The organism is Streptococcus atopicus, assembly GCF_049166725.1.
In the GTDB taxonomy this organism is placed as follows: Bacteria; Bacillota; Bacilli; order Lactobacillales; family Streptococcaceae; genus Streptococcus; species Streptococcus hominis.
The window spans coordinates 1-56,917 of sequence record NZ_JBMHFC010000011.1 but is presented as its reverse complement, the minus strand read 5'-3'; the positions used below and the strand labels follow the sequence as shown (position 1 = coordinate 56,917).

At 38.6% G+C, this 56,917-nt stretch carries 63 protein-coding genes and 5 pseudogenes (1 of these 68 cut by a window edge); 57 read left to right on the top strand and 11 right to left on the bottom strand.

What is annotated here, in order from left to right; genetic code table 11:
- The 6 genes from ACOMA9_RS07940 to ACOMA9_RS07915 form a co-directional block, all read left to right on the top strand.
- On the top strand, nt 1-756 hold the 3' portion of the coding sequence (locus ACOMA9_RS07940) for a glycosyltransferase family 4 protein (RefSeq protein ID WP_022525206.1). Its footprint begins 411 nt before the window's first position; 756 of the gene's 1,167 nt are visible here — the last part of the coding sequence; the start codon falls outside the window, past its left edge; it ends in the stop codon at nt 754-756.
- Nucleotides 756-2,204, top strand: a complete 1,449-nt coding sequence (locus ACOMA9_RS07935; RefSeq protein WP_151379800.1) for a flippase — start codon at nt 756-758, stop codon at nt 2,202-2,204. The genes ACOMA9_RS07940 and ACOMA9_RS07935 overlap by 1 nt, the downstream gene beginning before the upstream one ends.
- A gap of 17 nt (nt 2,205-2,221) precedes the next feature.
- On the top strand, nt 2,222-3,232 hold the full coding sequence (locus ACOMA9_RS07930; protein WP_421425148.1) for an acyltransferase family protein: 1,011 nt from the start codon (nt 2,222-2,224) through the stop codon (nt 3,230-3,232).
- A gap of 110 nt (nt 3,233-3,342) precedes the next feature.
- Nucleotides 3,343-4,299 (top strand): capsular polysaccharide synthesis protein, encoded by a 957-nt coding sequence (locus ACOMA9_RS07925; RefSeq protein ID WP_421425146.1) that lies wholly within the window; start codon nt 3,343-3,345, stop codon nt 4,297-4,299.
- A gap of 74 nt (nt 4,300-4,373) precedes the next feature.
- Nucleotides 4,374-5,195, top strand: coding sequence for a LicD family protein (locus tag ACOMA9_RS07920; RefSeq protein ID WP_411942450.1), 822 nt, complete (start codon nt 4,374-4,376; stop codon nt 5,193-5,195).
- Between the two features lie 29 nt (nt 5,196-5,224).
- Nucleotides 5,225-5,632, top strand: a complete 408-nt coding sequence (locus ACOMA9_RS07915; RefSeq protein WP_003027735.1) for a serine O-acetyltransferase — start codon at nt 5,225-5,227, stop codon at nt 5,630-5,632.
- 500 nt (nt 5,633-6,132) lie between these two features.
- Here ACOMA9_RS07915 and ACOMA9_RS07910 read toward each other — a convergent pair whose 3' ends face one another.
- Nucleotides 6,133-7,365 carry a nucleotide sugar dehydrogenase gene (locus tag ACOMA9_RS07910; protein WP_421425144.1) on the bottom strand — a complete coding sequence of 411 codons (1,233 nt, stop codon included), beginning with the start codon at nt 7,363-7,365 and terminating at the stop codon, nt 6,133-6,135.
- Between the two features lie 180 nt (nt 7,366-7,545).
- Between ACOMA9_RS07910 and ACOMA9_RS07905 the strand changes: the two genes are divergently transcribed.
- The 3 genes from ACOMA9_RS07905 to ACOMA9_RS07895 are packed head-to-tail and all read left to right on the top strand — an operon-like array spanning nt 7,546 to nt 11,067.
- Entirely contained in the window at nt 7,546-9,420 is a 1,875-nt protein-coding gene (locus ACOMA9_RS07905; protein WP_151379799.1) for an NTP transferase domain-containing protein, read from the top strand.
- On the top strand, nt 9,404-10,327 hold the full coding sequence (locus tag ACOMA9_RS07900; protein ID WP_247906486.1) for a DMT family transporter: 924 nt from the start codon (nt 9,404-9,406) through the stop codon (nt 10,325-10,327). Before ACOMA9_RS07905 ends, ACOMA9_RS07900 begins: the two co-directional genes overlap by 17 nt.
- 35 nt (nt 10,328-10,362) lie before the next feature.
- Nucleotides 10,363-11,067: a CTP--phosphocholine cytidylyltransferase gene (locus tag ACOMA9_RS07895; RefSeq protein ID WP_037619460.1), complete on the top strand. Its 705-nt coding sequence runs from the start codon at nt 10,363-10,365 to the stop codon at nt 11,065-11,067.
- A gap of 57 nt (nt 11,068-11,124) precedes the next feature.
- Here ACOMA9_RS07895 and ACOMA9_RS07890 read toward each other — a convergent pair.
- Nucleotides 11,125-11,199 (bottom strand): annotated as a pseudogene (locus tag ACOMA9_RS07890) (IS3 family transposase); the annotation flags it as partial.
- Nucleotides 11,200-11,378: 179 nt separating this feature from the next.
- Between ACOMA9_RS07890 and ACOMA9_RS07885 the strand changes: the two are divergent.
- Both ACOMA9_RS07885 and tnpA read left to right on the top strand, forming a co-directional pair.
- A complete protein-coding gene (locus ACOMA9_RS07885; RefSeq protein ID WP_421425140.1) occupies nt 11,379-12,659 on the top strand; it encodes a hypothetical protein in 1,281 nt (426 codons plus the stop codon).
- Nucleotides 12,660-12,919: 260 nt separating this feature from the next.
- Nucleotides 12,920-13,189, top strand: a pseudogene (gene tnpA, locus ACOMA9_RS07880) (IS200/IS605 family transposase); the annotation flags it as partial.
- A 577-nt stretch (nt 13,190-13,766) separates the two neighbouring features.
- On the opposite strand, the pseudogene ACOMA9_RS07875 reads toward tnpA, so the two are convergent.
- Nucleotides 13,767-14,303, bottom strand: a pseudogene (locus tag ACOMA9_RS07875) (histidine phosphatase family protein).
- 151 nt (nt 14,304-14,454) lie between these two features.
- Here ACOMA9_RS07875 and ACOMA9_RS07870 point away from each other — a divergent pair.
- The 6 genes from ACOMA9_RS07870 to ACOMA9_RS07845 all read left to right on the top strand — a co-directional run bounded on the left by ACOMA9_RS07870 (nt 14,455) and on the right by ACOMA9_RS07845 (nt 22,842).
- On the top strand, nt 14,455-17,016 hold the full coding sequence (locus tag ACOMA9_RS07870; protein WP_421425138.1) for an SSURE domain-containing protein: 2,562 nt from the start codon (nt 14,455-14,457) through the stop codon (nt 17,014-17,016).
- Between the two features lie 97 nt (nt 17,017-17,113).
- Entirely contained in the window at nt 17,114-17,800 is a 687-nt protein-coding gene (locus tag ACOMA9_RS07865; RefSeq protein ID WP_247905413.1) for a response regulator transcription factor, read from the top strand.
- 1 nt (nt 17,801) lies between these two features.
- Complete coding sequence (locus ACOMA9_RS07860; protein ID WP_037613544.1) at nt 17,802-18,833, top strand: sensor histidine kinase; 1,032 nt, start codon at nt 17,802-17,804, stop codon at nt 18,831-18,833.
- Between the two features lie 299 nt (nt 18,834-19,132).
- On the top strand, nt 19,133-21,778 hold the full coding sequence (polA, locus tag ACOMA9_RS07855; protein ID WP_421425135.1) for a DNA polymerase I: 2,646 nt from the start codon (nt 19,133-19,135) through the stop codon (nt 21,776-21,778).
- Nucleotides 21,779-21,910: 132 nt separating this feature from the next.
- Entirely contained in the window at nt 21,911-22,348 is a 438-nt protein-coding gene (locus ACOMA9_RS07850) for a CoA-binding protein (protein WP_195322853.1), read from the top strand.
- A 17-nt stretch (nt 22,349-22,365) separates the two neighbouring features.
- Nucleotides 22,366-22,842, top strand: coding sequence for a kinase (locus ACOMA9_RS07845; RefSeq protein WP_037591376.1), 477 nt, complete (start codon nt 22,366-22,368; stop codon nt 22,840-22,842).
- A 257-nt stretch (nt 22,843-23,099) separates the two neighbouring features.
- Here ACOMA9_RS07845 and ACOMA9_RS07840 read toward each other — a convergent pair whose 3' ends face one another.
- Nucleotides 23,100-23,945, bottom strand: coding sequence for a DUF975 family protein (locus ACOMA9_RS07840; RefSeq protein WP_037613543.1), 846 nt, complete (start codon nt 23,943-23,945; stop codon nt 23,100-23,102).
- A gap of 429 nt (nt 23,946-24,374) precedes the next feature.
- On the opposite strand from ACOMA9_RS07840, the gene ACOMA9_RS07835 reads away from it, so the two are divergent.
- The 3 genes from ACOMA9_RS07835 (at nt 24,375) to ACOMA9_RS07825 (ending at nt 30,853) form a co-directional block, all read left to right on the top strand.
- Nucleotides 24,375-28,331, top strand: a complete 3,957-nt coding sequence (locus ACOMA9_RS07835) for a Cna B-type domain-containing protein (RefSeq protein ID WP_421425133.1) — start codon at nt 24,375-24,377, stop codon at nt 28,329-28,331.
- An 11-nt stretch (nt 28,332-28,342) separates the two neighbouring features.
- Nucleotides 28,343-29,815: a SpaH/EbpB family LPXTG-anchored major pilin gene (locus ACOMA9_RS07830; RefSeq protein WP_421425131.1), complete on the top strand. Its 1,473-nt coding sequence runs from the start codon at nt 28,343-28,345 to the stop codon at nt 29,813-29,815.
- Between the two features lie 102 nt (nt 29,816-29,917).
- Nucleotides 29,918-30,853, top strand: coding sequence for a Cna B-type domain-containing protein (locus tag ACOMA9_RS07825; protein ID WP_106083882.1), 936 nt, complete (start codon nt 29,918-29,920; stop codon nt 30,851-30,853).
- Between the two features lie 4 nt (nt 30,854-30,857).
- Here the strand turns inward: ACOMA9_RS07825 and ACOMA9_RS07820 are convergent, their stop codons facing one another.
- From ACOMA9_RS07820 to ACOMA9_RS07810, 3 genes are read right to left on the bottom strand one after another with little or no spacing between them, the layout of a single operon-like run.
- A complete protein-coding gene (locus ACOMA9_RS07820; protein WP_421425127.1) occupies nt 30,858-31,703 on the bottom strand; it encodes a class C sortase in 846 nt (281 codons plus the stop codon).
- Nucleotides 31,700-32,554, bottom strand: coding sequence for a class C sortase (locus ACOMA9_RS07815; RefSeq protein WP_421425125.1), 855 nt, complete (start codon nt 32,552-32,554; stop codon nt 31,700-31,702). Before ACOMA9_RS07815 ends, ACOMA9_RS07820 begins: the two co-directional genes overlap by 4 nt.
- Before the next feature lie 11 nt (nt 32,555-32,565).
- Nucleotides 32,566-33,384, bottom strand: coding sequence for a class C sortase (locus ACOMA9_RS07810; protein WP_037619308.1), 819 nt, complete (start codon nt 33,382-33,384; stop codon nt 32,566-32,568).
- Between the two features lie 188 nt (nt 33,385-33,572).
- Between ACOMA9_RS07810 and ACOMA9_RS07805 the strand changes: the two genes are divergently transcribed.
- Together ACOMA9_RS07805 and ACOMA9_RS07800 are read left to right on the top strand one after the other, a co-directional pair.
- Entirely contained in the window at nt 33,573-34,010 is a 438-nt protein-coding gene (locus tag ACOMA9_RS07805) for a CoA-binding protein (RefSeq protein WP_003029528.1), read from the top strand.
- Nucleotides 34,010-34,504: a kinase gene (locus ACOMA9_RS07800; RefSeq protein WP_003029526.1), complete on the top strand. Its 495-nt coding sequence runs from the start codon at nt 34,010-34,012 to the stop codon at nt 34,502-34,504. The genes ACOMA9_RS07805 and ACOMA9_RS07800 overlap by 1 nt, the downstream gene beginning before the upstream one ends.
- Here the strand turns inward: ACOMA9_RS07800 and ACOMA9_RS07795 are convergent.
- The 4 genes and pseudogenes from ACOMA9_RS07795 to ACOMA9_RS07780 form a co-directional block, all read right to left on the bottom strand.
- A pseudogene (locus tag ACOMA9_RS07795) lies at nt 34,493-35,968 on the bottom strand (IS1182 family transposase). The gene ACOMA9_RS07800 and the pseudogene ACOMA9_RS07795 overlap by 12 nt on opposite strands.
- 122 nt (nt 35,969-36,090) lie before the next feature.
- A pseudogene (locus ACOMA9_RS07790) lies at nt 36,091-36,279 on the bottom strand (DUF975 family protein); the annotation flags it as partial.
- Nucleotides 36,280-36,291: 12 nt separating this feature from the next.
- A complete protein-coding gene (locus tag ACOMA9_RS07785; protein ID WP_022525390.1) occupies nt 36,292-36,645 on the bottom strand; it encodes a DUF975 family protein in 354 nt (117 codons plus the stop codon).
- A 33-nt stretch (nt 36,646-36,678) separates the two neighbouring features.
- Complete coding sequence (locus ACOMA9_RS07780; RefSeq protein ID WP_003029488.1) at nt 36,679-37,068, bottom strand: DUF975 family protein; 390 nt, start codon at nt 37,066-37,068, stop codon at nt 36,679-36,681.
- A 125-nt stretch (nt 37,069-37,193) separates the two neighbouring features.
- Between ACOMA9_RS07780 and tgt the strand changes: the two genes are divergently transcribed.
- The 35 genes from tgt to ACOMA9_RS07605 all read left to right on the top strand — a co-directional run.
- Nucleotides 37,194-38,336, top strand: a complete 1,143-nt coding sequence (gene tgt / locus ACOMA9_RS07775) for a tRNA guanosine(34) transglycosylase Tgt (RefSeq protein ID WP_003029487.1) — start codon at nt 37,194-37,196, stop codon at nt 38,334-38,336.
- Between the two features lie 257 nt (nt 38,337-38,593).
- Nucleotides 38,594-38,902, top strand: coding sequence for a 30S ribosomal protein S10 (gene rpsJ / locus ACOMA9_RS07770; RefSeq protein ID WP_037619321.1), 309 nt, complete (start codon nt 38,594-38,596; stop codon nt 38,900-38,902).
- Between the two features lie 203 nt (nt 38,903-39,105).
- On the top strand, nt 39,106-39,732 hold the full coding sequence (rplC, locus tag ACOMA9_RS07765; RefSeq protein WP_003029484.1) for a 50S ribosomal protein L3: 627 nt from the start codon (nt 39,106-39,108) through the stop codon (nt 39,730-39,732).
- A 24-nt stretch (nt 39,733-39,756) separates the two neighbouring features.
- Nucleotides 39,757-40,380 (top strand): 50S ribosomal protein L4, encoded by a 624-nt coding sequence (rplD, locus tag ACOMA9_RS07760; protein WP_070670797.1) that lies wholly within the window; start codon nt 39,757-39,759, stop codon nt 40,378-40,380.
- Nucleotides 40,380-40,676, top strand: a complete 297-nt coding sequence (locus tag ACOMA9_RS07755) for a 50S ribosomal protein L23 (RefSeq protein WP_003026555.1) — start codon at nt 40,380-40,382, stop codon at nt 40,674-40,676. Before rplD ends, ACOMA9_RS07755 begins: the two co-directional genes overlap by 1 nt.
- A 17-nt stretch (nt 40,677-40,693) precedes the next feature.
- The gene (gene rplB / locus ACOMA9_RS07750) at nt 40,694-41,527 is read left to right on the top strand and encodes a 50S ribosomal protein L2 (RefSeq protein ID WP_070670799.1); all 834 of its coding nucleotides are present in this window, start codon (nt 40,694-40,696) and stop codon (nt 41,525-41,527) included.
- Between the two features lie 86 nt (nt 41,528-41,613).
- A complete protein-coding gene (rpsS, locus tag ACOMA9_RS07745) occupies nt 41,614-41,892 on the top strand; it encodes a 30S ribosomal protein S19 (protein WP_000533765.1) in 279 nt (92 codons plus the stop codon).
- A gap of 14 nt (nt 41,893-41,906) precedes the next feature.
- Nucleotides 41,907-42,251, top strand: coding sequence for a 50S ribosomal protein L22 (rplV, locus tag ACOMA9_RS07740; protein ID WP_003026550.1), 345 nt, complete (start codon nt 41,907-41,909; stop codon nt 42,249-42,251).
- Between the two features lie 12 nt (nt 42,252-42,263).
- The gene (rpsC, locus tag ACOMA9_RS07735; protein WP_003029478.1) at nt 42,264-42,917 is read left to right on the top strand and encodes a 30S ribosomal protein S3; all 654 of its coding nucleotides are present in this window, start codon (nt 42,264-42,266) and stop codon (nt 42,915-42,917) included.
- Between the two features lie 3 nt (nt 42,918-42,920).
- Complete coding sequence (rplP, locus tag ACOMA9_RS07730) at nt 42,921-43,334, top strand: 50S ribosomal protein L16 (RefSeq protein ID WP_003040781.1); 414 nt, start codon at nt 42,921-42,923, stop codon at nt 43,332-43,334.
- 9 nt (nt 43,335-43,343) lie between these two features.
- Nucleotides 43,344-43,550 (top strand): 50S ribosomal protein L29, encoded by a 207-nt coding sequence (gene rpmC / locus ACOMA9_RS07725; RefSeq protein ID WP_003029476.1) that lies wholly within the window; start codon nt 43,344-43,346, stop codon nt 43,548-43,550.
- Between the two features lie 27 nt (nt 43,551-43,577).
- Complete coding sequence (gene rpsQ, locus ACOMA9_RS07720) at nt 43,578-43,838, top strand: 30S ribosomal protein S17 (RefSeq protein WP_003026542.1); 261 nt, start codon at nt 43,578-43,580, stop codon at nt 43,836-43,838.
- A 25-nt stretch (nt 43,839-43,863) separates the two neighbouring features.
- On the top strand, nt 43,864-44,232 hold the full coding sequence (gene rplN, locus ACOMA9_RS07715) for a 50S ribosomal protein L14 (RefSeq protein WP_003026541.1): 369 nt from the start codon (nt 43,864-43,866) through the stop codon (nt 44,230-44,232).
- Between the two features lie 75 nt (nt 44,233-44,307).
- The gene (gene rplX, locus ACOMA9_RS07710; RefSeq protein WP_003026539.1) at nt 44,308-44,613 is read left to right on the top strand and encodes a 50S ribosomal protein L24; all 306 of its coding nucleotides are present in this window, start codon (nt 44,308-44,310) and stop codon (nt 44,611-44,613) included.
- Nucleotides 44,614-44,636: 23 nt separating this feature from the next.
- The gene (rplE, locus tag ACOMA9_RS07705) at nt 44,637-45,179 is read left to right on the top strand and encodes a 50S ribosomal protein L5 (RefSeq protein WP_003040778.1); all 543 of its coding nucleotides are present in this window, start codon (nt 44,637-44,639) and stop codon (nt 45,177-45,179) included.
- 17 nt (nt 45,180-45,196) lie between these two features.
- A complete protein-coding gene (locus tag ACOMA9_RS07700; RefSeq protein ID WP_001085699.1) occupies nt 45,197-45,382 on the top strand; it encodes a type Z 30S ribosomal protein S14 in 186 nt (61 codons plus the stop codon).
- A 180-nt stretch (nt 45,383-45,562) separates the two neighbouring features.
- Nucleotides 45,563-45,961: a 30S ribosomal protein S8 gene (gene rpsH / locus ACOMA9_RS07695; RefSeq protein ID WP_003026535.1), complete on the top strand. Its 399-nt coding sequence runs from the start codon at nt 45,563-45,565 to the stop codon at nt 45,959-45,961.
- Between the two features lie 18 nt (nt 45,962-45,979).
- A complete protein-coding gene (locus ACOMA9_RS07690; RefSeq protein WP_267471929.1) occupies nt 45,980-46,108 on the top strand; it encodes a hypothetical protein in 129 nt (42 codons plus the stop codon).
- Nucleotides 46,109-46,203: 95 nt separating this feature from the next.
- A complete protein-coding gene (gene rplF, locus ACOMA9_RS07685) occupies nt 46,204-46,740 on the top strand; it encodes a 50S ribosomal protein L6 (protein ID WP_021002170.1) in 537 nt (178 codons plus the stop codon).
- 81 nt (nt 46,741-46,821) lie between these two features.
- Nucleotides 46,822-47,178, top strand: a complete 357-nt coding sequence (rplR, locus tag ACOMA9_RS07680; protein WP_003040651.1) for a 50S ribosomal protein L18 — start codon at nt 46,822-46,824, stop codon at nt 47,176-47,178.
- An 18-nt stretch (nt 47,179-47,196) separates the two neighbouring features.
- Nucleotides 47,197-47,691 (top strand): 30S ribosomal protein S5, encoded by a 495-nt coding sequence (gene rpsE, locus ACOMA9_RS07675; RefSeq protein WP_003029472.1) that lies wholly within the window; start codon nt 47,197-47,199, stop codon nt 47,689-47,691.
- A 14-nt stretch (nt 47,692-47,705) separates the two neighbouring features.
- Nucleotides 47,706-47,888 (top strand): 50S ribosomal protein L30, encoded by a 183-nt coding sequence (gene rpmD, locus ACOMA9_RS07670; RefSeq protein WP_003029471.1) that lies wholly within the window; start codon nt 47,706-47,708, stop codon nt 47,886-47,888.
- A 159-nt stretch (nt 47,889-48,047) separates the two neighbouring features.
- Complete coding sequence (rplO, locus tag ACOMA9_RS07665; RefSeq protein WP_003026525.1) at nt 48,048-48,488, top strand: 50S ribosomal protein L15; 441 nt, start codon at nt 48,048-48,050, stop codon at nt 48,486-48,488.
- Between the two features lie 12 nt (nt 48,489-48,500).
- The gene (secY, locus tag ACOMA9_RS07660) at nt 48,501-49,808 is read left to right on the top strand and encodes a preprotein translocase subunit SecY (protein ID WP_059221599.1); all 1,308 of its coding nucleotides are present in this window, start codon (nt 48,501-48,503) and stop codon (nt 49,806-49,808) included.
- A 241-nt stretch (nt 49,809-50,049) separates the two neighbouring features.
- Nucleotides 50,050-50,688 carry an adenylate kinase gene (locus ACOMA9_RS07655; RefSeq protein WP_003029467.1) on the top strand — a complete coding sequence of 213 codons (639 nt, stop codon included), beginning with the start codon at nt 50,050-50,052 and terminating at the stop codon, nt 50,686-50,688.
- 115 nt (nt 50,689-50,803) lie between these two features.
- Nucleotides 50,804-51,022 carry a translation initiation factor IF-1 gene (infA, locus tag ACOMA9_RS07650; protein ID WP_001029883.1) on the top strand — a complete coding sequence of 73 codons (219 nt, stop codon included), beginning with the start codon at nt 50,804-50,806 and terminating at the stop codon, nt 51,020-51,022.
- A gap of 24 nt (nt 51,023-51,046) precedes the next feature.
- A complete protein-coding gene (rpmJ, locus tag ACOMA9_RS07645) occupies nt 51,047-51,163 on the top strand; it encodes a 50S ribosomal protein L36 (RefSeq protein ID WP_001808836.1) in 117 nt (38 codons plus the stop codon).
- A 15-nt stretch (nt 51,164-51,178) separates the two neighbouring features.
- The gene (rpsM, locus tag ACOMA9_RS07640) at nt 51,179-51,544 is read left to right on the top strand and encodes a 30S ribosomal protein S13 (protein ID WP_002262317.1); all 366 of its coding nucleotides are present in this window, start codon (nt 51,179-51,181) and stop codon (nt 51,542-51,544) included.
- Between the two features lie 19 nt (nt 51,545-51,563).
- Nucleotides 51,564-51,947, top strand: a complete 384-nt coding sequence (rpsK, locus tag ACOMA9_RS07635) for a 30S ribosomal protein S11 (protein ID WP_001118385.1) — start codon at nt 51,564-51,566, stop codon at nt 51,945-51,947.
- 44 nt (nt 51,948-51,991) lie between these two features.
- Entirely contained in the window at nt 51,992-52,930 is a 939-nt protein-coding gene (locus tag ACOMA9_RS07630; protein WP_003029466.1) for a DNA-directed RNA polymerase subunit alpha, read from the top strand.
- A gap of 11 nt (nt 52,931-52,941) precedes the next feature.
- The gene (gene rplQ / locus ACOMA9_RS07625) at nt 52,942-53,328 is read left to right on the top strand and encodes a 50S ribosomal protein L17 (protein ID WP_003026513.1); all 387 of its coding nucleotides are present in this window, start codon (nt 52,942-52,944) and stop codon (nt 53,326-53,328) included.
- 408 nt (nt 53,329-53,736) lie between these two features.
- Complete coding sequence (locus ACOMA9_RS07620; protein WP_151379785.1) at nt 53,737-54,210, top strand: sigma-70 RNA polymerase sigma factor region 4 domain-containing protein; 474 nt, start codon at nt 53,737-53,739, stop codon at nt 54,208-54,210.
- Nucleotides 54,211-54,443: 233 nt separating this feature from the next.
- The gene (gene rpsB, locus ACOMA9_RS07615) at nt 54,444-55,226 is read left to right on the top strand and encodes a 30S ribosomal protein S2 (RefSeq protein ID WP_059221593.1); all 783 of its coding nucleotides are present in this window, start codon (nt 54,444-54,446) and stop codon (nt 55,224-55,226) included.
- Nucleotides 55,227-55,308: 82 nt separating this feature from the next.
- A complete protein-coding gene (tsf, locus tag ACOMA9_RS07610; RefSeq protein WP_003026508.1) occupies nt 55,309-56,352 on the top strand; it encodes a translation elongation factor Ts in 1,044 nt (347 codons plus the stop codon).
- A 372-nt stretch (nt 56,353-56,724) separates the two neighbouring features.
- Nucleotides 56,725-56,917 (top strand): hypothetical protein (locus ACOMA9_RS07605; protein WP_421425092.1); only part of this gene is annotated, 193 nt, incomplete at its 3' end.

The window sequence follows — 56,917 nt, the reverse complement described above, 5'->3', positions numbered from 1 at the left end:
TTCAATCGAAGATTTTGGAGGAGAACAGCATATTTGCAATTGATGAATAAGTCAGATGCAATTGTTGCAGTTTCTCAGGCTGTTTATGACAAATATAAAGATGAGATAGATAATAATAAGTTTAGCTTGATTTACAATGGTATAGATATTGAAAAGTTTCTCAATACAGATAGAGAGATTTTTAAATCAAATCCCATTAGTGTTCTATGTGTTGGACGCATTAGTCCAGGTAAAGGTCAAGAATTACTTATTAGAGCGGCTGGTCGTTTAAAAACAGAGTATGATAAGTCTATTACACTAAATTTAGCAGGTTCCTATCAAGAAACTCAATATAATCAGATATTGGATCTTGCTCGTTCTTACGGCATCGAAAAGTATGTGAATCTTTTAGGTCAATGTGATGATATGAGTGAAGTCTATAGCAGGAACGATGTGTTTTGTATGGCTTCGAAATGCGAGGCATTCGGCAGAGTCACCATAGAAGCAATGTTAGCAGGTTGTGCAGCACTTGGAAGTAATAGTGGTGGAACGGCAGAAATCCTAACAACGGAGACCGGACTGACTTTTTGTCCAAATGATGAAGCGGACTTGGCAAAAAAACTGAACTATATTATTGAAAATCAATCCTTAATGAAAGTAAAAGCAAAAAATGGTCAAGAATTTGCAATGAAGAATTTCACTTCTAAAAAAAATGCAGAGGAAATTTATCATCTGTACTGCAAGTTATTAGATAATTGTGAGGAAAAAACTAATTAATGTCGAATGTTAAGAAAAATTTTGCATACCAAAGTATATATCAAGTTGCAAACATCATCCTACCTTTGGTTACTTCCCCTTATGTAGCACGTGTTTTAGGAGCAAAGGGAGTAGGGGTTTACTCTTATACTTATGCTATTGCCTACTATTTTTCATTAGTTGCACTACTTGGAATTGCTAATCACGGTAATCGAGTAATAGCGGGTGTTCGCGATAATAAAAAAAAGTTAACTAAAACATTTTCTGAGTTGTTATTAGTTCATTGTATTATTGCCTTTATGGCTGTTGTAGCTTATTATATCTATTTTCTTTTTTTTGTAAAAGAGGATTATTTGTCAGCCTTTATCCAAGGGATATGGGTACTGGCATCATTCTTTGATGTCAGTTGGTTCTTTTTTGGATTAGAAAAATTTAAGCTGACAGTGACAATTAATTTAATTGTCAAGTTTGTGACTACAATATGTGTTTTTCTTTTTGTTCATCAACCACAGGATATTTGGCTTTACTGTCTTATTATGGCAGCTGGTTCCTTATTCAGTCAACTTGCCTTATGGCCATATATTCGGCAATATTTTAATCTTAGACTAGTAACATGGCAAGGTATGAGAACCCATATTATGCCATTACTTACCTTGTTTATTCCAGCGATAGCAGTTAGTTTGTATAAGTATATGGATAAGATTATGTTAGGATTGCTGACGACTAAAGCACAAGTTGGTTTTTTTGAAAATGCTGAACGTGCAATCAATATTCCAATTAGTGTAATAGCTTCTTTTGGGACGGTAATGCTTCCTAAAATGTCTAATCTTGTCACTAAAGGAGATACGGAACGTGAGAGGCATTACATAGGTCTTTCTATGGAATTCATAATGTGCCTTACCAGTGCTATGTCTTTTGGGATATTTGCAGTGGCTCACAATTTTGCGGTTGTGTTTTGGGGGGATGAGTTCATTGCTTCGGGGAATCTCATTCAAGCTCTATCGATATCCATTATCTTTGTAGCTTTTGCTAATATTATTAGGATGCAATATCTGATTCCTAAAAGATTAGATGTTCCTTATATCATTTCTATTTTTGCAGGAGCGGTTATTAATTTAGTAACAAATGCCCTATTAATTAGCAGATTTGCAGCATTAGGTGCGGCTGTAGGAACTGCTGTTGCTGAATTTACTGTCTGTGCTGTCCAGGCATTCTATGTTAGAAAGCAGTTAGACATTAAACAATATATTTCAAAAACACTCCTATTCTGTGCTTTTGGTTTATTGATGGCCACTATTGTCTCTCTGGTCGGAGAATTTATTCCAAGCAGAACAGTTGGCTTATTGATGCAGATTATTGTTGGAGCGGTTGTTTACTCTATCTGTTCCTTGTTTTATTTTCGGAAAACTCAAAATAAATATATTAGGTCCTTTATTGAAAAAGTGGGGAAAAGATTTTTAAAAAGTTAAGAGGAATTTTGATAGCAATGAGCAATATTTCTAAAAAGAAGGAAAAGTTTAGATTAGATTACATAGATATTTGCAAGGGTTTCGGTATTCTTTTGATGGTTTTAGGACACATTCCTGTCTCTAAAACACCAATGATTTTGATTTATTCTTTTCATATGCCCTTATTTTTTATTTTGTCGGGCTTGTTAGTGAAGTCAGAGGGTAATTCATTAACATTCACCTCTATCAAAAGGAAATTTCAAAAATTGTTAATTCCTTATGCTTTTTTCTTTGTACCAGCTTATGTCTTATGGTTTATAGAATTAAAGCCCCAAACATTGAATCATGCTATGAAGCCACTAGTTGCTGCTATGTGGGACAATACGAATAACATGCCTATTGCTGGTGCGTTATGGTTTTTACCCTCGTTATTGTGGTGCAGCTTGCTATTTGCAATTATTCATCAAAAGCATAAGAATCCGTATGTAATTGCCATTCAAGTAATGCCTTTTGTGCTTTTTGGTTTTTTTATGGAAGTTCATTATAAAGGAGTTTTACCTTGGGCTTTTGGGATTTCAAGCATAGGCTTGCTGTTCTATTTTTATGGTTACCTATTAAAACATTATTTACAGCTTCTATCTGATAAATATAGTTTGTTTTTGCTTTTGCTTTCCTGTTTAACTGCACCATTAATACTGTCTAATGGTTTGGTTAGCATGCGTACAGGAACCTTTCATAATATTTTTCTATTTATTTACGGTTCTGTCTTATTTGGAACAACTGTAATTGTATTTTCCTATAAGTTGAGCAATAGTTTCCTGAATCAAACCTTTGTGATAAAGTTAGTAAAACAGATAGGTGAGGGGTCTATTGTTTATCTCTGCTTAAATGAAATATTTATAAATATCTATAAAGCAATTTTTAATAAATTGGGCTTGTCTTCGCAACTGATTTTATTGTTCGCTTTTGCAGGTACAATAATCTCACTATTTATATGTGAGAGAATTTTTATGAAGACCAAATTAAAAGTAGTTTTAGGAAAAAAATAAGAATAGCACAAGTGGTTACAGTCCAAAATCTATTTTGCAAGAAGCTGATAATATTTTAGATTACTTGGTAGAAAAGATTGTCGTTATTCAATATGGAAAGGAATTTTTTTATGAGCGTTTTTGCAAAATTGATAAAGACAAAAGGTGGAGATATTCTAAAAGATTTAATCAGATCAAGAGTTCTTTTTAGGACGATAGCTCTTTTACCGTTGGTTGGTTTTTCAAAAAAATCTTTAGAAATAGTTCGTCTAAATAATAGTAATGTGGTTCTTTCAAGATTGAGAAGGAAATATAGGTTAACTATTAAAAAATTTAGGGAAGAAAATCAGTATTCACTTGTGTATCATCAACGACATAGAAGTTCTTCCAAAAAGATATGGATTTGTTGGTTTCAAGGTTTAAATGATGCACCCCATGTAGTTCAAGAGTGTATTGCTTCGGTACGAAAACATCTGGTTGATAGAGAAGTGGTTGTTTTAACAGATGAAAATTACCACCAGTATGTAACTTTTCCAGACTATATAACAGAAAAAATAGAACAGGGGTCTATTTTAAAGGCGCACCTTTCAGATTTATTAAGATTGGAATTGCTAACCAAATATGGTGGAACTTGGATTGATGGGACAGTATTTTGTTCGAGTTCAGACATTCCTTCCTATATGCTAGATTCTGATTTATTTTTATTTCAAAACTTAAAACCTGGTCTTGATGGGCAAGTCTTGGCAATCTCCAATTGGTTTATTACTGCTAGCTATTCTAATCATCCTCTTTTGAATATAACAAAAGATTTGCTTTATGATTATTGGAGGAATCATAATAGTGCCATTGATTATTTTATTTTTCATCACTTCTTTCAAATAGCAATTGAAGAGTTTCCTGAATACTGGAATCAAGTAGTTCCTTTCAACAACTCAACTCCTCATATTTTACAGTTGCGTATGTTTGAGGAGTACGATGAAAAAATATATCGTGCGATTATTGAGCAAACACCATTTCATAAGTTAACTTATAAATTTGAAGACGAAAAGTTGGAAATACCGAACACCTATTATAAAAACTTATTTTGACAAAAATGATAATAGCTATTTTGGAATTGTTAGCAAGAATAGAATCTTATTAAGATATTATCGGGAGGGATGATATGAAAGAACTAACTACTCGAGAGATGCAAGAAGTATCGTTGGAGATTTTACACACGATTGCTAGTATTTGTGAAAAGCAACATTTTCGCTATGCTTTGATTTACGGGACTTTAATTGGTGCAGTTAGACATAAAGGATATATTCCTTGGGATGATGATGTTGATATCATGATGCCACGACCAGATTATGATCGCCTATTACATTATTTGAAGGAAAACATAGCTGATTATCCACATTTAAAAGTATTTAATCGTGAAGAGTGCCTAGAATATCCGTATATGATTACTCGAATCAGTGATCAAAGATATCGAATTAAGATGGAAAATGAGAAATCGTTCGGATTGGGAGTTTTTATCGATATATATCCTTATGACGGATTGGGAGATACTAAACAGGAAGCGGTTGCCTTTGGCATGAAGGGGGATCGTTTATCCTCGTTTTGCTACCAAGCGACTAGGGAACATTTTGCTATTGAAACGACAACATCAACTGTTAGGAAGGTTATTAAATATCCAGTTTATCTTTTCTCTAAAATGATTGGGAAAAATTACTTTCAAAATCAATTAGATAAGTTAGCGAGAGTTAAAAATTATGACAACAGTAAATTTGTTGGTTGTGTGATTTGGCTGTCATGGGGAGAAAAAGATATCTTTCCGCGTGAGTGGTTTGATGAGACTATTTTGGTTCCTTTTGAGAAATATGAATTTAGAATTCCTAAAGAGTTTGATAAGGTTCTTCGGCATGAATATGGAGATTATATGACCTTACCTCCAGAAAAGGATAGAGTAGGGCATCACTATTTTAAAGCTTATAAAAAATGATGGTTTACTAGGCAAAGAAAGAAGAAATTATGAGATTATTTTATTTTATATATAATTGGAGTAGGAAATTAAAGGGTGGAGTTTTTCTACTTAGAGTTTTGTATGGTTTTGAGTGTCCACGTAAAGCTAAAATAGGGAAAAATGTAAATTTTGAACATCGTGGGTTAGGAACAGTTGTAAGTAGCAATGCTATAATTGAAGACAATGTGACTATACAACATCATGTAACATTAGGGATTAAAGATGTTGATGATAGAATTATCATAGGTGAGAACTGCTTTATAGGGGCTCATGCATTTATTTTAGGAAATGTGAAAATTGGTGCTAATTCTAAGATTGGAGCAGGAACCATGGTTTTACATGATGTTCCAGCGGGCAGTACAGTGGTTAATCCTGTGGAACTAAAAGTACTAAATTCAAAAGCAATCATTCGTTAATAGAGTAAATTTAAAATCGGCTATTTAGAACAGTTTTTAAGTAGATAAGAATAGTAAGTTAAATAGAAGATAATAAGTAACTTACTACTCCATCAAAGTTTTTGTTCGGTCCTTTCTTGAAAATGAAAAAGGAGTTATTATTAGGTTTCGTAATGATAACGAAGTTTATTGAGCATTGGGGAATTCTTTGAATCAGCTTTCTAAGAATTTAGAGGCTGTTTCACTGTGTGTGAATAAAAGAGTGATCATGAACTTCCACTTATTCTTTTGCGGGAATTTCCAGTGATTTTTCATAGCACGATATTCAATAGAATTCTTGTCAAAGATTTTCACAATGATAATTCTGTGGTATTCTTAAGTTGTTCTATATGAATCCTTTTAATGATGGTTTAGGCACTTTTCATTATAAGTCATATAGGGCTTTTTTTATACACTCAAAAAGCTCCATAACTCCTCATGGATCTATCCACTACAGTAATTACAGAGCTTTATAAATTTAATCAATCTCTCTTAAAGATATCTCTGGTGTAAACTTTTTCTTTTACATCTTCTAAGGTTTCATCAAAACGATTGGCAATAATCACTTGACTAAGGTCTTTAAATCTTTTAAAATCATTGACTATCTGACTGCCAAAGAAAGTAACACCATCCTCAAGCGTCGGTTCATAAATAATAATTGTAACTCCTTTAGCTTTTAAACGTTTCATAACCCCCTGAATAGAGGATTGTCTAAAATTATCTGAGTCGCTTTTCATTGTCAAACGGTAAACACCTACCGTAATCTCTCGTTCCTTAGCTGGCTCATAGGATTCATTACCAACATAAGCTCCTGCAAGCTCTAAAATTCGATCTGCAATATAATCTTTTCTTGTACGATTGCTTTGTACAATCGCTGTCATCATATCCTGAGGAATGTCAGAATAGTTTGCAAGAAGTTGCTTGGTATCTTTCGGAAGGCAATAACCACCATAGCCAAAAGAAGGATTGTTGTAATGGTCACCAATACGAGGGTCTAAACTCACCCCCTTAATAATCGCTTGAGTGTCCAAATTCTTCATCTCAGAATAGGTATCTAACTCATTGAAATAAGATACACGCAGGGCAAGATAAGTATTCGCAAAAAGCTTTACCGCTTCAGCTTCTGTAAAGCCCATATACAATGTCTCAATATCCTTCTTTAAAGCGCCTTCCTGAAGCAAAACCGCAAAAGTTTTAGCAGCACTTATCAAACGCTCATTGCTTTTATCTGTTCCTAAAATAATTCGACTTGGGTACAAGTTATCATAAAGTGCTTTTGACTCACGCAAAAATTCAGGACTAAATAAGATGTTTTCAGTCTGAAATTTTTTCCTTGCTGACTCGGTATAGCCCACAGGAACGGTACTTTTAATCACCATGATGGCCTCAGGGTTGTATTTTAGCACTGTTTTAATGACAGACTCTACAGCAGATGTATCAAAAAAATTCTTTTTTGGATCATAATTCGTCGGAGCTGCAATGACCACAAAGTCTGCATTCTGATAAGCTTTTTCTGCATTTAATGTAGCCAAAAGGTTCAATTCTTTTTCTGCCAGATATTTCTCTATATAATCATCTTGGATAGGTGACTGTTTCTGATTGATCAATTCAACCTTCTTAGGAATGATATCCACTGCTACTACTTGATGATGCTGAGCTAACAAAACTGCGATAGATAAACCAACATAACCTGTACCTGCTACTGCTATTTTCATATAAGTATCCTCTCCATTTGCTTAATCAATTATAATTATACATTATTTATAAGAAAAAAAATAGTTTGCTGGTCAACATCACTTTAGGATTTTTGATTATTTAGATTTTCAAGTTATTGACAAGCGTAAAAAATTAGAGTACAATCATATTGTTCAAAAAATGAACGAAGGAGGTGCGCCATGAATGACTTGTTTACTGTTTTATACGAACTTAATCAAAATAGATACTTGTCTCAACGAGAAATATCAGATAAAACTAATATTTCTCTAGGAAAAATTAACAATATCCTTAAATTATTAGAAGAAGAAAACTACTTGTTAATCGAAAAGAGAAAAAAGAATATTTATCATTTGACTGAAGCTGGCTTACAGCTATTGGAACGTTTCTTAAGAGAAGAACAGCAAAAAAAAATTTCATTGAGCAATGATAAAAAAGTTATCACGAATGCTGTCATCCTATTAGCTGGACAAGCACAAGAAATTAATATTCCTGTTGGATTATTACCTCTAGATAATGAAACCATTTTAGATAGAAGTATTCAATTATTGATTTCATCAGGTATTACCAATATCGTATTAGTTGTAGGTTTTGCCAAAGAAATGCTAATTCCGATTGAAAAAAAATATCCTCAGATACACATAGTTATTAATCAACAATTTAAAACGACCGGAACAATGGCCTCTTTAGCAAAAGCAAAATCCTTTATAAATGATGATTTTTTACTGATTGAAGGAGATCTAGTATTTGAAGAACGTGGCTTGACACGACTTCTTCATTCTAACGATACTAGCAGTATTTTAATTACTAGTGTCCGAGAAAATTATGATGAAGCTATGGTTGAAATTCAAGGAGAACAAATTTCTAAGATAAGCAAAGATATCCATCAATTTAATCATATTGATGGAGAGATGATTGGAATGTCTAAATTCTCTTTTCCTTTTTTTGAAAAAATGTTAACTATTTTTTCAAAAAATGAAAATCCTCTTGTTAATTATGAGTATATCATGATGGATGTTGCTAGAGATTATCGTTTAGGATATGTCCGCGTAGATGATTTTATCTGGGGAGAAATTGATGATCAATCACAGATAAAATCTGTCACACAAATCATTTACCCACGCATTCTTCAAAAAGAAAAACGATTAGAAATTGACACTGTTCGCACGTTCATAAAAGATAAACTAGATGTTACAGATAAAGATATTGATTTATTAGAAAGTGCCGGTGGCATGACCAATAAAAATTATAAGGTCATTCTAAATGGACAATCCTTTATCGTCCGAATTGCTGGAAATGGGACTGATCGCTTTATTGATCGTACAGCTGAAAAAGAAAACAGCATCATTGCTCAAATTTTGGGACTTGATGTCGAGACAACTTATTTTGATGCTGAGACAGGAACTAAAATTAGTCAATTTATCACAGGTGCAGAAACACTGAATCCAGTGACAGCGGCTTATCCTAAAAATATGAAATTAACAACTAATTTACTGAGAAAACTACATCACTCTGGTTTGGAGTTCAGCAATGAATTTAATGTATTTAGAGAAATTGAAAAATATGAGCATTTAGCAGATGAAATGGCTGCCACTTATTATGAAGGATACCAGGTCTTACGACCTCTCGTTTTATCCTTGGAAAAAGATTTATTAAAAATGGGAATTGAAAAAAAACCATGCCATATTGATACTGTACCAGAAAATTTTGTTAAAGATAATCAAGGAAAACCTTTTTTAATTGACTGGGAATACTCTGGAATGAATGACCCTGTATGGGACTTAGCGAACCATAGTATTGAATGTAATTTTACAAATGCTCAGGAGCAACAGTTACTAGAAACTTACTATCAAACCAAAGAACTTCCTCCACTGATTGAATTAAAAGTTCTTGCTTATAAAATTTGTTCTGATTTTGTCTGGTCAGCTTGGACAATTTTTAAAGAAAGTAGAGGTGATAACTTTGGTAGTTATGGAAAAGACCGTCTGGAGCGCGCTTGGAAAAATATGACCTTGTATCAAGAAAAAAGAGAGGATTATCATGAACTCTTATCGTAAAGGAATTTTCAGTGGTTTATTATCGGGACTACTATGGGGAGCAGATACAGCCTTTAATGGATGGGTGTTACTCGCCGTTCCATTTTCATTGGTTGACAAACGTTTAGTGGCTGCATCGTTACTTCTAGCTTTTTTCCATGATCTATTTTCTGCTTTATATTTAACAATTTTGCAGGGTATAAAAGGTGAACTACGAACGACTATTTCAAAATTCAAACTCAAAAGTGCTTTATTTGTAATGTTTGCTGCTTTATTTGGCGGTCCTATTGGCATGCGTGCTTATTTATATGCCATTGATACAATTGGAGCTGGATATACTGCAAGTATCTCCGCTCTATATCCAGTTGTGGCTGCCGTTTTAGGAGCTCTATTTTTAAAGGATTATTTAACCAAAAAAGGGTGGATAGGACTGCTTCTATCTGTACTAGCTATCAGTATATTAGGATATTCTCAGCTTAACTCTTTAAATGAACAAGCAGTTTGGGGTTTCATCGCGGCCTGTATTTGTGCTGGTGGTTGGGCATCAGAAAGCGTTATTTGCGCCTATGGTATGAAAGATGATATTACTCCAAAAGAAGCACTGTTCATACGGCAATGGGTATCCAGTATCGTTTACTTTTTCTTTATCGTTTTTGAAGGACATGCTTTGTTTAATTTTTACAGCGTATTAAGTCGTCCTATTACTTTTCCTATCATCGCTTTAGCGCTTATCGGTACTACATCCTACCTTTTCTACTATCAAGCTATTGATACAATCGGACCTGTCAAAGCAACCGGAATGAATGTCACCTACTCCATCTGGGCTATTATTTTTAGTATTTTCCTAATTGGTGGACATTTTGACTTAAAATTGATTTTATGCAGTATCATGATTATCATCGGTACTCTTTTCATCTCAAAAGAGTGAACCATAACATTATATAAATCAGAAAGTAGGTTACTATGAGAGCTATTATTTTAGCTGCTGGCATGGGAACTCGTCTCCGACCAATTACTCTAACGACTCCCAAATCTTTAATCAAGATAGGAGACGAAACCTTGATTGAACGACAAATCCATTTCTTACGAGAAAAAGGCATAGATGAAATTATTATTGTTACAGGTCACTTAGCCGAAAAATTTGAATTTTTAAAAGATAAATATCAAGTAACTTTAGTACATAATGACAAATATGCTATTTATAATAATTTTTATACAATGTATTTAGTCAAACAGTATCTATCAAATACTTATGTTATTGATGCCGATAATTATTTAGTTGATAATTTTTTGTCAAACAATCTAGAAACTTCTACTTATTTTTCTGCTTATAAAACAAATTTTAAGCAAGAATGGGTTCTTCACACCAATAGTGATTCTTTTGTGACAGATATCACTATTGAAGATGGAGAAGGACCTATTATGTGCGGAGTTTCTTATTGGAATTCTACAGATGGTGCTTTATTACAAGAAGCAATTGAAAAAAAATTTGAGTTAGGAAATTATGCAGATATTTATTGGGATAATATCGTTCTAGAGCAGCTCCCTAACCTAAACGTTAAAATCCAATCCATTTCTCATAACAGCATTTTCGAAATCGACAGCCTAGAAGATTTGCAACATCTACATAATGTATTAGGATACTCCCAATATCAAAGTGATAAGTAACGAATTCTTACAGAAAAAGAAGCAGAAAACTGTGTGCTGACTCCAAAATAATTGTTGAAAGGATTTAGTTTTGTATTGAACAGGACTCAATCCTTTTAATTTTGTTTTGATTCGCTTGTGATTGTAAGAATCAGCCTTAAAATAATAGTCATCATCGAAAAGCATCCTCATTACCAAACAACTATAGATTTGATTAAAAATTCTCGTCTTAGCTAAATATAATTTTTACATATAACTTACAAAAAATGCAAAAAACAAATTGAAACACATGATATAATAAATTATATTATAAATTCAAAGGAAATGTTACTATGTCTAAAATGAAAAAAGCTACACTTATCATTGGTGGAGTCGGCTTAGCATTTTTAATGTCTGCAACTCCTGTATCAGCAATCACATCTTCAAACACTTCAAAGTTGTTGCAACATAAACAAAACAACATAAACAAAGATATCACTATCAAAGTTTGGAAAACAGAAGATGAAGTTAAGTCTGGAAAGCCTTTATTTACTTATAGAACAACATTCAAAGGACAATTAGGGCAAAATTATATCACTGAAATTTTAAAAAATATGAAAGGTGATATTTTATCCAAAAAATTGATACGAACTTATGGATATAATGAAGAAACTAAAGATTTCCACTTTTTTCTTGCTGACCTAGGTGGTTTAAATATTGGTGATAATGAGCGTACCCCTTATAAAATTGAAATAAAAACAAATAAGGACGGTACAAAATATCAAGAAGTGAGTTATACCACCCCTACAACATCCCCTCACTATTATTATACAGATAAAACAGGGAAAGAAGTAAGCGGCAAAACTATAGTCTCTCCAGACGATGCTATTTATGATACCTATCTTAATAAAAAACCCGTTCTCTTAACCAAGGATAGCAATCTTGTGGAACCAACTTCAGTTCTAAAAGAAAATCAACAAAAAACTTTCAATCTTAAGCGCGGGAAAGACTTTTCAATCTATTTAGGGTATGGAAAAGATGTTCAAATAGACTGGGAGCAAGTTCGAAAACAGCTACCAGAAGGCTTAACAGTAAAAGTTACGAAAAATGGTGGTGGTTCACAAATAACCGGTTCTCCTAAAAAAATAGGAAACTACACTGTTCCAATTACTCTAAGATTACCTAAAAAAAATAAAGTTACCGAAAATACTATTGTCAAACTCGTTTTCAATATTCAAGGGAAAAAGAATAGTTGGGAACGGGATGCTAAAGGTGATTGGTTCTATTACAAAGCAGATGGCACTCTAGCGAAAAATCAATGGATTGACAATACCTATTGGGTCGGGCAAGATGGTAAAATGGCTAGAAACACTTGGGTTGACAACGGAAAATACTATGTAGGAGCTGATGGTAAATGGGTGAAAGACGCTCATAAACCTGGTTGGCATAAGGATGCCAAAGGTGATTGGTTCTACTACAAAGCAGACGGCACTCCAGCAAAAAACCAATGGATTGACAATACCTATTGGGTCGGGCAAGATGGTAAAATGGCTAGAAACGCTTGGGTAGACAATGGAAAATACTATGTAGGCGCCGACGGTAAATGGATTCCTAACCATCTTAAAAGATCTTAATAATATTAAATAAGATTTACTTTTTTTGCAATATCATAAGCATTCCCTTAGTAGTATTGGTACTTTGTCAATTGTAATGAGTGGATTATAATGAAACCTTAGAGAGAATCAATCTGATTCTCTCTTTTTGTCTTGCGAAAACCACTAGCATAGCTAGTGGTTCCGTGGAGCCTCCAGCGAGGTAATAAAAATCCCTCCCCAAATGATAAGTATAGAAGTGGTTTCCCCACCACCCCATCAGATCATAAAGGAGGTACCTCATGAGAGAGGATAATGAAAGTTTATCACATAATCGTTGGAATTGTAGTTATCATATCGTTTTCGCACCCAAATATAGTCGCTAAATTATATATGGCAGATACAAGTCCAGTATCGGCAAGATTATTTGTGATTTGTGTGAGCGTAAGGGAGTGACGATTCATGAAGCGAATGTAGGTTCGGATCATATTTACATGTTAGTGAGTATTCCTCCGAAACTCAGAGTTGCAAGTTGTATGGGTTATTTAAACGGTAAGAGCAGTCTCATAATTTGATGTTCAAAACGATGAGAATTTTAGTTGATTTTCTTTCTCTATATTTTTCCGATAGGGAGTTATCTTCTCATCCGGAAAACAGAACATGAAACAATTTATTATTCAACGTCATCTTTGAAGATACTTAAAGGAAAGAAAATGTTGTATCGGCAACGATTGTTGTATTTGGTAGATAGTTGGGTGGTTAAGCAAGGAGTTCATTATTTATGTTATCGGTTGGTGGAGACAGGGGATTTTTATTACTTTATCTAGCAACCTCATACGAACTTATTACGATTAAATGGTGAGTCACCGCAAGACTTTATTCGAGACAGAACCAAGGCTTACATTCGGAACTTAGCCAAAAATTCAGTTACGAGTTTGGAAGGGAGCGGTTTTGAGAATCAAGAGCGGCCCAAAGGAGAGCAAGAACCATTTTCATGGAAGAAACGAACGCGAAAGAAACTGTATAAGAGCTTGAAGTGATTTGGAAAATCATTTGTCAAATAAAAATTCCTAAACTAAATAGGAATAGTTTAGGAGTTTCACTAGTGAAAAAATCATTTGTGACTGATAGATAAAGTTGATTTGAATCTTACTGCAAGTATACTTTTTCATCTTTTAATATCAAAATAGCGGGCATGGACAGTTGTTTCCAAAAATCATAATGGATTTGTCCATCAAAATAGCTGAGCAGGATACAAATCAGATTGCCGTGAGAACTGATGATGATGTGTTCATCTTGGTGATTTTCTTCTAATTCTTGTAGAAATGATAGAGCTCGATTTTGAGCTATGAGATTTGATTCGCCGCTCGGAAGAGAACTGTCAGGATTTTGCTAAAGTTGCTTGAGTGTAGTTTCAAATGTTTGGTCGGAAACCGGCTGACTGCTTAGCTTTCGTTCAATCAATCGCTTATCCAGTTGAATCGGAAGTCCAAAAGTTAGTGCCAAAGGCTCAATCGTTTCAATTGCTCGTTGGTAAGGACTAGAATAAATAGCAGAGATTGGCTTATTCTCTAATATTTTTAATTGTGAGAGGGAAGTGAGTCCCTTTTGTGACAAAGGGCGTGTCCATTCGTCAGGTGTGTAAGTTGAGTGCGCGTGACGGACAAAATAATAAATGTTGTTCATGTAATCTAGTATATCACAACATGTGAAAATTCTATAAATAAGCAAGAAATAATGCTTATTTAAGAAAAACTTTAACTTTGTCTTACGGATAGTTAATAAGAGCTTGGTAAACTTTAATCAACCATTAAAGATAATCAAAGGAGTAAATAATATGGTTGACAAAAATCATCGTTCAAATAATGAAAAATATACAAAATGGTCTATCCGTCGGTTAAGTGTAGGTGTTGCTTCCGTAGTTGTGGCAAGTGGATTCTTTATTCTCATTAGTAATCCTGTAAATGCACAAGTTGGTACGCAAAACAAGGTGGTCACGACAGCCCCGTCAAATAGTCCGACAGACTCTGGTAAATCCATACTTGATTCGAAAGTAGGGCAAACAGAAAGCTCGTCAGCTGAAAAGAAAGAAATACCAAGTACAACGAAGCCCTCACAAGATTTGTCTGGCAAAACAACTCAAACACCAGATAAAAAGGTGCAAGAAAAACAAGAAGTTACAAAAGAAAATAAAGTAGGCAAATCCGTTGCAGAAGCTACGAAAAAAATCCAAAAGGCGACAGAAACGGTTGTAAAAGAAGTAGCTCCAAAAGCGCAAGAAGATTCAACTCTTGCTCAAGCTAAGCAATCTGTAGCGGATAACATCAAAGGTAGTACCGATGTACCAGCTTCCTTCTTACAAAACGCTAACCACCCCGGTCCCTTTACAGCAGGCGTGAATGAAGTCATTCCGTACGAACTCTTCGGTGGTGATGGTATGTTAACCCGTCTCTTGTTGAAATCCTCAGACGGTGCACCGTGGTCAGATAACGGCACGGCAAAACACGCTGGCTTACTACCCTTTGCCAACATTCCAAAAGGCAAATATTTCTACCAAGTATCACTCAATGGTAATGCGGCCGGCAAACAAGGTAAAGCGCTCTTGGATCAATTGAAAGCCAACGGTACGCACAGCTATACTGCAACAGTCACAGTTTACGGTGCAACAAAAGATGGCAAGGCTGATTTGAACAATGTTATCGCAACACGTCAAGTAAATCTGAATTTGAATGGTCAAAAAGCGCAAGAAGATCCATCTCTTGCTCAAGCTAAGCAATCTGTAGCGGATAATATCAAGGGCGGTACAGATGTTCCGGCTTCCTTCCTAGCCAATGCGAACCACCCTGGTCCCTTTACAGCGGGGGTGAATGAAGTCATTCCGTACGAACTCTTCGGTGGTGATGGTATGTTAACACGTCTCTTGTTGAAATCCTCAGACGGTGCACCGTGGTCAGATAACGGCACGGCAAAACACGCTGGCTTACTACCCTTTGCCAACATTCCAAAAGGTAAATACTTTTACCAAGTGTCACTCAATGGTAATGCGGCAGGTAAACAAGGTAAGGCGCTTTTAGACCAACTGAAGGCCAACGGCACTCATACTTACACTGCGACTGTTAAGGTTTACGGTGCAACAAAAGATGGTAAGGCAGACTTGAACAATGTTATCGCAACACGTCAAGTAAATCTGAATTTGAATGGTCAAAAAGCACAAGAAGATCCATCTCTTGCTCAAGCTAAGCAATCTGTAGCGGATAACATCAAAGGTAGTACCGATGTACCAGCTTCCTTCTTACAAAACGCTAACCACCCCGGTCCCTTTACAGCAGGCGTGAATGAAGTTATTCCGTACGAACTCTTCGGTGGTGACGGTATGTTAACCCGTCTCTTGTTGAAATCTTCAAATGGCGCCCCATGGTCAGATAACGGCACGGCAAAACACGCTGGCTTACTACCCTTTGCCAACATTCCAAAAGGTAAATATTTTTATCAAGTGTCACTCAATGGCAATGCAGCAGGTAAACAAGGCAAAGCTCTTTTAGATCAACTAAAAGCGAATGGAACACACAGCTATACCGCAACGGTAACGGTTTATGGTGCAACCAAAGATGGTAAAGCAGACTTGAACAATGTCATCGCAACACGTCAAGTGAACTTGAATCTGAACGGCACTACGACTGCTGACCAAGTGAAAAAATCCGTAGCAGATAACATCAAAGATAAAATTGATGTTCCTGCAAGTTATTTAACAAATGCAGTCTATCCAGGACCATTTACAGCTGGTGTCAACCAAGTCATTCCGTACGAACTCTTCGGTGGTGATGGTATGTTAACCCGTCTCTTGTTGAAATCCTCAGATGGCGCACCGTGGTCAGATAATGGTAAAGAAAACCATGCAGGTCTCCTACCACTTGCAGGTCTAGACAAAGGCAAATATTTCTATCAAGTTTCATTAGATGGCAATGTGGCGGGTAAGCAAGATAAAGCTTTGTTAGAACAATTGAAAGCTAATGGAACGCATTCTTATAAAGCAACAGTCACAGTTTATGGTGAAAAAGATGGCAAAGCAGACTTAAGCAATGTCATTGCGACGAAATCTGTGACCATTAACCTAAAAGGTGAAAAGAAAGCGGACTCTAATGGGCAATCTCAACAAGATCAAAATGGTCAGGCACAAAGCCAAGGTAAAAAAGCAGATCATGACGGAAGCAAACATTCAAATAAAGGTGGCACACCTTCTGCAACAACTTCAAAAGGTGGACAAGCTAGGGCAAGTAAAAAATCGCTTCCTAATACAGGTCAAAAATCTTCTCTTGCTTTAACAGTTTTAGGACTTCTTGGCCTAAGTGCAGCAGCTATTTTAGCACTTGTTGGCATGAAACGCAGAGAAAAGAAGTAATTCTCGCATTTGTGAGCAATAACGCTTGAATCAAGTATAGAAATAGTGTTATACTTTTTCGTGGTATAACACTATTTTTCACAGTAGAGGTAAGAAAATGACGAAGAGAATTTTGTTAGTAGATGATGAAGTAGAGATTACCGAGATTAACAAGCGTTATTTAACACAGGCAGGTTATGAAGTCAATGTGGCGCATGATGGACAAGAAGCTTTAGAGTTGTTTCAGAAATATTCAATTGATTTGATAATTACAGATATTATGATGCCTAATATGGATGGCTATGATCTGATTGGGGAAGTACAATATCTTGCTCCAGACCAGCCTTTCCTTTTTATCACGGCTAAAACATCTGAGCCAGATAAGATTTATTCTCTCAGTATGGGGGCGGATGATTTTATTACCAAACCTTTCAGTCCGCGGGAGTTGGTGTTGCGGGTGCATAATATCTTGCGGCGCATTCACCGCAGTGTGGGAGCAGATGAAAAACTCCAACTAGGGGATTTAGAGATAAATCATGCAACGCGCGAAGTGACAGTGCACGGACAATCGTTGATGATGACCCTTAAATCGTTTGAACTACTATGGATTCTTGCTAGTAATCCTCAGCGGGTCTTTTCAAAGACAGAATTATACGAAAAAGTTTGGCGAGAAGATTTTGTGGATGACACCAATACGCTAAACGTACACATTCATGCTCTGCGGCAAGATTTAGCAAAATACAGTACAGAAAAAACACCCACGATTAAGACCGTCTGGGGCTTAGGGTATAAGATAGAGGTTTAAAATGAAATTAAAACACTTTATTATTGTGGGATACCTCATTTCCACAACGATCACGGTTGTTGCAATCATCTGGTCTGTCAACACCATGCTGATTTCAAAAAGTGATATTTATTTTATTATTGGTATTAGCATTCTGGCTAGTATTACAGGGGCATTGGTTAGCCTTTTGCTGTTGAGCCGTGTCTTTCTTTCTTTGGATAAATTAAAACAACTCATAAAAGGAATCTCTGACAAGAAATTTGAAACGGTGAACGACATTAAAAATCCTACTGAATTTAAAGAGCTAGCAGATGCTTTTAATGAAATGTCTACTGATTTGCAAAACACATTTGCCTCTTTAGAAGAAAGTGAAAAAGAAAAAGGCTTGATGATTGCTCAGCTTTCACATGATATTAAAACGCCTTTGACATCTATTCAAGCAACTGTTGAAGGAATGCTAGACGGTGTGATTGCGGCAGATGAGCAGCAGTATTATCTCAAAACCATCAGTCGGCAGACCGATCGGTTGAATAAGCTGGTCGAGGAGCTAAGTTTTATCACTCTGAATACGATGAATCAGCCAGATGTACCGCTTGAAAAAGAAGAGATTTTCCTTGATAAGCTCTTGATTGATATTATGTCGGAGTTCCAATTGGTGATTGATAAAGAAGACCGAGATATTCAGATTTCAGTGCAGCCAGAATCAGCAAAAATTATCAGCAACTATGATAAACTCTCGCGGATTATTCTCAATCTTGTCAGCAATGCTTTTAAGTATTCAGAAGCAGGCACTAAGCTTACTATTGATGCGGCGGTTGACAATAAGCGCTTGACTTTAACGGTGGCAGATGAAGGTCAGGGCATTAAGTCAGAGGATTTGGAGAAAATATTTAAACGACTTTATCGGGTAGAATCTTCTCGCAATATGAAAACTGGCGGGCACGGTCTAGGACTCTATATCGCGCGTGAATTGGCACATCAACTGGGTGGAGATATTTTCGTTCAGAGCGAATATGGGCAAGGTAGCAGCTTTTCGCTTGTATTAGATTTATAAAATGAAAGTGAGATAGACTAGAAAAATGAACATTTCGGGTTATCTCATTCTTTATTTTTATTAGTTAGTTTGTAGTCTTTGAAAAATCCGATATTTCCTACTGTATGGCGCATGCTCCGAAGGCCGTCCAAGAAGCAGCTACGTATGTGTAGTGGATTACTTTGCAGATGCAGTGAAACATTTGGAGAAGTTGTTGTATCAAAATAGTATAAAGGCTTAAGAAAATTTTCTTAGGCTTTTTGTGTGCTGCCATTATCCTTAATCAAAAAATTTTTTTGGTTTCATGTTATAATAAACCTATGGAAAACAAGAATAAATTACTGTTGATTGACGGTTCGTCCGTCGCTTTCCGTGCTTTTTTTGCACTGTATAATCAAATTGACCGATTCAAGAGTCCGTCTGGGCTTCACACCAATGCCATTTACGGCTTCCATCTTATGCTGAATCACTTGATAGAACGTGTACAGCCAACTCATATCTTGGTGGCTTTTGATGCGGGAAAGACTACCTTTCGGACAGAGATGTATGCTGATTACAAGGGTGGTCGGGCTAAAACGCCAGAGGAATTTCGTGAGCAGCTGCCTTTTATTCGCGAAATGCTAGATAAGCTGGGTATTTGCTATTATGATTTGGATCAGTATGAGGCAGATGACATTATCGGTACTTTGGATAAAATGGCTGAAAACACGGCTGTTTCCTACGATGTGACAATCGTGAGTGGAGACAAGGATTTGATCCAGCTGGCCGATGATAATACTATTGTGGAAATTTCTAAAAAAGGTGTGGCTGAGTTCGAGAAATTCACACCAGCCTACCTCATGGAAAAAATGGGAATTACACCCACACAATTTATTGACCTTAAGGCTCTTATGGGCGATTCCTCAGACAATATCCCTGGAGTGACTAAAATCGGTGAGAAAACGGGACTCAAGCTTCTTTTGGAATATGGCTCTCTGGAAGGTATTTATAACAACATTGACCAAATGAAGCAGTCTAAGATGAAGGAAAATCTCATCAATGACAAGGACATTGCTTTCTTATCTAGAACACTTGCAACCATTGATACCCAAGCCCCAATCGAAATTGGTTTGGAAGATATTCTCTATCAAGGTCCGAATATCAAACAATTAAGCAGATTTTACGATGAAATGGGCTTTAAGCAATTTAAGCAAGCGCTAGAAACAGAAGCAGAGCCAGAAGAGGAGGCTGACATTGCTTTTGAGGAAGTGACGGAAGTCCGTCCAGAAATGCTCAGTAAAGATGATTTTTTCTATTTTGAAATGTTGGGGGACAATTACCACATAGACGAGATGGTGGGCTTTGCGTGGGGAAATGCACAGCAGATTTATGCCAGTCAGGACATCAACCTTTTGCAGCAACCAGCTTTCAAAGAATTTTTGGGAAACACAGCCCTCAAGGTTTATGATTTTAAACGCTCCAAGGTCTTGCTCAGTCGCTTAGGCATTGAGCTTTCGCGACCTGCATTTGATAGCCGTTTAGCTAAGTACCTTCTTTCAACCGTTGATAACAATGAAATCGTAACAATTGCCGGTCTTTATGGCAAGACCAAACTCGCCGAAGATGAGGCGGTTTATGGGAAAGGCGCTAAGCGGGCACTGCCTGAAAAAGCTATTTTATTGAGCCATTTAGCCAGAAAAGTCACAGTTCTCGTTGAAACGGAAAAGCCTATGACAGACTTGCTATGTCGGCATGACCAACTCAATCTACTGTACGAAATGGAGCAACCTTTAGCCTTTGTGCTGGCTAAAATGGAGATTGCTGGTATCAAAGTAGAACGCGAAACATTGCAAACTATGCAGGCTGAAAATGAGAGAATTCTGACTCGGCTAACTCAGGAAATCTATGAGCTTGCTGGTGAGGAGTTTAACATTAATTCGCCTAAACAGTTGGGGGGTATTCTCTTTGAAAAACTAGGTTTGCCAACGTCTTTTACTAAGAAAACCAAAACGGGCTACTCTACGGCAGTAGATGTATTGGAACGTTTGGCACCAATCGCACCAATTGTGGAGAAGATTTTGGACTATCGGCAAATTGCTAAGATTCAGTCGACTTATGTCATGGGATTGCAGGACTGGATTCTAGCGGACGGAAAGATTCATACTCGCTATCTTCAAGATTTGACTCAGACAGGACGCCTATCAAGTGTTGACCCTAATCTGCAAAATATCCCAATCCGCCTAGAGCAAGGGCGCTTGATTCGGAAGGCTTTTGTGCCAGAGTGGGAGAACAGTGTCTTACTTAGCTCCGATTATTCGCAAATTGAGTTGCGGGTTTTGGCGCATATTTCAGGTGATGAGCATTTGATTGAGGCTTTCAGACACGGGGCAGATATTCACACTTCAACAGCCATGCGGGTTTTTGGTATTGAAAAGCCAGAAGATGTGACACCAAATGACCGCCGCAATGCCAAAGCTGTTAACTTTGGTGTTGTTTACGGAATTTCTGACTTTGGACTTGCCAACAATCTGGGCATTAGTCGTAAGGAAGCGAAGGCCTATATTGATACTTATTTTGAGCGCTATCCGGGTATCAAGGCCTATATGGAAAATGTGGTGCGAGAGGCGCGAGACAAGGGCTATGTAGAAACCCTTTTTCATCGTCGTCGGGAGATTCCAGACATCAATTCTCGTAACTTCAATGTCCGAGGATTTGCGGAACGGACGGCTATCAATTCACCGATTCAAGGCTCAGCCGCAGACATTCTTAAAATTGCAATGATTCGGCTGGATCAAGCTCTGATAGATGGGAATTTTAAAACCAGAATGTTGCTGCAAGTTCATGATGAAATTGTGCTGGAAGTACCTGAAAACGAACTGGAGACTGTTAAAACTCTGGTGAAGAATATCATGGAATCTGCCATTGAACTTTCTGTTCCCTTGAAAGCGGACGAAAGTGCTGGCAAGACCTGGTATGAAGCCAAGTAAAAGCAAGGTGCTAAGTTCATAAGGACAGCGAGAAGTTCTTGCGTCGTTTGGCTTCTTAGTGTTTATAGCTGTGTTTCTGATTCAAAAGGATCAGCATGACTCACAATACATAAAAATTACGGAGAAAATTTTATGACCTATCATTTCAAAAATCCCAGCGACGGGATTGTCAAGCATTATTTAGAAAATAGCAAGGTGATTGCGGTTGTTGGTTTGTCAGATCGAGAAGAGGCAACCAGCCACCGTGTATCCAAAGAGATGCAAGAACGGGGCTATCGGATTGTTCCAGTCAATCCCCGAGCAGCCGGTGGTCAGATTTTAGGTGAGACCGTCTATGCTAACCTCAAAGATATTCCGTTTTCAGTGGATATTGTTGATGTCTACCGTCGCAGTGAGTTTTTGCCAGATGTGGCGCGTGATTTTCTGCAAGTGAATGCTAAGATTTTCTGGGCACAATTGGGCTTGGAAAATGAAGAAGCCGAGCAAATCCTTCGTGCAGTTGGGCACGATGATATTGTCATGAACCGCTGTATCAAGCAGGAGCATACCCGTCTGATTTTAGAAGGGTAAATGCCAGCGTTGGTGATATCAGAGGTAATTCTGGTTCAGGAAAAACGAGTCTGGCAAAGAAATTGCAAGAGTATTATGGACGAAGGACACTTGTCATTTATCAAAATGTCGTTCGCCGTGACATACTAAAAGAAAAAGTCGGGCCGGACAATTTGTCAATCTCTTTGACGGCAACCATTGCCCGTTATGGCTATGAGCGAGATTTGTTGGTTATCGTTGAAGGATTTTATGAAACAGACATTTACGGGCAGATGCTAGAAGAACTGCGTGACCTCTTTTATCCAAAAGTTCTGTCTTACTATTATGATTTGACTTTTGAAGAAGCGGTTCGCCACCATCAAACAAGGAGCAAGAAAGCAGATTTCAGTCCAGCTGATATGAAACGTTGGTGGAAAGAATGTGATTTCTTGGGTTGGGAGGAAGCGATATTTACAGATCAAGTTTCGCTGGAAGATGCTTTTCAAAAAATTTCCAAAAATATCAATTTGTTATAAAAAATTAAGGTTGATTTAAGCTAACTTGGTTATACTATATTTATCAAATGAAGACCTCCTAACTTTGTTTGATAGAAATCCTAAACTTTTTCATAATAATCTCCCTAATAAAGTCACCCAATTGGTGGCTTTTTTGTGTAGAGTTTATGGTATTTCCTGAGGGCAACTTATGTAAAGTGAATTGAAAGCAACTTAAAAGACCTGAACAACTGTCCAAGTCTTTGTAAGGTTAATTTTATTTTTCAGAGTTAGAAAAATTAAGAAAAAATCGGAGTTTGTTCTTTTTCCTTTCTGACAGCTTCATAGAAAAGAGTCTGAGCTGTATAAATGTAGGGATAAACATAAATAGAAGCAATTCCAAAAGTAAGGGCACTTAGCAAGTACCAGCCAATAAAAGTTAAATCAAGTACAAATCGCTTGCCTTTATATCCTTTCATCATCTGGCGGCTTGTACGAATAATTTTAAAGGCGCTCTCATAGCTCTGGTTTTCTAATGTATCACAAAGAATAAATTCTACTTGCGAATAAGCGTAATATTGAGGAAGTGCAATAATAATACCGATTACCATCAAAATAAAACCGATGAGAATATAAAGTAACAATGTCCCAACAGTTGTTTGAAGTGCAGTATTTTGTGAGAGAGCTTGAGAATTGGGGAGGAGTTTTATGACACTAAAACTAGCCAGAATCATCATGCCGCTTCCAATCCAGACGAAAATATTCCACAGAAATAGTAATACACGTTTGAGCAAAAGTGTCATGAAAACAGGACCAATTACTTTACTATCAAAAGTCCGAACTGAATCTGTAAAATGCACCTCTTGCCGTTTTCCACGAATGACTTCCAGTAAGGTCCAAAAAGCAGCCGTCAAAAAGAAAGATACGATAAAACTAATCGCGATTGGGAAAAGAGAACGATTGATTCCGTGGATAATCGTCTTTTGAATGCCATATTGTAAGATATTATTGGGAAAGGTATCTGAAGAATAATTGTAAACAACGGAAATAATCGCCGTTAGAATTGGTACTAAAAAGAGTGCATAGATACCTTTGGTTTGACGTTGGATACGACGAGCCTCTGCCCGCAATTCACTTAAATTCATATTTGCCTCCTAATTTGAAACATATTATACCATATTTTGGAGTCAAGTTAATCATAGCTGGCAGAAAACCTTTTGAAATTAAACATTTTTGACTTGTCTTAATTAAATAAATGTGCTACAATCTGACTAGAGTTATATTTATCAAGATTTCACACTTGTATAAGTATGTAACACAACCAATGATTGAAAGTGCCCAGTGCTAAGAAAGCGTTAACTTGTTTCAGCTAACAAACACCATGAGGGACTCTCGTTTGTTGGGATTTTCTTTTGGGCTTCGTTAAATCAAGGTCCTGAAGGGAATAGCATGACTTCCATACAGAAATAAATTTCATAAAAAGCTGTTTTATGAAATGTTTTAATATATATATATATATATATATATATTAAATTTTGTCCGGAATATAAAATAAATTTGGAAAAGGAGAGGCAATGAAGAAAAAAGGCAGTCTATTTTTAGTTCTGATTCTGCTTATGAACACAATTTTACAAGGAGTGAGTGGTGCTTCTCTTGCCTTCGCACAAGAACAGACTAGCCCGTCTTCTGCTCTAGTAAGTAATCCTGCTGAAACTGCCAAAAAAGAAGACTCGGAAAGTTCTAGTAGTGAAACTCAGAAAAGCCCTGTCAACGAGAGTCAGGAAACCCCTAGTAGTTCTAGTCAAGAAAGTAGCAGCTCAACGAGTCAAACAACTCCAGCTGCGACTACATCAGAAGATGATGACGATGCATTACCACCAGGCCCTCCTCCTACGCCAACAGTAGCATCAGGTGCTCCTAAAATAACAGTAGAGCCCAACTCTCAGTCAGCCTATCGAACAGGTGAGGCAATTACCTCTTATGTTAACATTGACGGCTCTACAATAGGTTCTTCAACACCGTTAGAGGGAGCTTACCTAGATATTGAGATTCCAACGGCGCTGTATCCGGGCGGAAAAGTGTTAGAAACTAACGCTTATATAGAGGATATTGCCATAGGAGAACCTAAGAGTGGGAATATAGCTAATCCAGGTCTAGTGAAAAAGACAGAGCTGATTAAGGAAAACAACAAAACTATTTTTCGTGTCTATTTCAACGCGATCTCCTCAACCGCTCAAATCAGTATGCCCTATGTTTTTAGATTTACTAAGGGTTTGGTTCCACGAGACTATAAGCTGCAACCTAAAGTTACGCTAAAGGACAAAAATGGCAACACCCTAGATACGGCAACGGATAAAGAGTATACTCCAACCTATCCAGATATGAACCTAAGGAAGGTGGTTGGTGTTAGCGATCGAGATGGTCAACTTCTCTATGGTGGGACGGCTAAGACTGGGGATCCAACTAGGATTTCTGAAACAGGCGCAGAACCAGTAGCATTTAATTTTACTTACACTGTACAGCCAAACTCAGGTCAGCAGCGGATGATGCAAAAAGTCGTCATCAAGGACAAGTTGCCGACTTATACGAACAGTAAAGGTCAAACGGTTACTGCTAAATTTGATCAGAGTCTGAATCCGGATTGGACAGATAACGGTGATGGGACAGTCACCTATACAAAGACTTTTTCAGAAAGTGAATTTGATACAGATTTCCGTCATAATATTGATGTCAGCAAGGCTACATTGTACCTGTCTTTCCCAGATGCTCAATACAAAAAGGATAATGGAGACAAACCTGATTTTACAAATAAGGCAGAGATTACAGCAACTCCTTTTAACCCATCACCAAATGAGCGATATACTACCAGTGACAACATCACTTTTAATCTTATTGCGGACAATTTTGATGGAACAGGGATTCTTGCAAAAAGAACAGAACATGAAACAGTAAACTATGATGTGCTGGGACTTTATGCACAGCGACTAGACTATACAGTTAAGGTAGAAAATAAACTGTCAAAACCACTTAAAGAAATTGTGCTGACTGAAGATGCTAGTAAATTCGACAAAAGGCTTTATTTGACTAGTGTCAGTTCTTTCTTTGAAAGAGGTTCAACAGGGGATGTTCCTATCAGTAATGACAAGATAGAAATCCGTGCCTATAAGAGCGATGGTAATTATGATACTTTTAAGCCAGGACAGCAGATTAATGAAGAAGCACAAAATGAGCTAAATGCCGCTGCCGAAAAGATCCAAAATGGAAAAATGACAGAATCGGCAGCGCCGGCTGTCACTCCAAAATACACTAAAATAACTATCCACTTTATTAACGGATATGAATTACCAGTTGGAAAGTACATTGATGGTTTCGTCTATATGGCTTTCAAAGACCCTTATCATGTTCGCTACTCTCCTGAAAAAAACATTGAAAATGTGGTAAGCCTTGATGCTAAAGTAACGAACTTTAAAAATCAAGATGTTTCAATTAATACATCCGCTGAATGGAGTAAGCAATTCGTACTGTTTCAAGAAAAGATTAAACTTTCAAAAACGACTGACCAAGCAGGTAAAACAGGTTTAGTAGGAGAATCTTTGACCTTTGGAATAAGTCTAGGGTTGGAAAATCTTTCCAAAGCGCGCTATCTAAAGAATCCAACGCTTGTTGATCTTCTTCCTAAGGGGGTTAGTATTGCATCAGGTGTAGACACAACAAAAGCAGAAAATATGCTCGAAGCAATCGGGCTAGCAAATCTGGATATGATTGATAAATTTTCAGTCATTGAAAACTATCATGGTACGGGTCGTACAGCCATAAAGATAAGGTTAAAATCAGGTCTAGTAAAAGACTTAAATAATGGTACGGGTTACAACTTTAAATTAAAAAATTTTGTCATTAATGATGAAATCATTAAATCCACGTCGGAGACTCCAACTTTTAACAACGACAATGAGCTTTATTTTTACCAAGACAATGGGCAACCATTCCCAAGTGCCATTCAGTCAGATTTAGGTCAGATTGTGAATGATGATAAAGATATCAACATGAATGGTGAAACGACGGATAAAATTGCAAAAACAACTTCAAAAGTTTTGGGAAATACAGTATCAAGTCGTGAAAGTTTCAAATATATCCGTAGCACAGAACCGCTGGTTGAAGGTGGAGCTTCGTACTATGGCAGGTCTTTCACCAAGGGTGAGATTGAAACAGATTACAGTGGTATAACTAATAATTCGGGTCACTTCCAATATGACCTGCAAATTCAAAATTATATCAATCAACCTTTGAATAAAGTTGAGTTCTATGATGTTCTTCCTCATGTCGGTGACGGTAGAACGAAAGGAACCGAAAGTACGGCTTTCTCCAATACTTTGACTGGTCCGGTCAAGATGGAAATGGCAGGGAACGACGTAACAAGTCGGTTTGATATTTATTACAGGACGGATAAATATCCGACTATGGATGCAGCTACGGAGATGAATAGTCCAAATTGGACAAAGACTCCAAGCGACTACAAAGATGTCACAGCAATCAAGATTGTTTCTAAAACGGGTACTGTTATTCCTCAAGATAGATTGCTTCACGCTCTTCTTGATATGAAGGTTCCGACTTATGACAAGGATAATAATATCGGTGGCAAGATTGCTATCAATACTTTCCATGTAAGGTATAATGGCGGACAAAACTTTGGTGAGTCCAATGCGGTTACCAACAGGGTCAACAAGCGGATTACCATTCCGGTTGAGAAGAAGTGGCGTGACTCTGAAACAACACATTCTAAAATAACGGCACAGCTCTATGCGACTTGGAAGGAAGACGGTGTTGCAAGAGAAAAGCTTAAAGAAGAAAAAGAGCTCTCTGACAGCAATAGCTGGAAAGATACCTTTAGTCCGCTACCAGATGAAGAATCTGCCGCTAAATTATTACAAAAAGAAGCAACAGAGAAGAAAATCACCGACTTTAAGTACGTGGTCAGAGAAAAGGAGATTCCGCCTGAGTATGATGTCGATTATAGCGGTGACGCTCAAAATGGATTTGTCATCACCAACACGAGGTATCCGTCAATTAAGATCCAGAAACTCTGGTATGACAAGGACGGCAATCAGATTGCAAATGACCAGCTACCGAAGAAACTAGAGGTTAAGTTGTACCGGACAACGGACGGACAAACTCAAAATGGAGAGCTTGTTGAGACAATTCAGTTGGAACGAAATGCGACAGCTCCATATCTATGGGAAGCTACAAAACGCTACCCACCTAAGGATAAGACCACCGGTAAGTACTACACTTACTACATCGAAGAGGTTGTTCCAAAGTATTATTTGGAAATCAGTAAGGCGTCTGAAAAGAAAGTTACCTTTACAGATACAAATGTCGGAGAAACAGCAACTTTGACGGTGAAGAACAAGGTAAACCCATCTTATCCAAACACAGGTGGTTCAGGTATCCTACCATATATCTTGATGGGAACTTTAACATTAACATTGGCAGTAATTTTACATTATATGCAAAAAAATAGAAAGGCTTTTTAGGAGGCAACACAATGAAAAACGTAAAACGATATTTCCTCTCGTTTTTAGCAGCTCTTAGTATCGTGCTTTTAGCATTTGGAGCAGATAAAACTTTTGCGACTACGGAAGAAACATATGACATCGTCTTGACTAAGATAAAGATGAATGATTTGACCAAGTGGCCAAAACAAACTGGTGAAGACGGAACAAAATACACTGGTCAAAAGCTAGATAATATCCAAAGTTATTTTGGTGCAGGTTCAGAGACACTACCAGGCGTTTGGTTTGAAGTTCACAAATATGATGAAAGTGCGCCCGACCATGTTGGTGCAATGGCTACGGGGACTAAAGTTGAAGGCTTGACAGATTCTAATGGTCAGATTACTTTCACAGGTCTTAGAGCTGGCAAGTATATGATTGTTGAGAAGAAAGAAAAATCAACCCTTGCTTCAAAGGAACAACTTGCAAAATCTGCTGCGGTTCCAATGGAAATTGAGTTACCAGTCTTTAAGGCTACCGGTGGATGGTACACAACTGGTAATGATGCTGTTCACGTTTATCCCAAAAATACCGTTGACAAACCAAGTATTGACAAAGTAGTTAGCGAAGACGCTAAACACGATACTGCTCTTGTTGGTGAAACAAAGATCTTCAAGGTCACTTCTACAATGCCAGAAGGTATTAAAGACTATAAAGTTTTAACATTCACCGATAAGTTCTCAGCAGGTTTGACTTACACAGGCAACCTTGTTGTTAAAAATGGTGGCACTGTTGTAGATCCTTCTAACTATTCAACTACTGGTACAGATGCAGTTGGTACAAAAGGAGCAACAATTAGCATTGCTTTCAATGAAAATTACATCAAAACATTAAATCCAAAAGATGTTATCACTATTACTTATGACGCAGTCATCAATGAAGAAGCGGTTATGGGTGCAGCCAACCCCAATGATGTTAAGTTGACTTATGGTACTAACCCTAATTCAACGAAAAAGGTTGAACCAACTACTCCTCCAGAACTCCACACTGGTGGTGCTAAGTTTGAAAAAGTTGACAAAGCGACATCAGCTAAACTTGCAGGGGCTAAGTTTGTTGTTACAAATGAAGCTGGTGACAAGTATTTGAAACAAACAGCTGCATCAGGAACAACTCCTGCTAAAAATGAGTGGGTTGCTAATAAAGCAGATGCAACTGTCATCACGTCAGCTTCTGATGGTACTTTTGAAGTTAAGGGGCTTCCTTATGGTAAAAAAGGAGATGACAACGCCACTGGTGAAACTAAGTACAAATTGGTCGAAGTTGAAGCACCAACTGGTTATGCTTTGTTGCAACAACCAGTTGAGTTCACCATCTCATCAACAACTTACACAGGTAGAATTAACCAAGTTAACAACAACAAAGTCACTATCCCACAAACGGGTGGTATCGGTTCAGCTCTCGTGATTGCAGCCGGTGTCTTGGTTGTTGGTTTAGGTTTCATTGCGAAACGTCGTTCAGCTAAGTAATAAAATGAAGAAGTAAGGACAATCCTTACCTCTTCACTAGGGTATTTAAAACAGTTGAATATCCTAGTGAAGAGTGCAAGTACTATGTTTTAGGAGGATACTATGACAAGAAAAAGAATATTGAGCAGTCTGCTATCCATACTTACGGTCATTATTATTTTGGTAACTTTGCGGCCATTTACAACCGTCTCATCTCAGGAAAATCAAGCCTCATCAGATGCAACCTACGATATTGTTTTAACCTTGGTTAAGTTAAAAGATTTGAATGGTTGGCCCAAAGGTGGAGGAAAAGATAGTTATTCTGGGCAGCCTTTAGATATTGAGAATTATTTTGGCAGTGAAGCCTCAACCATTGATGGCGTTGCTTTTGACATCCATAAGGATAAGGCGGATGGAGAGCTTGTTCAAACAAAGATAACTGAAAATGGCGGTCGACTCACCTTTAGTGGTTTGAAGGCAGGTAAGTACTATATTGTTGTCAATAAAGAAAAATCAAAGTTAGCAGGAAATCAGACGTTGGGTGATGCGACACCAGTTCCATTAGAAGTGGAACTGCCTGTGACAAAACCCGATGGCAGCTATTTCACGGTAGGAAATGACGCCGTTCATGTCTATCCCAAGCAGGTTTTAAAACAGAGAGAGGACAAGACAAGCTTTAAAGTTCGGAAAGAATGGAAAGGTAAAAAGTTAAACAGTATCACTGTTCATCTCAAACAAAATGGGCAAGTCATTGATGAAATTGAGCTGAGTGACAGCAATAACTGGGAACATACCTTTATGAACTTGGAAAAAGCAGATGCGACAGGGAAAGACTACACCTACACAGCTGAAGAAGATGTTCCTAATGGCTATACAGCAACTTATCAAAACATGGCAGATAAAACTGGCACGGTGATTACCAATACTCTGGTGCCACCGACTACGCCAAGAACACCGATTATCAAAACGGGAACCTTAGCCATTTATTGGTTTTTAGGATTTGCCGTCGTTTTAATCGGACTAGGATATAAGCTTTATAAAAGCGAGAAAAAACACTGATTCATCAGTGTTTTTTTATGATATTCCATAGTCGCTTGGTGAAAAAGAGAAAAATCGCTGTTCCGACAATCACAATCAAATAAGGGGCAAGCCTTTGTAATTTGAAACCAAGTTTGATATGTTGGTTGCTAACAAAGGAAATCAAGGGATTAGCAGATACGTTTTGCTTTTTTTCGCTATCTGAAACAATCCTTTTTGCATTGACAAGCAGACGTTTGTCATAGCTTGGTTCGTTCACACAGGTCATAAGCGTGACCATATCCTCGTTTTCAATCGGTTTGAGTTTTTCGCTCTCGTATTCATCGATGACCTCGCTATCGGTCACTTCGTATTCTAAATTTTTCCCAAGAATATCGAAATAAATTCTATCTCCCTTTTTGAGGGAGGGGAGGAAGTAGAAAGACATGCCATTGTAATTAATTCTATGTCCTGCAATAATCGGTCGCTGTCCTTTTATACCCAAGGGGGCAGATGTTCCGACAAGGGTCGCTACTCCCTTTAGGAGCTTATCATAGTCGGCGTCAAGATAAAGGTTGAAATGTTGTCCTAAAGCAGGAATGCTCATGCGTCCCGCAACTTGATTGGTATCTAGCAGATCTGAGTAGGGCGTCTTTTGCTTGGCGTCGGTCTCTTTTTTTGTTAGGAAAATATCTTGGATAGCTCCGGTGACAGTGGTTTGTTCTAAGGCTGTTCGTTGTTTTTGGAATGTTTTCTCGCTGGTCTGCTGATAGGTGCGCTGAGCATTGGATTGCCAAATGTCCTCTTTAATCATAGATAAAAAAGGAAAGAGGAAGAGCGCAATTCCAATTAACAGGAGGCTCAGCCCAAGTAATTGTTTTTTCTTTTTCATGAAAGTGATGTTTCTTTTCCTTTCTTTCTTAACATTTTAAAGAGTAGATAGCCTAAGAGTAGGAGGATGAGTCCGGCAGCAAGAAGGATAAACCATTTGTATTGGGCAAAAAAGTCAATCTTTGTTTTTTCCTTCTTTTCAGCTTCGTGGAAAGGAATGCGCTTGCCTTGAACGAGTAGGCGATGAGAATTGATCATATAAGGCGTGCAAGTCAAAAGAGTGGCACGATCTTCGCCCCCTTTAACCAGTATTGGTTTGAAATCAGTGGGCTCAACGGTTAAAATCTTATCCACCTGATAAGCCAAGGTTTCCTTGAGATTAGTGATGTAAAAGACATCTCCAACCCTCACCTTATCCAGGTCAGTGAAAAGTCTGGCTGTGGGCAGTCCCCTGTGGGCGGTGATGACCGTATGGGTGCTAACTCCACCGACAGGGAGGCTAGTTCCTTCTAAGTGGCCTGCTCCATTTTGCAAGACATTCTCAGATGAACCTGCTCGGATGGGAATTTTTTGATTGATAGAAGGAATCGTGACATAGCCAATTTTTTCTTGCAGTTGCAACATGCGAGCATATTCGGCTACACCTTCCTCTTTTTTTCTGCTTGAGAAAGGGTCTCCTATTTTTTCTGGGGACAAGGTGCTGTTATAGGCTTTAGCGAGTTCAATGCGTTTTTCAACATCTTGATCAGCTAATTTACCTTTCTCGTCGTCAAATTGCTTTGTTTCCTGCATAGTCACATATTGGTAATAAATCTGACTGACAAAGGGATAACAGATCATCAAACAACCCAGAATGGTAAGTATTTTATAGGTTAGTTGTAGCCATTTTTTGTTTTTCTTTTTTTTTGTCATGATAGCTCTTTCTATGCTTTTTTCGATTTCCACTTATTCCAAGCCAAAATAATGAAAATGAGGAATAGAATTGCGAAAACGACTAGATAAAGCGGTGGAATAGAGATATGACTAATCGGACTTTTCACTTTTTCTTCACTTGGTTTGTAAGGGATACGGTGGCCTCGCACAAGTAAACGGTGTGAATTGATCATATAAGGAGTACAGGTCAGCAAAGTCACGTAGTCTTTGTCAGGTACAATATTTAGAGAGTCAAACTGGGTCGGCTCGATCACCGTTATGGAATCAACCTCGTAGGCAAGTGTTTCAGCGATATTTTGAATGAAAAATTTATCGCCTACCTTCATTTTATCCAAGTCGGTAAAAAGGCGATTATTGGGCAAGCCCGTGTGGGCAGTTAGAACAGTGTGGGCGTTCTGACCACCAATCGGCAAACTGGTTCCTTCGAGGTGCCCCACCCCTTTTTGTAAGACTTCTTCACTTGAACCGGCATAAATTGGCAGGTCAACATCAATTTTAGGAATGGAGATTCTACCTATTTTTTCATGAACAGTCAGCATTCGAGCATATTCTGCTTGCCCTTTAGCGTTTTCTTCTTTGGTATAGGGATCTGTTATTGCCAAATTTTGCAAAGAGCGGTTGTAAGCAGTAGCTAGTTTTATTCGTTCCGCCACGTCTTCAGAAGTTAATTTTTGTGCAGATGAGTCAAAGTCCTTAACCTCTTGTTTGGTTTGGTAATTGTAATAAATTTGGCTAATAACAGGGTAGCTGATAATGAGGATACCGGCTATAATCGTTAAGTTTGTTAATAAATTAAAAAATTTTTTCATCATATTCCTTTGTTGTTAGCAATTATTTTTGTCGCTGGTAAGACTATTATATTTTTATCTATCTAACCATTATATCATAATTGGCAGCTATATTTGCTGATTCGTTCCTAAAAAAATCCTAGCCCCAATTTCTGCCTCCTTTTTCAAAAAATGCTATACTGGTCATAAGGAAATAAGTGAGGTATTTTATGTACGAATTTCAAAATCCTAGTGATTACATGATTCAGACCTATTTGGAGACGAGTAAAGTGATTGCAGTAGTCGGACTTTCTGACCGCGAGGAAACGACTAGCAATCGTATTTCAAAGATCATGCAGGAGCTGGGTTATCAGATCATTCCAGTCAATCCCAAGTTAGCGGGTCAAAAGATTTTAGGCGAGACGGCTTATGCGCGTTTGCAGGATATTCCTGTTTTCGTGGATATTGTCAATATCTTTCGGCGGAGCGAATTTTTACCGGGTGTGGCGCGTGATTTTATTGAGACAAATGCTAAGATTTTTTGGGCGCAGTTGGGACTTCAAAGTCAAGAGGCGGAAGAGCTTTTGAGGGTGGCAGGTTGTGATCATATCGTTATGAACCGTTGCATCAAGCGTGAGTACAATCGTCTGGTGAAGGAGATTGACTAATGGCGCAACTAGTCATCATTCGGGGGAATTCTGGTTCTGGGAAAACCAGCCTAGCTAAAAAATTACAAAATCATTTTGGTCGTAGGACGCTTGTGATTTCGCAAGACCTTGTCCGGCGTGATATGCTCAAGGAAAAAGTAGAACCAGATAATTTATCCATTTCTCTAACAGAAACGATTGCTCGTTATGGATATGAGCATGATTTGCTGGTGATTGTTGAAGGTTTTTATGAAACGGATATTTATGGTGACATGTTGGAGCACTTGCGTCAGCTTTTTGACAACAAGGTTTTAGCCTACTACTATGACTTGTCTTTTGAGGAGACAGTTCGTCGGCATATGACGCGTTCAAAAGTATCCGAATTTAGCCCTGCTGACATGAAGCGTTGGTGGCTTGATAAAGACATTCTCGGTTGGAAAGAGGAAATCCTGTTTACAGATGATGTGACTTTGAAACAAGCTTTTGAGCAGATATGTTGGCAGCTAGAACGATAAAAAGAGGTTACGAAGTAACCTCTCAGATTGAAGACAAACTGGAATTTTAATCCAGTTTGTCTTTTCTTTTACTATTGTTATCACAATTGGTCTTGATAGGATTACTTTTATGCAAAATAAAAAGACTATTCCAGCCATTATCTTACTATATTTTTTCATATTCAAGCACGCTAAAGTAAGCCCAAGGGTTGCCTCCATTTTGGACTTTCCTTTTAGTCTAGTATAACGTAAGTTGGGATATTCTTTAGCTGTTCCAAACAAGCGCTCAATGGTTTCTTTGCGCTGTTGATAGCGTTCCTTCATCTCTCTTTGGTGTCGGATGTCTTCACAAACCTCTAAATCATCTTTCCATAGATGACGAGTGATTACTTTTTGATGATTTTTTGATTGGGTACAAACCGATAATAAGGGACAATACTGGCATACAGCTGGATTACTTTTATACTCACGATAGCCGTCTCGAGTAGTCGTTGAATAGGATAAGGGGTGATTTTCTGGACAGAGGTAAACATCATAGTACTCATCATACATAAATTCTTTTGGCCGAAGCATGTCTTTTTTATTACGAGGTCTTGTATAAGGAAAAACGGGTATGACACCTAGTGTTAATAAGTAATGAGCGATGCTTGGGGTTTTATAGCCAGAATCAGCGATAAGATAGTGAGGATTCAATGCTTTAATCTTGTCAAAGAGTTCAGGAAATGCCTGACTATCATGGATATTCCTAGCGTGGATACTATAGCCTAGTGCCCAGCCATGTTTATCGCAAGCTACTTGAGCATTGTAAGCAAAAACCTCTTTATGGTCACCCTTATGAAACCAGCCACTATCTGGGGCGGTTGGAGAGATTTTCTTACTGATGGGCTCTTTTTCTTTGGCGAGCCCTAGCGACTTTTTTCCCTGTTTGTCCCTGTCTTTGGCAATTTCTTTTTCCAATTGGTCACTCATAAATTTAGCTTGCGCATCAACTTCTTGATTGATGTATTTGTGATTGTTCGCTGCTGCCTTGATATGAGTCCCATCCACAAAGATTTCAGTGGGGTCAATCAAACCAGCATTGAGGCAGAGCCCTAAGATATGAGCAAAAATTGCTTCAATGACTTGTTTATCCTGGAAACGACGACTTTAGTTCTTGCCGTATGTTGTGAAATGAGGCACCTTATCTTCTAAAGTTAACCCAAGAAACCAGCGGTAAGCCACATTGACTTCAATTTCTTTGATGGTTTGACGCATGGAACGAATACCAAAGAGACATTGAATCATTGGAATTTTGACTAACATGACTGGGTCTAAGCTAGGACGACCATTATCCGCACAATAACTGTTTTCAACCAATTGATAAATAAATGAGAAATCAACTGCACGATCCATTTGACGTAAGAGATGATCTTTAGGAACCAACTCATCTAGGCTGTAGAACCCGACTTGATTTCGATTATAGTCAGGATTTTCTTTGTGGAACATAGCAATACCTCCCAGAATACCTTACCTTTATTATAACTCTAGATAAACAGAAAAGTCCTTAGAAAAGTGAATTTCTAGGACTTTGTCTTCAATCTGAGAGGTTACGAAGTAACCTCTTTGTTTTACTGCTCAATCGAACTACTTATTGTATTATCACTGTTAGACTCAAGTGCAGGTTCTATTCCTTTTGTTGAACGTAATTTTTCATAAAATACGGTCGCAGCAAGTGTTTGATAAGGAATGACATAAATTCCCACTAAACCTAAGGTCAGCCCTGTCAAAATGTCCCAACCGATAAAACTAAAGTCTAACTTGAACCGTTTCTACTTGTAGCCTTTCATTAATGACTTACTTTCGCGAATAACCCCAAGCGGTCCTGCATAACGTCCCTCGGAAATCTGATCGTAAAGCACCCACTCTGTTTGAGAATAAGCATAATATTTAGGTAGGTAGATGGCTAGCCCAATCATGGCGAGTGGGATACTAACAATAATTATAATTATCGCTAAAGCAATCAGCCCATTATTTAGAAGGTAATCGTTGTTTAATGCGTTGGGAACTTGTTCAAAAGATTGACGAACTATGCTGCCCCAATGTTCAATTCCTCCATTAGCCGCAACGATAAACCACATCAATACATAGATGAATACCCCAAGGGTAAAAGCTGAGATTGACACTGTCCATACTAGACTCCAGAGAAAAAGTAATACTTATTTAACAAGTACTGTTACAAAGATCTTTCCAATCAAATCACTTTGAAAACCACGAAGAGAATCTTTAAAGCTAACAATTTCTGTCTGCTTACGGACTAGCTTAATTGTTTGGAAAATAATAGACGCCAGTGCAATCGCTAGAACAAAATTGAGGACAATAGAAAAACTAGTGGCACTAGAAAACAGAGCATATAGTTGTCCTGGATTCATAATACTTGTAGGATTCCCTGCCTCTGCCCGACTGTTCATAATTGCAATGGTCACATTTAATAGAGAGACTGCGATTGGTATTAGAAAGAGGGCGTAAATTCCGGGTGTCTCGCTCAATAGTTGTCGTGCTTTAGCACGAATCATTTTACTTGTTGGGAATGGCATTAAAGGTTTCATATTATCTCCTCACTATAAAATCTTTTTTCTAGTATAGCATAATTTACTGACAGCGAGTGTATTTTTTGGTAAAATAGGCTGTTAACACAAACTAGGACTGTCTTTCCTAGTCTCGGAGGTAAAAAATGTCAGATTCGCCGATTCAATATCGCCTAATCAAAAAAGAAAAGCACACAGGAGCTCGTCTGGGTGAGATTATCACGCCGCACGGCACCTTTCCCACGCCTATGTTCATGCCGGTCGGTACCCAAGCCACGGTCAAGACCCAGTCGCCTGAAGAATTAAAAGAAATGGGCTCAGGGGTTATCTTGTCCAATACCTATCATCTCTGGCTGCGTCCGGGAGATGAGCTGATTGCGCGGGCAGGTGGTCTGCACAAGTTTATGAATTGGGACCAAGCTATTTTGACCGATAGCGGTGGTTTTCAGGTCTATTCCTTGGCGGATAGTCGCAACATCACGGAAGAGGGTGTGACTTTCAAAAATCACCTCAATGGCTCCAAGATGTTTTTGTCACCAGAAAAAGCGATTTCCATTCAAAATAATCTGGGCTCAGACATTATGATGTCTTTTGATGAGTGTCCACAGTTTTATCAGCCTTATGACTACGTCAAAAAGTCTATCGAGCGCACCAGCCGTTGGGCAGAGCGAGGACTCAAAGCTCATCGTCGTCCGCATGATCAAGGTCTCTTTGGCATTGTGCAGGGAGCTGGTTTTGAGGATTTGCGTCGCCAATCTGCGCAGGACTTGGTCAGTATGGACTTCCCCGGCTACTCCATCGGCGGTCTAGCTGTCGGAGAGTCTCACGAGGAGATGAATGCGGTGCTGGACTTTACGACGCCCATGTTGCCCGAAAATAAACCGCGCTATCTGATGGGTGTAGGGGCACCAGACAGCCTGATTGATGGCGTCATTCGTGGGATTGATATGTTTGACTGTGTATTGCCGACCCGCATTGCTCGAAACGGCACCTGCATGACCAGCGAGGGACGTTTGGTTATTAAAAATGCCCAATATGCCGAAGACTTTACGGCTCTTGACCATGACTGCGACTGCTATACCTGTCAGAATTACAGCCGCGCCTATATCCGCCACTTGCTCAAGGCAGACGAGACCTTCGGTCTGCGCCTGACCAGCTACCACAATCTCTATTTCCTTGTCAATCTAATGAAGAAAGTGCGCCAGGCTATTCTCGATGACAATCTCTTGGAATTCCGCGAAGACTTCGTCGAGCGTTACGGTTACAATTCATCTAAGAGGAATTTTTAGGATATAAAATAAACTCGTTAAGTCAAGCTTAACGAGTTTTCTTCAAATTACTTATTTTTGGGGAAAAGTTAAAAAATCTTCCTAAACCCCTTGCAATATTGCCGCGCGTGTGGTATCATACTATGGTGCTGTGAAAAACAGTCTATAGCTTTGATGCAAGAGGTTGCGACACGCTCGGTTGCATTGCCACGTGATCGCCTGTCGGTTTTCTTGTGGAGCTAGCCTATTATCTTAAATAGACGAAAAAGGAGAAAAAGATGGCAAACAAAAAAATCCGCATCCGTTTGAAAGCTTACGAACATCGTACACTTGACATAGCGGCTGCAAAAATCGTAGAAACTGCTACTCGTACAGGTGCTGAAGTTGCAGGTCCAATCCCACTTCCAACTGAACGCAGCCTCTACACAATCATTCGTGCGACTCATAAATATAAAGATTCTCGCGAACAATTTGAAATGCGCACGCACAAACGTTTGATCGACATCATTAACCCAACTCAAAAAACAGTTGACGCTTTGATGAAATTGGATCTTCCAAGTGGTGTGAACGTAGAGATTAAACTTTAATCAAATATTAAGAAATCGTTCAAGTGAAATTGAACACAGGCTAAGAGCCGTGCAAAAAAGATAAACTTCCTAGTGTTCATCGAACACGGCGTCAGTTTTCTATTTTCGCTTCGCTCTTGACGCCCTTGGTATCTTAATCTTGAGCATAAAAAACGCTCGTTAAAAACTTTTTGAAAAAACTATAGAAAAGGAAACATTTTCTCATGACAAAAGGAATCTTAGGGAAAAAAGTGGGAATGACTCAAATCTTCACTGAAGCTGGCGAATTAATCCCTGTGACTGTTGTTGAAGCAGCTCCAAACGTTGTTCTTCAAGTGAAAACAGTTGAAACAGATGGTTACAACGCAGTTCAAGTTGGTTTTGATGACCTTCGTGACGTATTGAGCAACAAACCTGCTAAAGGACATGTAGCAAAAGCTAACACGGCTCCTAAGCGCTTCATTCGTGAATTCAAAAACATTGAAGGCTTAGAAGTTGGTGCAGAAATTACAGTTGACACTTTCGCAGCCGGCGATGTTGTTGATGTAACAGGAACTTCAAAAGGTAAAGGTTTCCAAGGTGTTATCAAACGCCACGGTCAATCACGTGGTCCAATGGCTCACGGTTCTCGTTATCACCGCCGTCCTGGTTCTATGGGACCAGTTGCGCCTAACCGTGTTTTCAAAAACAAACACTTGGCAGGACGCATGGGTGGCAACCGTGTAACGATTCAAAACCTTGAAATCGCACAAGTTGTTCCAGAGAAAAACGTTATCCTCATCAAAGGTAACGTGCCTGGTGCTAAGAAATCTCTTATCACTATCAAGTCAGCAGTTAAAGCTGGTAAATAATAAAGAAAGGGGAAATCAGTCATAATGGCAAACGTAAAATTATTTGACCAAACTGGTAAAGAAGCTGGTGAAGTAGTTCTTAACGATGCAGTATTTGGTATTGAGCCAAATGAATCAGTTGTATTTGATGTTGTTATCAGTCAACGTGCAAGCCTTCGTCAAGGAACTCACGCTGTTAAAAACCGCTCTGCAGTATCAGGTGGCGGACGCAAACCATGGCGTCAAAAAGGAACTGGACGTGCGCGTCAAGGTTCTATTCGCTCTCCACAATGGCGTGGTGGTGGTACCGTATTTGGTCCAACTCCTCGTTCATACGCCTACAAACTTCCACAAAAAGTTCGTAGATTGGCACTTAAATCAGTTTATTCTGAAAAAGTTGCTGAGGACAAATTCGTAGCTGTAGACAGCCTTTCATTTACAGCTCCAAAGACTGCTGAGTTTGCGAAAGTACTTGCTGCACTTGGCATTGATTCAAAAGTACTTGTAATTCTTGAAGAAGGAAACGAATTTGCTACACTTTCAGCTCGTAACCTTCCAAATGTGAAAGTTGCAACAGCAACAACTGCAAGTGTTCTTGATATCGTAAATAGCGACAAACTTCTTGTTACTAAAGAAGCTATCTCTACAATCGAGGAGGTTCTTGCATAATGAATTTGTATGACGTAATCAAAAAGCCTATCATCACAGAAAGCACAATGGCTCTTCTTGAAGAAGGTAAGTACGTATTTGAAGTGGACACTCGCGCTCATAAACTTTTGATCAAACAAGCGGTTGAAGCTGCTTTTGACGGAGTGAAAGTTGCAAACGTGAACACGATCAATGTAAAACCAAAAGCAAAACGTGTAGGGCGTTATACTGGTTTTACAAACAAAACTAAAAAAGCTATCATCACTCTTACAGCTGATTCTAAAGCAATCGAGTTGTTCGGTGCTGAAGCAGAATAATCTAAGGAGGAAATATCGTGGGAATCAGAGTTTACAAACCAACTACAAATGGTCGCCGTAATATGACTTCTTTGGATTTCGCTGAAATCACAACGAGCACTCCAGAAAAAACTTTGCTTGTTTCTTTGAACAACAAAGCGGGTCGTAACAACAACGGTCGTATCACTGTTCGTCACCAAGGTGGTGGACACAAACGCCATTACCGTTTGATTGACTTCAAACGTAACAAAGACGGTGTTGAAGCAGTTGTTAAAACAATTGAATACGATCCAAATCGTTCAGCAAACATCGCTCTTGTACATTACACTGACGGTGTGAAAGCTTATATCATCGCTCCTAAAGGCCTTGAAGTCGGTCAACGCATCGTTTCTGGACCAGAAGCGGATATTAAAGTCGGAAATGCTCTTCCACTTGCTAATATCCCGGTTGGTACATTGATTCATAATATTGAATTGAAACCAGGACATGGTGGTGAATTAGTACGTGCTGCTGGAGCTTCTGCTCAAGTGCTCGGTCAAGAAGGCAAATATGTTCTTGTTCGTTTGCAATCAGGCGAAGTTCGCATGATTCTTGGGACTTGCCGTGCAACTGTCGGTGTTATTGGAAATGAACAACATGGATTGGTTAACCTTGGTAAGGCTGGACGTAGCCGTTGGAAAGGTATTCGTCCAACAGTTCGCGGTTCTGTAATGAACCCGAACGATCACCCGCACGGTGGTGGTGAAGGTAAAGCACCAGTTGGTCGTAAAGCGCCATCTACTCCATGGGGCAAACCTGCTCTTGGACTTAAAACTCGTAACAAAAAAGCGAAATCTGACAAACTCATCGTTCGTCGTCGCAACGAGAAATAATCTAAAACAATCTATCCGCCAGCTCGGTAGCGCTGATTGTCAGTGCAAGCCGTTGTGGTACATATTTTAAAGGAGAAAACATAAAAATGGGACGCAGTCTTAAAAAAGGACCTTTCGTCGATGAGCATTTGATGAAAAAAGTTGAAGCTCAAGCCAACGACGAAAAGAAAAAAGTCATCAAAACTTGGTCACGTCGCTCTACGATTTTCCCAAGTTTCATCGGATATACAATTGCAGTTTATGATGGACGTAAACATGTTCCTGTTTACATCCAAGAAGACATGGTAGGGCACAAACTTGGTGAATTTGCACCAACTCGTACTTACAAAGGTCACGCTGCTGACGACAAGAAGACACGTAGATAAGAGAGGAGAAAAACATGGCAGAAATTACTTCAGCTAAAGCAATGGCTCGTACAGTGCGCGTTTCACCTCGTAAATCTCGTCTAGTTCTTGACAATATCCGTGGGAAAGACGTCGCTGACGCAATCGCAATCTTGAAATTCACACCAAACAAAGCTGCTGGCATTATCGAAAAAGTGTTGAACTCAGCAATCGCTAATGCAGAAAACAACTTTGGTTTGGAAAAAGCAAACTTGGTAGTATCTGAAGCTTACGCAAACGAAGGACCAACAATGAAACGTTTCCGTCCACGCGCAAAAGGTTCAGCTTCACCAATCAACAAACGCACTAGCCACATCACAGTGGTCGTTGCAGAAAAATAAGGAGGTAAAATCGTGGGTCAAAAAGTACATCCAATAGGTATGCGTGTCGGTATCATCCGTGACTGGGATGCCAAATGGTATGCTGAAAAAGAATACGCGGATTACCTTCATGAAGATCTTGCAATCCGTAAATTCGTTCAAAAAGAATTAGCTGACGCAGCTGTTTCAACTATTGAAATCGAACGCGCAGTAAATAAAGTAAACGTTTCTCTTCACACTGCTAAACCAGGTATGGTTATCGGTAAAGGTGGAGCAAACGTTGATGCACTTCGTGCAAAGCTTAACAAATTGACTAGTAAACAAGTCCACATCAACATCATTGAAATCAAATCACCAGATTTGGATGCTCATCTTGTTGGTGAAGGAATTGCTCGCCAATTAGAACAACGTGTTGCTTTCCGTCGTGCTCAAAAACAAGCAATCCAACGTACCATGCGTGCGGGAGCTAAAGGAATTAAAACTCAAGTATCTGGCCGCTTGAACGGTGCTGATATCGCTCGTAGTGAAGGGTATTCTGAAGGAACTGTTCCGCTTCATACGCTTCGTGCAGATATTGATTACGCTTGGGAAGAAGCAGATACTACTTACGGTAAACTTGGTGTTAAAGTCTGGATTTACCGCGGAGAAGTTCTTCCAGCTCGTAAAAACACTAAAGGAGGTAAATAACCAATGTTAGTACCTAAACGTGTTAAACACCGTCGCGAATTTCGTGGTAAAATGCGCGGTGAAGCTAAAGGTGGTAAAGAAGTAGCATTTGGAGAATATGGTCTTCAAGCGACTACTAGCCATTGGATCACAAACCGCCAAATCGAAGCTGCTCGTATCGCTATGACGCGTTACATGAAACGTGGTGGTAAAGTTTGGATTAAAATCTTCCCACACAAATCATACACTGCCAAAGCTATCGGGGTTCGTATGGGATCTGGGAAAGGTGCTCCAGAAGGTTGGGTTGCGCCAGTTAAACGTGGTAAAGTGATGTTTGAAATCGCTGATGTGCCTGAGGAAGTTGCTCGTGAAGCGCTTCGTCTTGCAAGCCACAAATTACCAGTTAAAACAAAATTCGTGAAACGTGAAGCTGAATAAGGAGAAGGCATGAAACTTAATGAAGTAAAAGAATTTGTTAAAGAACTTCGTGGTCTTTCTCAAGAAGAACTCGCGAAGCGTGAAAGAGAATTGAAGAAAGAATTGTTTGATCTTCGTTTCCAAGCAGCAACAGGTCAATTAGAACAAACTGCACGCTTGAAAGAAGTGAAAAAGCAAATCGCTCGTATCAAAACTGTTCAATCAGAAATGAAATAATAGACTTGGGAAAGGAGAAATTCTAAAATGGAACGTAATCAACGTAAAACGCTTGTTGGACGCGTCGTTTCTGACAAGATGGATAAAACAATCACAGTTGTAGTTGAAACAAAACGTAACCACCCAGTCTATGGTAAGCGTATTAACTACTCTAAAAAATACAAAGCGCATGATGAAAATAACATCGCTAAAGAAGGCGATATTGTTCGTATCATGGAAACTCGTCCGCTTTCAGCTACAAAACGCTTCCGTCTTGTAGAAGTTGTAGAAGAAGCAGTTATCATCTAATCAAACCAGAAAGGAGAAAACTTAAATGATTCAAACAGAAACTCGTTTGAAAGTTGCTGACAACAGCGGTGCCCGCGAAATCTTGACAATCAAAGTTCTTGGTGGTTCAAAGCGTAAATTCGCTAGCATTGGTGATGTCATCGTTGCATCTGTAAAACAAGCTACTCCTGGTGGTGCGGTTAAAAAAGGTGACGTTGTAAAAGCGGTTATCGTTCGTACTAAATCAGGTGCTCGTCGCAAAGATGGTTCATACATCAAATTTGACGAAAATGCTGCAGTGATTATCCGTGATGATAAAACTCCTCGCGGAACACGTATCTTTGGTCCAGTTGCACGTGAATTGCGTGAAGGTGGATTCATGAAGATCGTTTCACTTGCTCCAGAAGTACTTTAATCAAAAACAAACTAAGTCCCCTATCTTCGACAGATAGGGTGCCCTTCAGGGCGTAAGAAATCAAAGGAGAAACCAATGTTTGTAAAAACTGGCGACAAAGTTCGCGTGATTGCTGGTAAAGACAAAGGTGTTGAAGCCAAAGTCGTTGCCGCACTTCCAAAAGTAAATAAAGTTGTTGTTGAAGGTGTAAATATCATCAAGAAACACCAAAAACCTAATAACGAAAACCCTCAAGGTGCTATCGTGGAAAAAGAAGCACCAATCCATGTGTCAAACGTTCAAGTACTTGACAAAAATGGTGTTGCAGGACGTGTTGGCTACAAGTTTGTAGACGGCAAAAAAGTTCGTTACAATAAAAAATCAGGCGAAGTGCTTGACTAATCACGAAGGAAAGGAGAAGTATAATGGCAAATCGTTTAAAAGAAAAATATCTTAAAGAAGTAGTTCCTGCTTTGACTGAAAAGTTCAACTACTCATCTGTTATGGCTGTGCCAAAAGTGGATAAAATCGTTTTGAACATGGGTGTTGGTGACGCTGTTTCAAATGCTAAAAATCTTGAAAAAGCTGCTGAAGAGCTTGCTCTTATCTCAGGTCAAAAACCACTTATCACTAAAGCTAAAAAATCTATCGCCGGCTTCCGTCTTCGTGAAGGTGTAGCGATCGGTGCTAAGGTAACTCTTCGTGGTGAACGCATGTATGAATTCTTGGATAAATTGGTTACTGTATCACTTCCACGTGTTCGTGACTTCCACGGTGTTCCAACAAAATCATTTGATGGACGCGGGAACTACACACTTGGTGTGAAAGAACAATTGATTTTCCCAGAAATCAACTTTGATGATGTTGACAAGACTCGCGGTCTTGACATTGTTATTGTAACAACTGCTAACACGGATGAAGAATCACGTGAATTGCTTACAGGCCTTGGAATGCCTTTTGCAAAATAATCTAGGAGGTAAATAAATTGGCTAAAAAATCAATGATTGCTAAGAACAAACGCCCTGCGAAGTTCTCTACGCAAGCTTACACTCGTTGCGAACGTTGTGGTCGTCCACATTCAGTTTACCGCAAGTTTAAACTTTGCCGTGTTTGCTTCCGTGAATTGGCATACAAAGGACAAATTCCGGGCGTTACCAAAGCTTCTTGGTAATTATAGTTTCCTTTTCGTCATGAGTCGTTGTTATTCGCTCTTACTTAACTCAAGTTATGCCTACGAGCGAATGCCTAGACTTATCTAGGAAATGAAATCTATAAACAAAACTTATGAGCCTAGCTCAATCATTAACTAGCAAGTGAATTATCAAACTACTAGTAAGAGGAGAAAAATAAAATGGTTATGACTGACCCAATTGCAGACTTTTTGACACGTATTCGTAATGCGAATCAAGCAAAACATGAAGTGCTAGAAGTACCTGCATCAAATATCAAAAAAGGGATTGCTGAAATCCTTAAACGCGAAGGTTTTGTGAAGAACGTTGAGTACATTGAAGATGATAAACAAGGTGTTATTCGTGTATTCCTTAAATACGGTCAAAACGGTGAAAAAGTTATCACTGGTTTGAAACGTGTTTCAACACCAGGACTTCGTGTTTACAAAAAATGTGAAGATCTTCCAAAAGTCTTGAATGGACTTGGAATTGCGATTATCTCAACATCTGAAGGCTTGTTGACTGACAAAGAAGCACGCCAAAAGAATGTTGGTGGGGAAGTAATCGCCTACGTTTGGTAATTGCATGATACAAAGAGCGTGACGGACAAAGTGAAAATAGGAAATCTAGCGATGAATGCCCGCATTCAAGATAAATTTATCTTTTTCACACAGGCCGTAGCTCGTGTTCAGATTGGCAAAACTGATTTGAATGATATATTTGAATAAAACGTTAGAACTATCATACAAACTGCTATGATAGTTCCCCCGTGAAAACTGGCCGTCCTCGGACGACCTGACAATTTAACAGGAGAAAAAATAACATGTCACGTATTGGTAATAAAGTTATTGCATTGCCTGCGGGTGTCGAATTGACAAACAAAGACAATGTAGTAACTGTAAAAGGACCTAAAGGAGAACTCACTCGTACGTTCTCTAAAGATATTGATATTCGTGTGGAAGGAACTGAAGTAACTCTTCACCGTCCAAACGATACAAAAGAAATGAAAACAATCCACGGAACAACTCGTGCTCTTTTGAACAACATGGTTCATGGTGTATCAGAAGGATTCAAGAAAGAACTTGAAATGCGTGGGGTTGGATACCGTGCTCAACTTCAAGGTAAAAAATTGGTACTTTCAGTTGGTAAATCTCATCCAGATGAAGTGGAAGCTCCTGAAGGTATTACTTTTGAACTTCCAAATCCAACGACTATTGTTGTGAACGGAATCTCAAAAGAAGTAGTTGGACAAACTGCTGCTTATATCCGTAGCTTGCGTGCTCCTGAACCATATAAAGGGAAAGGTATCCGCTACGTTGGTGAATTTGTTCGCCGTAAAGAAGGTAAAACAGGTAAATAATGTTAAACGGTTGTTCTTCAACCGAAATAATTATTTCCAACTTTGTGCTTAGGCACACAATAAAATTAAGAGGTGAAAATTGTGATTTCGAAACCAGATAAAAACAAAGTCCGCCAAAAACGCCATCGTCGCGTTCGCGGAAAACTCTCTGGAACTGCTGATCGCCCACGTTTGAACGTTTTTCGTTCTAATACAGGCATCTACGCTCAAGTAATTGATGACGTAGCGGGTGTAACGCTCGCAAGCGCTTCAACTCTTGACAAAGAAGTTTCAAAAGGAACTAAGACTGAACAAGCCGTTGTTGTTGGAAAACTCGTTGCTGAACGTGCAGTTGCTAAAGGTATTTCTGAAGTGGTGTTTGACCGCGGTGGATATCTATATCACGGACGTGTAAAAGCTTTGGCTGATGCAGCTCGTGAAAACGGATTGAAATTCTAATAGGGAGGACACTAAAAAATGGCATTTAAAGACAATGCAGTTGAACTTGAAGAACGCGTAGTTGCGATTAACCGTGTTACAAAAGTTGTTAAAGGTGGACGTCGTCTTCGTTTTGCAGCTCTTGTAGTTGTTGGTGACCGTAATGGTCGTGTTGGCTTTGGTACTGGTAAAGCTCAAGAAGTACCAGAAGCAATTCGCAAAGCCGTTGAAGATGCAAAGAAAAACCTAATTGAAGTACCAATGGTTGGCACAACAATTCCTCACGAAGTAACATCTGAATTTGGTGGAGCTCGTGTCTTGTTGAAACCAGCTGTAGAAGGTGCTGGAGTAGCTGCTGGTGGTGCTGTTCGTGCCGTCATTGAATTGGCAGGTGTAGCAGATGTAACATCTAAATCACTTGGTTCTAACACTCCAATCAACATCGTTCGCGCAACTGTTGAAGGTTTAAAACAATTAAAACGCGCTGAAGAAGTTGCTGCCCTTCGTGGTATTTCAGTTTCTGACTTAGCATAAGAAAGGAGATTCACATGGCTCAAATTAAAATCACTTTGACAAAGTCTCCAATCGGACGCATTCCGTCACAACGTAAAACTGTTGTAGCACTTGGACTTGGCAAATTAAATAGCTCAGTTATCAAAGAAGATAATGCTGCTGTTCGTGGTATGATTACAGCAGTATCACACTTGGTAACTGTTGAAGAAGTTAAGTAAGCAATCATTTCGCTAACAAAACTTTAAATTGAAATAAACTAGGGGATGAGAGGATTTTCTCAGCCCCTTAAACTAAATATATGTATAGGCGAGTTTATACTGAGGGCACCTTTTTCTCAGTATAAGCGCTAGCATTTTACAAAAGAGGAGAAAAATATAATGAAACTTCATGAATTACAACCTGCTACAGGTTCTCGTAAAGTCCGCAACCGTGTTGGACGTGGTACTTCATCTGGTAATGGTAAAACAGCTGGACGTGGTCAAAAAGGTCAAAAAGCTCGTAGTGGTGGTAAAGTTCGTCTTGGTTTTGAAGGTGGACAAACACCATTGTTCCGTCGTATGCCAAAACGCGGTTTCTTGAATATCAATCGTAAAGAATATGCAATTGTAAATCTTGATCAATTGAATGTTTTTGAAGACGGGGCAGAAGTAACTCCAGTTGTCCTTATCGAAGCAGGGATTGTAAAAGCTGAAAAATCTGGTGTTAAGATTCTTGGTAACGGCGAATTGACAAAGAAATTGACTGTGAAAGCAGCTAAATTCTCTAAATCAGCCGAAGAAGCTATCACTGCTAAAGGTGGTTCAGTGGAAGTCATCTAAGCGAGGTGACCTATGTTTTTTAAACTATTAAAAGAAGCATTAAAAATCAAACAGGTTCGTTCAAAAATTCTCTTTACAATTTTTATTGTATTAGTATTTCGAATTGGTACGACGATTACTGTTCCAGGTGTTAATGCAAAAAGCTTGGAAGCTCTTAATGGGCTTTCATTTCTAAACATGCTCAGCCTTGTGTCAGGTAATGCTTTGCGGAATTTCTCAGTATTTGCATTAGGAGTTAGTCCGTATATTACCGCCTCTATTGTTGTTCAATTGCTACAAATGGATATTTTACCTAAGTTTGTAGAATGGGGCAAGCAAGGTGAAGTTGGACGAAGAAAGTTAAATCAAGCAACGCGCTATATAGCCTTAGTCTTGGCGTTTGTTCAATCTATCGGTATTACAGCAGGTTTCCATACCTTGTCTAGTGCTAAGTTGGTGGCAACACCTAACTGGCAAACTTATTTGCTGATTGGATTCCTTTTGACAACAGGTTCTATGATTGTGACTTGGTTAGGGGAACAAATCACGGATAAAGGCTATGGTAATGGCGTTTCTATGATTATCTTTGCAGGTATCGTAGCAGCAATTCCAGGAATGATTAAGAGTATATATGTAGACTACTTTGTCAATGTACCAAGTAGCCGTATTACTTCATCTATCATTTTTGTGACTATTCTGATTATAGCTGTTTTGCTCATTGTTTACTTTACAACATTCGTTCAACAAGCAGAATACAAAATTCCAATCCAGTATACAAAGATTGCGCAAGGTGCGCCTTCTAGCTCATACCTTCCTTTGAAGGTCAATCCAGCAGGTGTTATTCCGGTTATCTTTGCAAGTTCAATTACTGCCGCACCCGCAGCTATTTTCCAATTTTTGACAGCTACAGGTCACAATACACAGTGGGTTCGAGTGGCCCAGTCCTTGTTTGCGACAACAACCGCAAGCGGAATTGTGATGTACGCACTCTTGATTATTTTGTTTACATTTTTCTATACATTTGTACAAATCAATCCAGAGAAAACTGCAGAGAATTTGCAAAAGAGTGGTGCTTATATTCATGGTGTACGTCCTGGTAAAGGAACAGAAGAATATATGTCTAAGCTGCTTCGTCGCTTAGCAACAGTTGGTTCACTTTTCTTAGGCTTTATTTCAATCTTACCGATTTTAGCAAAAGATTTGTTTGGATTGACAGATGCTGTTGCTTTAGGTGGTACTAGTTTGCTGATTATTATTGCAACTGGTATTGAAGGAATGAAACAGCTTGAAGGTTACCTTCTGAAGAGAAAATATACTGGCTTTATGAATACAACAGAATAGAAACAGAGTAAAGAAAGATATTCTATACTTTAAAAGCAATTTGCGTTAAAGTACGAACGCAGTGGTTGATGATGAAAATGAGCTTTTGTTTTCATCCTAAATCAACTATGTTGCGGGGTGGGAGAGCAAATCGAAAATCATAGATTTTCTGAAGTCTGTCCCACTCTTTCTATTTTGTTTTTAAACAAGTTTACTAAGAATTTGTAATAGATTTATTTAAAAACAAAAAAGGAGAAGGATCATGAATCTTTTGATTATGGGCTTGCCAGGTGCAGGCAAGGGGACTCAAGCGACCAAAATCGTGGAGGAATTTGGTGTTGCGCATATCTCAACAGGGGATATGTTCCGTGCAGCCATGGCAAACCAAACTGAAATGGGTGTGCTTGCGAAATCATATATTGACAAAGGTGAATTAGTGCCAGATGAAGTGACCAATGGAATTGTCAAAGAACGTTTAGCACAAGATGATATTAAAGAAAAAGGCTTTTTATTAGATGGCTACCCACGCACCATTGAGCAAGCTCACGCACTGGATCAGACACTTGCTGAACTTGGTCTTGCTTTAGATGGGGTTGTCAATATCGAAGTGGATCCTAACAGCTTGCTAGAGCGCTTGAGCGGACGGATTATTCACAAAAAAACGGGAGAAACTTTTCATAAAGTCTTCAATCCACCAGCAGATTATAATGAAGAGGATTATTACCAACGTGAGGATGATAAACCAGAAACCGTGAAACGCCGTTTAGATGTCAATATCGCTCAAGGAGCACCAATTATTGAGCACTATCGTTCTCAAAGCTTGGTTTATGATATTCAAGGAAATCAAGAGATTGATGATGTATTTAAAGACATTGAAAAAGTCTTGTTAAAGTTAAAATAAAAGCGTTTTTTACACTTGCAATATTTGACAAGTAGTGATACAATAAATTAGTCTGACTTATAATTGTTACCTCTGTGCTCAGAGGAATGAATCGAAATTTAGGGGGTGCTTTTGCGTGGCAAAAGACGATGTGATTGAAGTTGAAGGCAAAGTAGTTGATACAATGCCGAATGCAATGTTTACGGTTGAACTTGAAAATGGACATCAGATTTTAGCAACAGTTTCTGGTAAAATTCGTAAAAACTATATTCGTATTTTAGCGGGAGACCGTGTTACTGTCGAGATGAGTCCTTATGATTTGACACGTGGACGGATCACTTACCGCTTTAAATAATCGAAATACTTGGAGGGATAAGAAATGAAAGTAAGACCATCGGTCAAACCAATTTGCGAATACTGCAAAGTTATTCGTCGTAATGGTCGTGTTATGGTGATTTGCCCAGCAAATCCAAAACACAAACAACGTCAAGGATAATAGAAAGGAGAAAAAATGGCTCGTATTGCTGGAGTTGATATTCCAAATGACAAACGTGTAGTTGTTTCACTGACTTATGTATACGGTATTGGTCTTCCAACATCTAAGAAAATTTTAGCAGCTGCTGGAGTTTCAGAAGATATTCGTGTGAAAGATTTAACATCTGATCAAGAAGACGCTATCCGTCGTGAAGTGGATGCCATCAAAGTTGAAGGTGACCTTCGTCGTGAAGTAAACTTAAACATCAAACGTTTGATGGAAATTGGTTCATATCGTGGAATCCGTCATCGTCGTGGACTTCCTGTACGTGGACAAAACACTAAGAACAACGCTCGCACTCGTAAAGGTAAAGCTGTTGCGATTGCTGGTAAGAAAAAATAATATAAGGAGGTAAAAAGTCTTGGCTAAACCAACACGTAAACGTCGTGTGAAGAAAAATATCGAATCTGGTATTGCTCATATTCACGCTACATTTAACAACACTATTGTTATGATTACTGATGTGCATGGTAACGCAATTGCTTGGTCATCTGCTGGAGCTCTTGGATTTAAAGGTTCTCGTAAATCTACACCATTTGCTGCCCAAATGGCATCTGAAGCTGCTGCAAAGTCTGCACAAGAACACGGTCTTAAATCAGTTGAAGTTACTGTTAAAGGTCCAGGTTCTGGTCGTGAGTCAGCTATTCGTGCGCTTGCTGCCGCTGGTCTTGAAGTAACAGCTATTCGTGATGTGACTCCTGTGCCACACAATGGTGCTCGTCCTCCAAAACGTCGCCGTGTATAATCATAAACCATTACACTGCTTTTCGTTTAAGAGGGAGTAACTAAATGATTGAGTTTGAAAAACCAAATATAACAAAAATTGATGAAAATAAAAACTACGGCATATTTGTAGTAGAACCACTAGAACGTGGTTATGGTACAACGCTTGGGAACTCACTTCGTCGTGTACTTCTTGCATCTCTACCAGGTGCTGCTGTAACATCTATCAATATTGAAGGTGTATTACACGAATTTGATACAGTTCCAGGTGTCCGTGAAGACGTGATGCAGATTATTTTGAACGTCAAAGGGATTGCTGTAAAATCTTACGTCGAAGACGAAAAGACAATTGAGCTTGATGTTGAAGGTCCTGCAGAAATCACTGCTGGTGATATTTTGACAGATAGTGATATTGAAATTGTAAACCCTGATCATTATCTCTTTACAATTGGTGAAGGTGCTAGCTTAAAAGCTATTATGACCGTAAATACAGGTCGTGGTTATGTACCAGCTGATGAAAATAAAAAAGATGATGCACCAGTAGGAACACTTGCGGTAGATTCAATCTATACGCCGGTGAAAAAAGTTAATTATCAAGTGGAACCAGCTCGCGTTGGTAGCAATGATGGTTTTGATAAATTAACTCTTGAAATCATGACAGATGGGACGATTATTCCAGAAGATGCTCTAGGGCTTTCTGCGCGCATTTTAACGGAACATTTAGACCTGTTTACTAACTTAACTGAAGTAGCAAAATCTACTGATGTGATGAAAGAAACAGAAAAAGTTTCAGATGATCGTGTGTTGGATCGTACAATTGAAGAATTAGATTTGTCAGTTCGTTCGTACAACTGTTTGAAACGTGCTGGTATCAATACTGTATTTGATTTGACAGAAAAAACTGAACCTGAAATGATGAAAGTAAGAAATCTAGGACGTAAGAGTCTTGAAGAAGTGAAAGTAAAACTTGCTGATCTCGGTCTTGGATTAAAAAACGATAAATAAAGGAGGAAAACATGGCTTACCGTAAACTAGGACGCACTAGCTCACAACGTAAAGCAATGCTTCGCGACTTGACCACTGACTTGATTATCAACGAATCAATTGTGACAACAGAAGCTCGTGCTAAAGAAATCCGTAAAACAGTTGAAAAAATGATTACTTTGGGTAAACGTGGTGATTTGCATGCTCGTCGTCAAGCAGCAGCTTTTGTTCGTAACGAAATTGCATCAGAAAACTATGATGAAGAAACAGAAAAGTATACTTCAACTACTGCTCTTCAAAAATTATTCTCTGATTTAGCTCCTCGTTATGCAGAACGTAACGGTGGATATACTCGTATCCTTAAAACTGAACCACGTCGTGGTGATGCTGCTCCAATGGCAATCATTGAATTAGTATAATTTTTATCAATTTTGTTGAGTGTTATGATGATGGAGTAATGTTACTCTTAGTCTAGCTCTGGTCTACCGCTAGGATTTTTCCTAGCGGGAACACTCATCTTATGATAAGAAACGTAGACGCTTGTTTACGAAATTGCTTTTACAAAAAAACAATTTCGTAAGCAGGCGTTTTTTAGAATTTCATAATCGGTGACTCACTACAGAACTTATAGAATTATCATGCTGAATTTATCACAGCTACTAGTTTTAACTTTATCTGCTGAAAAGTATGTAAAAGTACCTGAAGAGATAGATAGGTGTATTAAGAAGTACGAAATAGAAACCAAAAAGAGTAGAATAGCTACCAGAAAACCAAAGGTTTCTCCTTCATGCTATCCTTAAAAGGTAAGTAAAAGGAAGGAGAAGGAAATGGAGTTCAAGGAGTTATATGCCAAGGTGAGAGGAATTGTGCTGAAGTGTCGGAGGGAATATTATGTCCACCTGTGGGAATTAAGCGATTGGGACCAAGAGGGTATGTTAGTACTCTATCAGTTGGTAAGTCGCTATCCGCAGCTAGTAGAAGAAGATCATCAGCTCTATGTTTACTATAAGACCAAGTTCCGCAATCATATCCTGGACATCCTCCGTAAACAGGAAAGCCAAAAACGCAAACTCGACCGTCAAGCTTATGAAGAAGTGAGCGAGATTGGTCACAAGCTCAGCCTGAAAGAGTTGTATCTGGATGAACTGGTGATTCTCCGAGACCAGCTAAAGAGCTATCAAGTTCAACTGAGTCCAGAGAAACAAGAGCAGTACGAGCGCTTACTAGCTGATGAACGGTTCAAAGGCCGCCAAGCTATGATTCGAGAATTAAGGGTCTACTTAAAGGACTATAGCGATTAAGATAAGTCTGAACTTTCCCCTTTTCAAAGGTTATAAATTTCGAATGATTTTCTTCGTGCATTTGGCATGAAAAAACAGAAATTCTCTTGTAAAATGGAAGAAATTTTGATATGATAGTAGATGTCGTGTAATCGGCAAATACTCATTTCAGATGAATTGTGAGGCCGTTGCCTACGGGTGGTTTTGCGAGTTGAAATCTGGGAGAGGAAAAAACAAAAAAGGAGACATTACTCATGGCAGTAATTTCAATGAAACAACTTCTTGAGGCTGGTGTACACTTTGGTCACCAAACTCGTCGCTGGAACCCTAAGATGTCGAAGTATATCTTCACAGAACGTAACGGTATCCACGTTATCGACTTGCAACAAACTGTAAAATTTGCAGATCAAGCATACGACTTTATGCGTGACGCAGCTGCTAACGATGCAGTTATCTTGTTTGTTGGTACGAAAAAACAAGCTGCTGATGCTGTAAAAGAAGAAGCAGAACGTGCTGGTCAATACTACATCAACCACCGTTGGTTGGGTGGAACACTTACAAACTGGGAAACGATTCAAAAACGTGTTGCTCGTTTGAAAGAGATCAAACGTATGGAAGAAGACGGAATTTTTGATGTTCTTCCTAAAAAAGAAGTCGCTCTTCTTAACAAACAACGCGCTCGTCTTGAAAAATTCTTGGGTGGTATCGAAGAAATGCCACGTATTCCAGATGTGATGTATGTTGTGGATCCACATAAAGAACAAATCGCTGTTAAAGAAGCTAAGAAATTAGGTATTCCAGTTGTAGCGATGGTGGATACAAATACAGATCCAGATGACATTGATGTCATCATTCCAGCTAACGACGATGCTATTCGTGCTGTTAAGTTAATCACTGCGAAAATGGCTGATGCAATTATCGAAGGCCGCCAAGGTGAAGATAACGTTGAATCAGTAGAAGCAGAATTAGCTGCAACTGATTCACAAGCAGATTCTATCGAAGAAATCGTTGAAGTTGTCGAAGGCTCAAACGAATAATCAAGTAACGAACCTATAGGGCGGGGCCTAGCCCTCCCCTTTTTATTAAATAAAACCGTAATATCTTAATTGGAGGATCAAAATGGCAGAAATTACAGCTAAGCTTGTAAAAGAATTGCGTGAAAAATCTGGTGCTGGTGTCATGGACGCTAAAAAAGCACTTGTAGAAGTAGATGGCGATATCGAAAAAGCAATTGAATTGCTTCGTGAAAAAGGTATGGCAAAAGCTGCTAAAAAAGCAGACCGTGTTGCTGCTGAAGGATTGACGGGTGTCTATGTGAATGGCAATGTTGCCGCTATCGTTGAAGTGAACTCAGAAACAGACTTTGTAGCAAAAAATGCTCAATTCGTTGAATTGGTAAACGAAACAGCTAAAGTAATCGCAGAAGGCAAACCAGCTAACAACGAAGAAGCTCTTGCTTTGACAATGCCTTCAGGTGAAACACTTGAAGCTGCTTATGTTAGTGCAACTGCTACAATCGGAGAAAAGATCTCATTCCGTCGTTTTGCAGTTGTTGAAAAAGCAGATGATCAAGTATTTGGAGCTTACCAACACAATGGTGGACGTATCGGTGTTATCACAGTTCTTTCAGGCAGTGACGAAGATCTTGCAAAACACGTGGCAATGCATGTTGCAGCTATGAAGCCTTCTGTTCTTTCATACAAAGAATTGAGCGAAGAATTTATCCATGATGAATTGGCTCAAATGAACCACAAAATTGATCAAGACAACGAAAGTCGTGCAATGGTTGGTAAACCAGCGCTTCCACACTACAAATTTGGTTCTAAACTTCAATTGACGGATGAAGTGATTGCACAAGCTGAAGAAGACATCAAAGCTGGTCTTGCAGCTGAAGGTAAACCAGAAAAAATCTGGGACAAAATTATTCCTGGTAAAATGGATCGCTTCATGCTGGACAATACAAAAGTTGACCAAGCTTACACATTACTTGCGCAAGTCTATATCATGGACGACAGCAAGACTGTTGAAGCATTCCTTGAAAGTCAAGGTGTGACAATTGCAAGCTTCACTCGTTTTGAAGTAGGTGACGGTATTGAAAAAGCTGCCAACGATTTTGAATCAGAAGTAGCTGCAACTATGGCTGCTGCACTTGGACAAAACTAAGAATAAAAAAACAAACATATAAAATAACATGAGATAGGATTCCTGCTTTTCCCTGTTTTGTGGTATTTATAAGAAGTCTCATATGAATCTTTCCAAAGCTTTGTTGCTTTTAATGGTGATTCGTATGAGGCTTTTTCTAAATTTGGAATATGTGATAGATTCCTCATTGTCCAGAGCCTTTCGTTTTAATAAAATACTAAGAGTTCTGGGATTAGGGAACCTATTTTAGAAAACTGAAGTTTACATTGTGTCAAAAAAACACTTACGAATATATGGAATTTCTATTTATTTGAGGTATAATAGTAATTGTAGTATAATATTGATATTTATGCTCTAAGCTTATAAAAAAATTAGAAGAAGGAGAAATTTGTAATGAAGGCAAAGAGATGGATAGGCTTCTTTTTATCTTTACTAACGATTTTTACTGTTTTAGGATTTTGGAACGTCCAGCGGGTTTCTGCTGCTGACGTTACCAATAAAGCCCATTTCGAGGACTTGGAGATTACTATAGCATCCACAGGAAGCAAGACTGAAGGAATTCATGGTTCAAATGATACTTCGATGA

Coding starts and splice junctions, on each gene's coding strand:
- rplO (WP_003026525.1), top strand. CDS start 48,048: ATGAAACTTCATGAATTACAACCTGCTACAGGTTCTCGTAAAGTCCGC.
- rpsM (WP_002262317.1), top strand. CDS start 51,179: ATGGCTCGTATTGCTGGAGTTGATATTCCAAATGACAAACGTGTAGTT.
- rplF (WP_021002170.1), top strand. CDS start 46,204: ATGTCACGTATTGGTAATAAAGTTATTGCATTGCCTGCGGGTGTCGAA.
- ACOMA9_RS07915 (WP_003027735.1), top strand. CDS start 5,225: ATGAGATTATTTTATTTTATATATAATTGGAGTAGGAAATTAAAGGGT.
- rpsH (WP_003026535.1), top strand. CDS start 45,563: ATGGTTATGACTGACCCAATTGCAGACTTTTTGACACGTATTCGTAAT.
- ACOMA9_RS07865 (WP_247905413.1), top strand. CDS start 17,114: ATGACGAAGAGAATTTTGTTAGTAGATGATGAAGTAGAGATTACCGAG.
- ACOMA9_RS07840 (WP_037613543.1), bottom strand. CDS start 23,945: ATGAATTTAAGTGAATTGCGGGCAGAGGCTCGTCGTATCCAACGTCAA.
- ACOMA9_RS07850 (WP_195322853.1), top strand. CDS start 21,911: ATGACCTATCATTTCAAAAATCCCAGCGACGGGATTGTCAAGCATTAT.
- polA (WP_421425135.1), top strand. CDS start 19,133: ATGGAAAACAAGAATAAATTACTGTTGATTGACGGTTCGTCCGTCGCT.
- ACOMA9_RS07910 (WP_421425144.1), bottom strand. CDS start 7,365: ATGAAAATAGCAGTAGCAGGTACAGGTTATGTTGGTTTATCTATCGCA.
- ACOMA9_RS07935 (WP_151379800.1), top strand. CDS start 756: ATGTCGAATGTTAAGAAAAATTTTGCATACCAAAGTATATATCAAGTT.
- rplQ (WP_003026513.1), top strand. CDS start 52,942: ATGGCTTACCGTAAACTAGGACGCACTAGCTCACAACGTAAAGCAATG.
- ACOMA9_RS07805 (WP_003029528.1), top strand. CDS start 33,573: ATGTACGAATTTCAAAATCCTAGTGATTACATGATTCAGACCTATTTG.
- rpsE (WP_003029472.1), top strand. CDS start 47,197: ATGGCATTTAAAGACAATGCAGTTGAACTTGAAGAACGCGTAGTTGCG.
- ACOMA9_RS07870 (WP_421425138.1), top strand. CDS start 14,455: ATGGTTGACAAAAATCATCGTTCAAATAATGAAAAATATACAAAATGG.
- tgt (WP_003029487.1), top strand. CDS start 37,194: ATGTCAGATTCGCCGATTCAATATCGCCTAATCAAAAAAGAAAAGCAC.
- rplE (WP_003040778.1), top strand. CDS start 44,637: ATGGCAAATCGTTTAAAAGAAAAATATCTTAAAGAAGTAGTTCCTGCT.
- rpsJ (WP_037619321.1), top strand. CDS start 38,594: ATGGCAAACAAAAAAATCCGCATCCGTTTGAAAGCTTACGAACATCGT.
- ACOMA9_RS07905 (WP_151379799.1), top strand. CDS start 7,546: ATGAATGACTTGTTTACTGTTTTATACGAACTTAATCAAAATAGATAC.
- rplN (WP_003026541.1), top strand. CDS start 43,864: ATGATTCAAACAGAAACTCGTTTGAAAGTTGCTGACAACAGCGGTGCC.
- ACOMA9_RS07930 (WP_421425148.1), top strand. CDS start 2,222: ATGAGCAATATTTCTAAAAAGAAGGAAAAGTTTAGATTAGATTACATA.
- rpmD (WP_003029471.1), top strand. CDS start 47,706: ATGGCTCAAATTAAAATCACTTTGACAAAGTCTCCAATCGGACGCATT.
- secY (WP_059221599.1), top strand. CDS start 48,501: ATGTTTTTTAAACTATTAAAAGAAGCATTAAAAATCAAACAGGTTCGT.
- ACOMA9_RS07820 (WP_421425127.1), bottom strand. CDS start 31,703: ATGAAAAAGAAAAAACAATTACTTGGGCTGAGCCTCCTGTTAATTGGA.
- ACOMA9_RS07835 (WP_421425133.1), top strand. CDS start 24,375: ATGAAGAAAAAAGGCAGTCTATTTTTAGTTCTGATTCTGCTTATGAAC.
- ACOMA9_RS07755 (WP_003026555.1), top strand. CDS start 40,380: ATGAATTTGTATGACGTAATCAAAAAGCCTATCATCACAGAAAGCACA.
- rplC (WP_003029484.1), top strand. CDS start 39,106: ATGACAAAAGGAATCTTAGGGAAAAAAGTGGGAATGACTCAAATCTTC.
- rplD (WP_070670797.1), top strand. CDS start 39,757: ATGGCAAACGTAAAATTATTTGACCAAACTGGTAAAGAAGCTGGTGAA.
- rpsS (WP_000533765.1), top strand. CDS start 41,614: ATGGGACGCAGTCTTAAAAAAGGACCTTTCGTCGATGAGCATTTGATG.
- ACOMA9_RS07810 (WP_037619308.1), bottom strand. CDS start 33,384: ATGAAAAAATTTTTTAATTTATTAACAAACTTAACGATTATAGCCGGT.
- ACOMA9_RS07800 (WP_003029526.1), top strand. CDS start 34,010: ATGGCGCAACTAGTCATCATTCGGGGGAATTCTGGTTCTGGGAAAACC.
- rplX (WP_003026539.1), top strand. CDS start 44,308: ATGTTTGTAAAAACTGGCGACAAAGTTCGCGTGATTGCTGGTAAAGAC.
- ACOMA9_RS07895 (WP_037619460.1), top strand. CDS start 10,363: ATGAGAGCTATTATTTTAGCTGCTGGCATGGGAACTCGTCTCCGACCA.
- ACOMA9_RS07925 (WP_421425146.1), top strand. CDS start 3,343: ATGAGCGTTTTTGCAAAATTGATAAAGACAAAAGGTGGAGATATTCTA.
- ACOMA9_RS07830 (WP_421425131.1), top strand. CDS start 28,343: ATGAAAAACGTAAAACGATATTTCCTCTCGTTTTTAGCAGCTCTTAGT.
- rplV (WP_003026550.1), top strand. CDS start 41,907: ATGGCAGAAATTACTTCAGCTAAAGCAATGGCTCGTACAGTGCGCGTT.
- ACOMA9_RS07630 (WP_003029466.1), top strand. CDS start 51,992: ATGATTGAGTTTGAAAAACCAAATATAACAAAAATTGATGAAAATAAA.
- tsf (WP_003026508.1), top strand. CDS start 55,309: ATGGCAGAAATTACAGCTAAGCTTGTAAAAGAATTGCGTGAAAAATCT.
- ACOMA9_RS07885 (WP_421425140.1), top strand. CDS start 11,379: ATGTCTAAAATGAAAAAAGCTACACTTATCATTGGTGGAGTCGGCTTA.
- ACOMA9_RS07920 (WP_411942450.1), top strand. CDS start 4,374: ATGAAAGAACTAACTACTCGAGAGATGCAAGAAGTATCGTTGGAGATT.
- rpmC (WP_003029476.1), top strand. CDS start 43,344: ATGAAACTTAATGAAGTAAAAGAATTTGTTAAAGAACTTCGTGGTCTT.
- ACOMA9_RS07815 (WP_421425125.1), bottom strand. CDS start 32,554: ATGACAAAAAAAAAGAAAAACAAAAAATGGCTACAACTAACCTATAAA.
- ACOMA9_RS07900 (WP_247906486.1), top strand. CDS start 9,404: ATGAACTCTTATCGTAAAGGAATTTTCAGTGGTTTATTATCGGGACTA.
- rpsB (WP_059221593.1), top strand. CDS start 54,444: ATGGCAGTAATTTCAATGAAACAACTTCTTGAGGCTGGTGTACACTTT.
- ACOMA9_RS07860 (WP_037613544.1), top strand. CDS start 17,802: ATGAAATTAAAACACTTTATTATTGTGGGATACCTCATTTCCACAACG.
- ACOMA9_RS07825 (WP_106083882.1), top strand. CDS start 29,918: ATGACAAGAAAAAGAATATTGAGCAGTCTGCTATCCATACTTACGGTC.
- rplP (WP_003040781.1), top strand. CDS start 42,921: ATGTTAGTACCTAAACGTGTTAAACACCGTCGCGAATTTCGTGGTAAA.
- rpmJ (WP_001808836.1), top strand. CDS start 51,047: ATGAAAGTAAGACCATCGGTCAAACCAATTTGCGAATACTGCAAAGTT.
- rpsQ (WP_003026542.1), top strand. CDS start 43,578: ATGGAACGTAATCAACGTAAAACGCTTGTTGGACGCGTCGTTTCTGAC.
- ACOMA9_RS07620 (WP_151379785.1), top strand. CDS start 53,737: ATGGAGTTCAAGGAGTTATATGCCAAGGTGAGAGGAATTGTGCTGAAG.
- ACOMA9_RS07780 (WP_003029488.1), bottom strand. CDS start 37,068: ATGAAACCTTTAATGCCATTCCCAACAAGTAAAATGATTCGTGCTAAA.
- ACOMA9_RS07655 (WP_003029467.1), top strand. CDS start 50,050: ATGAATCTTTTGATTATGGGCTTGCCAGGTGCAGGCAAGGGGACTCAA.